The sequence below is a fragment of the Haloechinothrix alba genome, from assembly GCF_900188115.1.
Taxonomy (GTDB): domain Bacteria; phylum Actinomycetota; class Actinomycetes; order Mycobacteriales; family Pseudonocardiaceae; genus Haloechinothrix; species Haloechinothrix alba.
In genome coordinates, this window is the sequence record NZ_FZNW01000001.1 from 171,742 (window position 1) to 227,775 (window position 56,034).

Genomic DNA, 56,034 nt, shown 5'->3' on the forward strand with positions numbered 1-56,034 from the left:
GCTTCATGATCCAGGGCGGTGACCCCACCGGCACCGGTCGTGGCGGCCCCGGCTACAAGTTCGGCGACGAGTTCCACCCGGAGCTGCAGTTCAACCGTCCGTACCTGCTCGCCATGGCCAACGCCGGTCCGAACAGCAACGGCTCGCAGTTCTTCATCACGGTCGGCCCCGCGACGCACCTGAACTTCAAGCACTCCATCTTCGGCGAGGTCGCCGACGAGGAGTCGCGCCGGGTCGTCGACTCGATCGCCACCAGCCCCACCGGTCCCGCCGACCGGCCGCTGGAGGACATCGTGATCGAGCGGGTGTCGATCGAGCGCGAGTGAGCGCGAGGCCCGCGATGGCGACGAGGGTGGCTGCGTCGTGAGCGAACCCCCACAGCACTCCGATCAGGCGGACGCGCGCGCACCGCGAACGTGCTGGTGGCATCCGGACCGGCGGACCGGCTTGCGCTGCGCGCGGTGTGAGCGGCCCGCCTGCCCGGACTGCCTGCGCGAGGCCACGGTCGGCTACCAGTGCGTCGACTGCGTCGCCGCCGCGCGCAAGCAGCACCAGGCCCAGCGCGCGCGGTACCGCAAGTCCGGCTTCGGCTACCGCACCATCGCGGGCGCGCGCGTGCCGAGCCGGCCGCTGGTGACCTATACGCTGATCGCGCTCAACGTGGTCGTCTTCGTTATCACCGCAGCGCAGGCACAGGATGTGATGCGCAACTTCCAGTCCGAGGTGATGAACCTCGGCGTGCTGGTCCCGTTGGTCGCCGCCACGGGCGAGTGGTGGCGCGTGATCACGTCCGGGTTCCTGCACATCGGTCTGTTGCATCTCGCGGTGAACATGTTCGCCCTGTGGATACTGGGCAAGGAACTGGAGCGCGTGCTCGGCACCGCCCGATACCTCGTGCTGTACCTGCTGTCCCTGCTCGGGGGCAGCGTGGCGGTCTTCGCGTTCTCCAGCCCGAACACCCCCGTTGCCGGGGCGTCCGGGGCGGTGTACGGCGTCCTCGGCGGCATCCTCATCGCGGTGCTGCGGCTGCGGCTCAACCTCACGCCGATCATCGCCATCATCGTGCTCAACCTGGCGATCAGTATCGGCGTCAAGCAGATCTCGCTGTTCGGCCACCTCGGTGGGCTGGTGGTCGGCGTCCTGGTGTGCGCTGCGATGGTCTACGCCCCGTCCCGGCACCGTACCGGGTGGCAGGCAGGCGCGGTGGCGATCATCCTTGCCGCGCTCATCGGGGCATACGCGATCCGGTACGCGCAGCTGAGCGCGCTCGTCTGGTACTGATCGGCGGGGGCTTTGGCGTGCTGAATGACGCTTTCACTCCGTCTCGTGTACTGAAAGCGTCATTCAGCACGCCAAAGCCGTTCCAGGACGTCGTTCGGGTCGGCGCCCAGTTCCAGCTCGCCGAGGACCACGAACTCGGGTTCGGCACCCGGCTGCTCGTCCGCGATGTCGAGCTCGAGGGTGTCCACATTCCTTCCCAACCGGCGGGTAGTGACCACCCGGTACTGCACGCGGCGCCACGGAGCCTGTAGTCGGCCGCTGAGTGTGCGCACGGTGATACCGGAGGCATCGGTGGTCAGACGGGGGCGCACGAGCGCGCAGTGCACGGTGGTCGCGGCGAAGAACACCGTGACCACACCGAGTAGGAGGGCACCGGCGGGGTCCCCTGTCGTGCCGAACCAAGCCGCGCCGCCGGCGGCTGCCAGCGCTACTACGCCACACAGAGTAACGAGCCCGGGCTTGGGGCCCCAGTGGATCGGTAAGTTGTCCACACGATGAGGCGATTCGGCGGAGTTATCCACAGGATTATCCACACTGGGGAGGATTACATGGCTGTCATTCACGCCAGCGCATGGTCATCAGCAGCCCGGTGATCATCAGAGCGAAGCCGATGGCGAAGTTCCAGTTGCCGAGGTCGGCCATGAACGGGATCTCGGTACCGGCCAGGTAGTTCACGACCAACCAGATCAGTCCGAGCAGCATCAGCCCGAACATCACGGCCTTGTACACCGGATGGGTCGGTCCCTGCGCGTAAGCCGTGGCCGACGACCGCCGGTCGGCGGGAGGCGTGTACGCGGTCTTCTTGCGTACCTTGGACTTGGGCATAGCGCTCCTCGTGGTCCTGCTCGTTCACCGGTCGGGCCGCTCACCGCGCTCGGGTCACCGGTCGCTGCCGGTCACCCGGGTTCGCCGGTCGCCCACCACCCGTACTCGGTCGGCGCAGTCAGCTGTCTCGATCGTTCGCGGTTACCCGTGTACCCACCGTAGGAGGGCACATCTCCACGTTAACGCAATGGTGGATGCACAGGCAGTGGGGTGAGGGCGGCCAACTACTATGTACGCCCAGCAGGCGGCGGCTCCGCTCGGCGGCCGTTGCCTGTGGACGAATTCGCGGTGACAGGCGCGATGCCCAGGGTCACCGGGCCGCGGGTGAGAGGAGTCTGGCGTGTCCCAGCGCCCAGAACGGGGCAACGGCGTTCGGCGAACGGCCGGGCACCGCGCCGGGTACCTCGTGATCCGGACGGCAGGGGAGCTGCTGATCACCGCGGGTGTCGTGTTGCTGCTGTTCGTGTTCTACACGCTGTACGTCACCAACTGGACCTCGGCGCAGCTGCAACGCGAGTCCGAGGAGCGGCTCGAGCGGGCATGGGACGAGCAGGACGGGATGGATGCCCCGGCCGACGCGGGCACCGACAGCACCGATGCGGGCACCGACAGCGCGTTCGCGCGGATCCGGATCCCGGCGTTCGGTCCCGACTACCGGTACACGGTTCAGTCCGGTGTCGATGCGGATCATCTGGAGATCGGCCCCGGTCACTACCCGCAGAGCGCGATGCCCGGCGAGCCGGGCAACTTCGGGGTCGCGGGCCACCGGATCGGCCGAGGGGCGCCGTTCACCGATCTCGACGAGCTGGGCTCCTGCGATGCGCTGGTGGTGGAGACGGCCACGAACTTCTTCGTCTACCGCGTGCTGCCGTTCGACGAGGAGATCGACGGCTGGGAGGCGATCCGCCAGCGGCGGCCGGAATGCGCCAATGTGTCGACGCTGCGCGACACGGGGGACGGCCCTGGCGAGCCGTACGGGGACACGGTGGGTCGGCGCATCGTGACCCCGGACCGCTCCGATGCCGTGGCGCCCGTCCCCTACCGGGAGGTGGATGTGCTGCCCAGGCTGGAGCAGGCCGCGCTCATCACCCTGACCACGTGCCATCCCCAGTACTCCGACCGGGAGCGGCTCATCGTGCACGGCGTGTTGACCCAGCAGGTTCCGAAGAGTCAGGTGCAGGACGACTACGGGCAGTTGCTCGAACAGCTCGGGGAGGTGTGATGTACGCGTGGCTGTGGCGGCACCTGCCGGGTCCGCGTCCGGTGCGCGCGTTGATCGCCCTGGTACTGATCGTTGGCGTGATCGCGCTGTTGATGCTGGTGGTGTTTCCCTGGGCAGAGCCCCTGCTGCCGTTCAACAACGTCTCCGTGTGACGCATGCGCACGCCGCCGCGTCCCTGATCGGCGGCGTGCGCATGGCAGTGGCCGGCTGTGGCGTGCTGATCGTGGCTACCGATGCGGGCCGGGCGGATGGGCGGGCTGCCCGTCAAGCACGCTGAACGAGATCCCGGCATCCCGCAGGCGTGCGATGAGGGGCTCGGCCATGGCGGTGGCCGTGGTCACCTGGCCCGCCGTCTCCGGCAGGTCGTCGAAAGCCAGGCACAGTGCGGACTCCGCCAGCATCTTCGACGTCTCGCCGTAGCCCGGATCGCCCCCGGATACCTCCGTCACGACCTCCCGGTCGCCAGCGACGCCGTGGAATCGCACGGTGAACCAGCTCTGGGCGCGCTGGCGCTCGCTGGGCCCCTCGCCCGGCTTGCGCAACGCCGCGAGACGGGTGCGCACCGGTGGGATCTGGGCGAGCGCGGCCAGCGCGCCGACTCCCAGCACACCACCCACCGCGACCGGGAGCCGCTTGACGGCGGCGTAGTGGCTGTAGCGGAAGTCCGGTCCGTACCGTTCGACGGCCCGCGCCGAGCGCGCAACCACAAGCGGGTCGATGGTGGGCATGGGCAGTACCCAGGACCGGGCGATCCGGTGGTGGCGCGGCTTGCCGGGTACCGACCGGGCGACGCGGTCTCCGGGCCGGCCCTCCCGGTCACGGCGCTGGCGCGACACCGCGTTCATCTGCCTGGCACGGGACATGGCCTCCAGCGCCGAGGCGAACGTGCCGCCCGAGAAGTTCCCGCTGCCCCGGAGGAAGCCCTCCATCCGGATCGGCCGGTCGCCGGGCAGCTGGGACACCGTGTAATACGCGCCGAGGTCGTGCGGAACGGAGTCGAAACCGCAGGCGTGTACCAGGCGCGCGCCGGTGGACACGGCCTGGTCGTGGTACGCGAGGTACATCCGGTCGACGAACTCCGGCTCCCCGGTCAGATCGACGTAGTCGGTCCCCGTCTCGGCGCACGCGGCGACCAGTGGTTCGCCGTAGCGCAGGTACGGGCCGACCGTGGTGATGACGACCTCGGTGCTCCTGGCGAGCTCGCGCAACGAGTCCGGGTCGCCGATGTCGGCGTGAAGCAACGGAAGTCGCGCGCAGGACGGGTCGATCTCGGCCAGGCGTGCCCGCACGGCCTCCAGCTTGCCTCGGTCTCGCCCGGCCAGCGCCCACCGGCAGTCGGCGGGCGCGTTGGCGGCGAGGTACTCGGCTGTGAGCCCGCCGGTGAAGCCGGTGGCGCCGACGACGACGAGATCGTAGGTGCGGTCGTGGGCCATTCGGAACGCTCCTTCATTGATACGACGCACGAGCAGTACGCGCCAGCAGCGTACTCGCGGTTACGCTGGAGGTATGCGCGTGCTGGTGGTCGACAACTACGACAGTTTCGTCTATAACCTTGTCCAGTATCTTGCCCAACTCGGCGCCGACTGTGTCGTGCAGCGTAACGACGTGGTCGAGATGGACCACCTGGGCAGCTATGACGGGGTACTCGTGTCTCCCGGGCCGGGGACTCCCGAACGAGCGGGGCAGAGCATGGCCGTGGTTCGGGAGTGTGCCAGGCGCGAGATCCCCGTGCTCGGTGTCTGTCTCGGTCATCAGGCGATGGCCGCGGTGTGGGGCGCCACCGTGGACCGCGCGTCCGAGCTGCTGCACGGCAAGACGAGCGAGGTGCACCACGACGGTGTCGGCGTGCTTGCGGGCCTGCCGTCGCCGTTCACCGCGACCCGGTACCACTCGTTGACCGTGCTCGCCGACACCGTCCCCGAGGAGTTCGAGGTCACCGCACGGACCTCGTCGGGCATCGTGATGGGGGCCCGCCACAGGGAGCTGCCGCTGGAAGGTGTGCAGTTCCATCCGGAGTCGGTGCTGACCCAGTACGGGCACCGCATGCTGGCCAACTGGATGTCCGGCACCGGCCACCCGGTGGAGGCCTCGCTGGTGAACGGCCTGGAGGAGTCCACCCACGCCCTGCAGCGAGCCGCCGCAGTCTGAGCGCGGGTAGGAGCCCCACAGGTTGGAGCCCAATGTGACATCCGGCTCCATCTAGGGAACCAAGGTCACCTTGGGCTCCGTACCCGTCGGCAGGGACCGGCAGAGCGGCTACCAGTTCCTTCCGCCGTCCCTGCCGGGCGGGCTGTTGTTGCCGTCGCCGCCACCGAGACCGATGCCGTCGTCACCCCCGTCATCGCCCCCGCCGGGCTCGAACTGACCGATGACGAGGGTGACCGAGGTGGAGCGGGTCATGGTGTCCCCCGGGCTCGGTGAGCTCTCCAGCACCCTCTCGTCCTCCTCGGGGTTGTTCACGGACGTGGTCTCGACCGAGACGTCGCCGGTATGGCCCGCGTCCTCCAGCTCCGACCGGGCCTGGTCCTCGGTCATGTCGATGACGTCCGGCATCTCGATCTCCTCGTCGGCGCCCGTGGACACCTGCACGGTCACCTCGGAGCCCTCGACGGCCTCACCGTCCCGCGGGGACTGGCCGACCACGGTGCCCTCGGGTTCGCTCGAGTCGACGTCCTCGCGCACGACCTCGAACCCTGCGCCGTCCAGGCCGGCTCGCGCGATCTCGAAGGTCTCGCCGACGTAGTCGGTGACCTCGACCATCTCCGGTTCCTCGTACACCGTCAGCTTCACGACCTCGCCCTCCTCGGTGGACGAGCCCGCTTCGGGGGTGTGCTCGGCGACCTTCCCTGCGAGGTCGGGGTCGTTGTTCTCGACTTCTTCCTGGGTGGGATCCAGCAGGAGGTTGTGGTCCTCGATCGTCTCCTCGGCATCGGAGACGGACTGCTCCGTCAGATCGGGCATGTCGAACACCTCTGGCGGTGCCCCGACATGCACGATGATCTCGGTGGTGACCTCGTGGCTGGTGCCCTGCTCGGGGTCGGTACTGATCACCTTGCCGACGTCGTCGCTGCTACAGGGCGGATCCTCCCCGTACTCCTGCGGCCAGCACGGTACGGACTGGCGATCCAGGTTGTTGAAGCCCGCCTCTCGCAAGCTGCGTTCCGCGGAGCTGTACTCCTGGCCGACCACCATGGGGATATCGGCGGATCGCTCGCCGGAGTCGAACACGCCCATCAGCCACATGATGAACGCGATCGCGGCGACCGCCACCGCGGCGAGCACCATGAACATCCGGTTCCGCCGCTTGCGCCGATCCTCCTCGTCGTCCTCGAAGTCCTCGTCGAACTCGTCGGTGCCGGCGTCATCGCCGCCGGCGGCCATCACCTGCGTGCGGTCCTCGTCGGTCATGACCGCGGGAGCTGTGGGGCGCTCGTTGGCGAGCACGCGAACGAGATCGGCACGCATCTCGGAGGCCGACTGGTACCTGTTGGCCGGCCCCTTGGTGAGGGCCTTGAGGACCACGGCGTCCAGCGCGGGACTCACGTCGGGATTGATCGCGGACGGCGGTGTCGGGTCCTCCCTGACGTGCTGGTATGCCACCGAGACGGGGGAGTCCCCCGTAAAGGGAGGTTCCCCGGCGAGGAGTTCGTAGAGCACGCATCCGGCCGCGTAGACGTCGCTTCGGGCGTCGACGGACTCCCCGCGGGCCTGCTCGGGGGAGAGGTACTGGGCTGTGCCGATCACCGCTGCCGTCTGGGTCATGGCGGCCTGGCCGTCATGGATGGCCCTGGCGATGCCGAAGTCCATCACCTTGACGGCGCCGCTCGTGGTGATCATGACGTTGGCCGGTTTGACGTCGCGGTGCACGATGCCTGCACGGTGCGAGAAGTCGAGCGCGGCACAGACGTCCGCCATGACCTCCATGGCGCGTTCCTGCCGGAGCGGGCCCTCGGTCTTGACGATGTCGCGCAGCGTCCTGCCGTCGACGTACTCCATCACGATGTACGGCAGGGTTCCGGAGTCGCTGTCCGTCTCGCCGGTGTCGTAGACGGCGACGATCGCGGGATGGTTCAGGGCAGCAGCGTTCTGGGCCTCGCGCCGGAAGCGTTCCTGGAAGACGGGGTCACGGGCAAGGTCCGCGCGCAGGATCTTGACGGCGACCTCGCGGCCGAGTCGAACGTCGTGCCCGTGGTACACCTCGGACATGCCGCCGTAGCCGAGCGTGTCGCCGATCTGGTAACGGTCGGACAGCAGGTTGGCTGTGCTCATCTGGTAAGGCCCGTTCTCACTCTCGCAGCAAGGTCGTCATGCTCATCTACCTAACCCCATAGGGTTAACGTATGTCGACGGCATCGGGGTTCGCTCGTGACCCCGGCTGATTATGGGAGTACGCGGCGGTCCCGTCGCGCCAACTATCACTCGAATCACGTCCTCCGCTCGGTGCTCCGCTCTCCACGGGGGCGAGCCGCGTGCCTTGCTGATGCGACTCCGTGGTGCTCTCGGTGACTGTCGGTGGCCCGCTGTCGCCACGCAGTGCCAGTGGCACTATCACGGCCACAGCGATGAGCAGAACCGTGACGATGGCAACGATCACCCACGGCCACACACGCCCGCCCTCTCCGGTAGACGACGCGGCCCCGTGGGGCATGACGCTGCCCGACGGCGGTGTTCTCGCGTACTGGTCCGTGACCGGTACGCGTGCCGCCTGCTGGTACGGCACCGGCACCGGATGCAGTCCCGGCCGGGAACCCGGCGGAACGGTGGGTGAAGCGGCGGGGCGTGCGAGCCCGGACGGTAACGGCGGAGGCCCACCGGCCCGCACCGTCGCTACCGCGCCCGCGAACTCGCTGCCGTCGCGGTAACGCTGGGAGGGATCCTTCACCAGCGTCGACTCGATCAGCGCGCGCACAGTCGGGGGTACGTCCGGCGGTAGCGGCGGGGGTGTGTCGCGGATGTGCATCATCGCGACCGTGACCGCGTTCTCGGACAGGAACGGGCGGTATCCGGTCAGGCACTCGTACCCGCACACACCGAGCGAGTAGACATCGCTCGCGGGCTCGGCCTCGTGCCCGATGGCTTGTTCGGGAGCTATGTAGTGCGCGGTGCCCATGACCATGCCGTTCCGGGTGACCGGGGCGGCATCCGCGGCCTTGGCGACGCCGAAGTCGGTGATCTTGACCGTCTCGGTGCCGTCCGCGCCACGCATGACGAGTATGTTGCCTGGTTTGACGTCGCGATGCACCAGCCCGCGCGCGTGCGCCGCGTGTAGCGCACGACCGGCCTGCTCCAGGATCGGCAGCAGGCGGTCCGCCGGGATGCGGCCGTTCCTGGCGAGGATCCCGGCGAGAGGCTCACCGTCCACGTATTCCATCACCAGGTAGGCGATGCTGTCGTCGCCACCGTCCAGCGCGCTGGCCTCACCGTAGTCGTGCACTGCTGCGATACCCGCGTGATTCAGCGCGGCCGTGGTGCGCGCCTCGGTGCGGAACCGGTGCAGGAACTCGGCGTCCCCGGACAGTTCGGCCTTGAGGATCTTGACGGCGACGACCCGATCCAACCGGGTGTCGTTGGCCTGCCATACCTCGCCCATCCCGCCGACCGCTATCCGGCTCGTCAGCAGGTATCGCTCGGCGAGGAGCCGTCCGGACGTGATCATTCGGACTGCCCCCTGAGCGCGGAGTCGATCGTCATCCTGCCGATCTCGGCGGCTACCGAACCTCCCGTGGCTGCCAGTCCGCGGTCCCCACCACTCTCCACGAGCACGGCGACCGCGACCTCCGGGTCGTCGGCCGGCGCGAAAGCGGTGTACCAGGCGTGCGGCGGGGTGTTCTTCGGGTCCGCTCCGTGCTCGGCGGTCCCGGTCTTGGATGCGATCGTGAGGTCGTCGCGCTTGCCCCCGCCTGCCGTGTTCTCCTCGGACTCGATCATCATGTCGCGAAGGATCTCGGCATTCTCCTCGGACAACGCCGGTTCGCCGGTCAGCTCGTCGTCGCTGTAGTCCGAGATCGTCGACAGGTCGGGGGCCAGTAGCGACTTGACCAGTTGCGGGCGCATCGCGGTGCCGTCGTTGGCCACGGTCGCAGCGAGTTGCGCGACCTGCAACGGAGTCAGGCGCACGTCGCGCTGGCCGATCCCGCTCTGGTACAGCGAGGCCTCGTCCGAGAGCTGGCCGACGCTGGACATCGCCACGCGCATCGGAATGTCCAGGTCGGATTTCCCGATGCCGAAGTTCTCGGCGGTGCTGCGCAGCGTGCTCGCGCCGAGCTCGCCGGCGAGCTCGGCGAAGGCGGTGTTGCACGAGTACGCCAGTGCGTCCTCCAGGGTGGACCCCGGGCAGGTCTGGCCCCCGAAGTTCTGCAGCTGGGTCTGGGTGTTCGGCAAGGTGATACTGGACGCGCTCGTCACCTCGGTGTCAGGGGTCGCCCCGTCCTCCAGCGCCGCCGCGGTGGTGACGAGCTTGAACGTGGATCCGGGCGCGTAGGTTTCCCGGATCGCTCGGTTGCTCATCGGTTTGGAGGGATCCTCGGACATCGCGGTCCAGGCTTCCTCCTGCGCCTCGCCGTCATGAGTGGCCAGCGCGTTCGGGTCGTACGACGGGGTGGAGACCATGCCGAGGATCTCGCCGGTGTCCGGCTTGAGCGCTACCACGGCTCCGGTGAAGTCGCGGTCGGTCATGGTCTCGTAGGCGGTGCGCTGTACGTTCGGGTCGATGGTCACCTGGACGTGTCCGCCGCGCGGGTCCCTGCCGGTGATCATGTCGGAGAGCCTGCGCACGAACAGCCGCGCGTCGTTGCCGCTGAGGATGTCGTTGCGCGCGCGCTCGAGCCCGGCCGAGCCGTACCGCCACGAGTAGTATCCGGTCACCGGCGCGTACATGGGCCCTTCGGAGTAGCGGCGCAGGTACTGCAGGCGGCCCGAGGTCGGCTCGCCGTGCGCGAGGACCTGGCCGTCGAACTGGGAGACGATCTGGCCACGCTCGCGCGAGTACTCGTCCAGCAGGACTCGCTGGTTGCGCTGGTCGGCACGATACTCGTCGGCCTTGAACACCTGGATGTATGTGGCGTGTGCGAGTACGAGCACGATCATGGCGAGCATGGCGATGCCGACGCGACGCAGTGGTGTGTTCATGACGGCCGCTCCACAAGGACGGTCCCCGTGTCGGACAGCGGTGTCTTCTGCTGCTCGCCGCGCGGTCGCCCACCCTGTTGCGGCCTGCGAGCGGCATCGGATATCCGGAGCAGCAGCGCGACCAGGATGTAGTTGGCCAGCAGCGAGGAACCGCCGTAGGACAGGAACGGCGCGGTCATACCCGTCATCGGGATGAGGCTGGTGACTCCGCCGACGACGACGAATACCTGCATGGTGATGGCGAACGCGAGGCCCCCGCCGAGCAGTTTGCCGAAGGTGTCCCGCACGGCGAGCGCTCCCCGCATCCCGCGCATCGCCAGGATCAGGTACACCATGAGGACGCTGGCCAGCCCGATGAAGCCGATTTCCTCACCGATCGCCGCGGCGATGAAGTCGGTCTTCGACAGCGGCACCATCTCCGGCCTTCCCGCGCCGAGACCGGTGCCGGCCACGCCGCCGGTGCCGAGGCCGAACAGCGCCTGTGCGTTCTGGTACCCCCCGCCCGGTTCGTCGTAGGTGGCCAGCGGGTCCAGCCAGTTCCTCGTTCGCTGCTGCACGTGCGTGAACAGGTTGTAGGCGATGACACAGCCCGCAGCGAACGGCACCAGGCCGACGAAGATCCAGATCGCGCGCTCGGTGGCGACGTAGATCAGCATCAGCACCATGCCGAACAGCAGCAGCGCCTGACCCAGGTCTTTGAGCAGGACGAAGATCGCCAGCGCCGCACCCGTCGCCAGCACGATCGGACCGAGGTCGCGGGGCCGCGGCCACTCTATCCCGAGCACCCGCTTGCCCGCGGACATGAACAGGTCCCGTTTCGAGACCAGGAATGCCGCGAAGAAGATCAGCAGCAGGATCTTGGCGAACTCGCCGGGCTGGAGGCCGAGCGGGCCGATACGGACCCATACCTTCGCGCCGTTGACCTCCGAGACGGATGCCGGCAGCAGGCCGGGCAACGCGAGCGCGAAGAACCCGAGAAGGCCGCAGGTGTAGGCATAACGGGTGAGAGTGCGGTGGTCCTTGATGAGGACCAGTACGGCGAGGAAGAGCGCCAGCGCGATCACGGTCCACACCACCTGGCGTGGCGCGTCCGGAGTGAACGCGATGTCCTGCTGGGCTGCGCGCTCGGCGCTCGCCAGGTCGATGCGGTAGATCATCACCAGGCCGATGCCGTTGAGCAGAGCCACACACGGCAGGATCAGCGGGTCGGCGTACGGGGCGAAGTACCGGACAGCCACGTGTGCGACGGTGAACACACCGAGATAGGACAGGCCGTACCAGACGATGGACAGCGTGAGTTCCTGTCCCTGGTTGGCGTCCACGAGCATGAGGGCGAACGTGATGATCACCGTGGCGAAGGCCAGCATCAGCAGTTCGGTGCCGCGGCGGGTGGGGAGCTTGCGGGTCGGTCCGCTACCCGTGCCCGGAGAGGTGTCCACCGGTGAGGACATCAGCGATCGCCACCGCGAGCCTCGTCATGGGCGCAGCTGACCTCTCCGCGCGTGCTGGCATCGGGCGCGTCCTCCAGCAGGAACTCCGCGCGCAGGGTCGCGATGAAGTCGCGGGCGTCGGCCAGATCGTCCTGCTGCACACCCCGGCACACGTCGCCACGCGCACCGTACTGCAGGTCGGCGAGGAACAGCGGGTCACACAGCGCGTTGTTCGGGGCGCACGAGCCTTCCGACCGGGAGCTGAGCTCGAGCCCGAAGATGCTTCCCGTGACGCCCTGGTAGATCGTCACCTCGTTGTTGTCGTCCACCCCAACGTAGTACTGCTGCATCACGAAGTACCGGGTGGCCAGCGCGATCGCTGCCAGCAGCACGAGACCGAGCCCGAACAGGGCCGTGAACGTGATTCCCTTGCGCCACCTGCTCGTCCCTGTATCGGGCTCGTCCCCGCCGGACTCGGTGGCGTCGGGCGGCTCCCGTGACGGCGCGGGTGCCGTCAGAGCCTGCGCACGGGCGGCGGGTGAGTCACCCTGCGGCCCCGCATCACTGCCGTCCCCGGCGGCGCCGCCGACGATCGGGGCGTCGTCCCCGAAGTCGACGTCGACGACATCGGCGACGATGACAGTGATGTTGTCCGTACCACCCCCCTTCAGCGCGAGCTCGATCATGCGGTCCGCGCAGTCCTGCGGGTCGCCGATCGTGATCGCTTCGGTGAGTGTCTCGTGCGAGACCATCCCGGACAGCCCGTCCGAGCACAGCAGGTAACGGTCGCCTGCCCTGGCCTCCCGGACGGTGAGGTTGGGCTCAGCGTCCTGGCCGGTCAGTGCCTTGAGGAGCAGCGCGCGCTGCGGGTGGTTCTCGGCTTCCTCCTCGGTGATCCGGCCTTCGTCCTGCAGCTGCTGGACGAAGGTGTCGTCGTGCGTGATCTGCGAGAACTGACCGGAACGGTAGAGGTAGGCACGGGAGTCGCCGATGTGCACCAGTCCGAGCCTGCTCCCGGAGAACAGGATCGCGGTCAGGGTGGTGCCCATGCCCTCGAGCTCCGGGTCGCTCTCCACCAGCTCGGCGATGGCCCTGTTGCCGCTGAGCACGCTGTCACGGAGCTGGGTGAGCAGGTCGTCGCCCGGTTCGTCGTCGTCGAGCGGCGCGAGCGCGGCGATGACGACCTTGCTGGCGACCTCACCCGCGGCATGGCCACCCATGCCATCGGCGAGTGCGAGGAGGCGAGGCCCGGCGTAGACGGAGTCCTGGTTGTTCGAGCGAACCAGGCCGCGGTCACTGCGGGCGGCGTAGCGAAGCACAAGGGTCATGGGCGCAGCTCGATCACCGTCTTGCCGATCCGTATGGGGACACCGAGTGGCACTCGGAGGGGTGCTGTGACTTTAGCCCGATCCAAGTATGTTCCGTTCGTTGATCCCAGATCTTCGACATACCAGTCCGACCCTCGCATGGACAGGCGGGCATGTCGGGTGGAAGCGTAATCGTCGTCGAGCACGAGCGTGGAGTCGTCCGCCCTTCCGATCAGGATCGGCCGGTCGTCCAGCGCGATACGCGTCCCGGCCAGCGCCCCGTGCGTCACGATCAGTTGCCGCGGCTGCTTGCCGCCACCGCCTCCGCGGGACTTGGGCTGCTTCTTGTCGCGCTTCGACGGCGGGAGCTCGGTGCGTACGCCGGACGCCGCGTAGAGATCCGAACGCACGACCCGTAGAGCCGCTAGCACGAACAACCAGAGCAGGGCGAGGAACCCTGCTCTGGTGAGTTGAACCACTAGCTCCGGCACTGCCTACGCCCACTCCCGCTTCGTAGTGCCCATGGTTTGCGCTTGTTCCCCTGCGATTACCGGTACGGCTCTGTCGGTCGGTGCTAGCCCTGCGTGCGGAACGTGAGTGAGGAATGTCCCACCCTGATCACATCGCCGTCGGCCAGCTGCCAGGTCTGTACCGGGGTTCCGTTGACGGTTGTGCCGTTCGTCGAACCGATGTCGGCCAGTGTGGCGCTCTGTCCGTCCCACGTGATCTCCAGGTGCCTGCGGGACACACCCGTGTCGGGTAGCCGGAAGTCGGCGTCCTGCCCGCGACCGATGACGTTACCGCCCTGCTTGAGGGAGTAGTTGCGGTTGGATCCGTCGTCGAGCTGGAGCGAGGCGGACAGCTGCCGGGGTGCGCCCTGGCCTCCTGGAGGTGGGAAGCCGGGCTGGCCGTAACCGCCCATGCCGGGTGCGCCACCGGGTGCCCCGGGCGGAGGGCCGGCTGGACCGCCGTAGCCGGGGTCGTAGCCGGGTGCGCCGCCCGGTGGGCCGTAGCCGGGGTCGTAACCCGGTGCGCCGCCCGGTGGGCCGTAGCCGGGGTCGTAGCCGGGATCGTAGCCGGGTGCGCCGCCCGGTGGGCCGTAGCCGGGGTCGTAACCCGGTGCGCCGCCCGGTGGGCCGTAGCCGGGTGCGCCGCCCGGTGGGCCGTAGCCGGGGTCGTAACCCGGTGCGCCGCCCGGTGGGCCGTAGCCGGGTGCGCCGCCTGGTGCGCCGTAGCCGGGATCGTAGCCCGGTGGGCCGTAGCCGTACGGGTTCTGTTGACCGTACGGGTCGCCCTGGTCGTAGCCTGCCTGACCGTAGCCGGGATCGTAGCCTGCCTGACCGTAGCCGGGATCGTAGCCCGGCTGACCGTAGCCGGGGTCATAGCCGGGCTGGCCGTAGCCGTACGGGTTCTGTTGACCGTACGGGTCGCCCTGGTCGTAGTGGCCGTAGCCGGGTGGCTGACTCATTGCTCGGTCTCCTGCGTCACGGGGTGGTGTTTGTTGTCCTGCGCTTCCCACGCTGTGCACTGCGGCGTCTGGGTCGACAGTAGAGCGGACCCTGAACTGCCCAGTATGCAGCGCCTCAGTGCGCTCAAGCGAGACTACGACGTCACCATATGTGTCCCATCCATGTTCTGCGAGATGTTCAGCGACTGCGTTCGCCAGGATGCGGGTGATGCGGGACTTACCGTCCGCCATGTGGTCATAGTCCTTGTGCCCCAGCAGCACGACGTAGTGGTTGGGCGCGAGTAGCCGGCCACCGGCGAGTTCACGGAGGTTGTCCTCGCTTTCCCGTTCGAGTGCCTGCGCAACTTCCTGTGTGACGACCTTGCCGCCGAACATGCGTGCAAAGGCGTTGCCCACGATGCCCTCGAGGCGCCGATCAAAGCGCTGTACGCGGCCCACCGTTCTCGGCCTCCTTAGCACGACCTCTCACTGTTAGATCGTATCTGCGTGCGGTAGGGCCGGCACTGGCCCTGTCGAAACCCGCGTGCGGGGCCCTGCTAGAGTGGTCCCGCTTGCGATGCAGCACTCGGGCGAGTGGCGGAATGGCAGACGCGCACGGTTCAGGTCCGTGTGTCCGAAAGGACGTGAGGGTTCAACTCCCTCCTCGCCCACCCTTCCCGGTGACCTCTGGGGCCTCCCCTGGAGATGCCGCTGCGCGGAGGAGCCGAAGGTGACACTCGGCTCCTTCTACGGAACCGAGGTCACCTTCGGCTCTGTCCTTCATTCCCGTCCGGGCCTGGTCAGGCCGTGTTCCGCGGCACCGTCCCCGAGTACGGCGACGTCGGTGCGCTCCAGTGCCTCGTCGTGCCGCGGTGCGGGTTCCGCGGTGGTCAGGTCGACGAGCCGAATCGGCTCGTCGAGGTTGACCAGGGTAGGGATGTACTCGGCGGTCTCGGCTACCCATCCATCGTCAGTGTGGGTGAACTCGAAGCGCGCTGCGATGCCTTCCTCGGTCGTGCCGCGCGGCTCTGCGTGCCGCGCGACGTGGTTGCCGAGGCCGTAGGCCACCCACCGCTCGCCGACGCGGTCGATGGACTGCACCACATGCGCGTGGTGCCCAAGGATCAGGTCGACCGCGCCTGCCTCCAGCAGCCGCTCGGCGAGCTCGCGCTGGGCAGGGGACGGCTCGTGCTCGAACTCCCGGCCCCAGTGCAGGCTGGCGACGATGATCTCTGCGCCGTTCTCACGCGCCAGCGCGGCTTCCTCGACGATCGCCTCGTGGTCGAGCTCGTCCGCGAGCCATTCCTTGCCCTGCGGGAGCTGCAGGCCGTTGAACCCGAAGGTGTAAGACAGGTGCGCGACACCGACCCCGTCCACGTCGATCACGGTGGGGGAGGCGGCCTCCTGCTCGGTACGTGCCGAGCCGGCGTGTTCGATTCCCTGGTCGTCCAACGCGTCGAGCGTGCGCACGACGCCGTCCTCGCCCTGGTCCAGGGTGTGGTTGGAGGCTGTGGAACAGGCGTCGTAGCCGGTGGCGGCCAGCGCGTCGGCGATCTCCGGCGGGGCGTTGAAGCTCGGCCACCCGCTGAACGGGCCACCGTGCTCCGCCAGCGGTACCTCCAGGTGGCAGATCGCCAGATCGGCTTCCGAGACCAGCGGCTCCACACCGGCGAGCAAGGGACGGAAGTCGCGCTCGCCCCTTCCTGTGGTGCTGGCGTCCCGCGCGGCCTGCTCGGTCAGGTCCGGGTGCAGGAGTATGTCCCCGGTGCCGAGTACGGTGATCGAGTCGGGCCGGCCCGCGCGATCGTCCGGGGCCTGCTGGTCACCTGCCCGGTCCGGCTCCGCCGGTTCGGGCGCGGCGCCGCCCGGTGTCGTCGTGCACGCACCGAGCACCACGGCGCAGGACAGTGCGAGTGCTTGAGGAGCCGTACGCCGCATACCCGATCTCCTTGATTCCCCAGGTTGGTGGGAGCCGAACGTGACATTGGGCTCCGAAGAAGGAGCCCGCTGTCACCTTCGGCTCCCACCTACTGCCGAGTGGTGATGGCTTCGGACAGCGCGAGGATCCGCCTGGCGTTGTCCACGTGCAGGTTCTCGATCATGCGGCCGTCCACGGTCACGACCCCGCGCCCCTCCGCGCGGGCCTCCTCGAACGCGTCGATGATCTTGCGTGCCTGCGCCACCTCGTCCGCGGAAGGCGCGAACACCCGGTTGCACGGTTCGAGCTGGCCGGGATGGATCAGCGTCTTGCCGTCGAAGCCCATTTGCCGTCCCTGCAGGCACTCGGCCTCGAAGCCTTCCGCGTCGGAGACGTCGTTGTAGACGCCGTCCAGGATCGTCTTGCCCGTCGCGCGGGCGGCCAGCAGTGCCAGCGACAATCCCCCGAGCAGCGGAGTACGACCCGGTACGAACTCGGCGTGCAGTTCTTTGGCGAGATCGTTGGTACCCATGACGAGCACGTCGAGTCGCGCGCTCGCCGCGGCGATCTCCTCCGCGTGCAGCATCGCCACCGGTGTCTCGATCATCGCCCAGATCGTGGTGCGGTCCGGAGCGCCGGTGAACTCCAGCGCTCGCTCGATCGTGTGTACCTCGGCTGCGGAGTTCACCTTCGGGACGACGATGCCGTCCGGCCCGGCCTCGGCCGCCGCACGCAGGTCCGCCTCGTGCCACTCGGTGTCGAGCCCGTTCACCCGGATCGTCACCTCGCGGGAGCCGTACCCGCCGGAGGCGGCCGCCGAGCACACTCGCTCCCGGGCCTCCTCCTTGGAGTCCGGTGCCACGGCATCCTCGAGATCGAGGATCAGGGCGTCGGCGTCCAGCGTCTTGGCTTTCTCCAGCGCCCGCTCGTTGGCTCCGGGCATGTACAGCACGGAGCGGCGAGGCCGCAGGGTCTCGTCAGTCATCGGCCATCGCTTCCTTGGTCGCCTCGTCGTACGCCTGACCCAGCTCCGGGTCACGGGAGGCCAGCTGTTCGGCCAGCTCGGCGACCACCCGGCACTGCTTGACGGTCGCGTCGTCCTGCATCTTGCCGTCGATCATCACCGTTCCGGTGCCGTCACCCATCGCGGCGATCACCTTGCGCGCCCAAGCCACCTCGGAGGGCTCGGGGGAGAAGACCTTCTTGGCGATCGCGATCTGCTTGGGGTGCAGGCTCCACGCGCCCACACAGCCGAGCAGGTAGGCATTGCGGAACTGGTCCTCGCAGCCGACGACGTCGCGGATGTCTCCGAACGGTCCGTAGTACGGCAGGATCCCGTGCATGGCGCAGGCGTCGACCATCCGCGCGACCGTGTAGTGCCACAGATCCTGCTGGTAGGTCGTGCGTCCCTGGGTGACGTCCTCACCGGCCGGGTCGGTGCGCACGAGGTAGCCGGGATGCCCGCCACCGACGCGAGTGGTCTTCATCCTCCTGCTCGCGGCGAGGTCGGCCGGCCCGAGCGAGATACCCTGCATGCGGGGGCTCGCCGCAGCGATCTCCTCCACGTTGGCCACGCCGCTCGCCGTCTCCAGGATCGCGTGCACCAGCAGGGGGCTGCGCAGCCCGGCGCGGGCCTCCAGCTGGGCGAGCAGGCGATCGACGTAGTGAATGTCCTCGGCCCCCTCGACCTTCGGCACCATGATCACGTCGAGCTGCTCACCGACCTCGGTGACCAGCGTGATCAGGTCGTCCAGTACCCAGGGAGAGTCCAGGCTGTTCACCCGCGTCCACAGCTGCGTGTCCCCGAAGTCCGTCGACTTCGCGACCTCGACCAGCCCGTTGCGCGCCGCTTCCTTGTGGTCGGCGGGCACGGCATCCTCGAGGTTGCCGAGCAGCACGTCGACGTCGCGAGCCATATCGCCGGCCTTGGCGCGCATCTTCTCGTTGCTCGGGTCGAAGAAGTGAATCATCCGGGACGGGCGCAACGGGATCTCCCGGACGGGATCAGGAGCACCCAGGGCCAGGGGTGTGAAGAAGTCCTTCGGTGAGCGCATGGAACCTCCGTGTTGCGGCGCCAGGTGTGGTTACCGCTCACCCTAGATCCCGTCGGCGAGTTCATGCGGGGGTGTCGGCAGCGGTGTTCGTCACCTCCCAATCGTGACGCCAGGTCGTGGAGTGGGCCGTCTCCTCCCGCCACAGGGTCAGACAGATGTTGCTCTCCGTGGCGGTGGGGACGGAAATGCTCGCCGATCACCGGTATGTCGTCACCCGTCTGGTCGTACCGTCGGACTGAACTGGGTGTACCGCTCGTCGACCGGTCACCGACCGCTCACTGCCGTCGGTCGCATGTCGAGCGCGAGGAGCAGACGCAACCGATCACGCCCTGATAGCCAGTAGGGAGAAGCGCTCGCACGCCCAGTTGCACGGGCGGTGCGCGTGCGCCGAGCGGCAAGATACGAGGAGGCTGAACTTCGTGGCGGTGACACCTGGACACACAGGATCGACGTCGGTCACTGATGGTTCGCAGGGTGCGTGCCCGAACCGAGTCGTCCCGCCGGGTCCCCTCCCGGACGACACCCGGCTGGTGGCGCAGAAGGCCGCCGCCGAGCTCGGTTGGGGCGGCGAGGTTCTGCCGGAGATGCGCGTGCTCGGCAGGAAGGTGCACCTGGTGGCGCGGCTGCGCCCCGACGCGCATGCCGAGCGCATCGCGACCGGGTACGAGCCGGTGATCGACCGTACGACGGTTGCGACGTGGACCTGGCCGGAGATGGCAGACGTGGCACCCGCCCCGGCGGTGGAGATCAGCGGTGTGCTCACCGTGACCCGGCACTGGCGTACGGCGCTGGCTTGGGCCGTGCCGTTCGCGCGCTACTTCGACGCCGCGATGTTGCTGCCGGGCGAGGCTGCCCTCACCCACGACTACGTGACCAACTGCCTTCCCCGGGCGCGGGCCTACGGCCTGTCGATCCTCACCCTCGACGGCGAGGACGGGGTGAGCCGGGATCTCGCCGGTAGCGTGGACCGGGTCATGATGGGCGTCGACCCGATCTCCCGGTGGATCAACGAGCTCGCCTACGAGCAGGTCCTGGAGTCCGCGGACGTGCCTGCGGCAGCCGAGTGACGGCACGCCCGGGCAGCGCGCACGCGTGCTCATCTCGCTAGAGTGAGATCCATGCGTGTAGTGATCGCGGGCGGGCACGGCTTGATCGGTCTCCGCCTGGCACGGCTGCTGTGCGAGCGTGGCGACGAGGTCTGCGGCATCATCCGCAACCCGGCGCACCGGGATGACCTTTCCGCGGTCGGTGCATCCAGCGAGGTCTGCGACCTCGAGGGTGCAGGCGTCGACGAGGTATCCGCGATCCTGACCGGCGCCGACGCGGCGGTGTTCGCCGCGGGAGCGGGCCCGGGCAGCGGGGCGGCACGGAAGGAGACGGTCGACCGCGACGCGTCCGTCCTGCTCGCCGATGCCGCCGAGCGCGCGGGTGTGCGCAGGCTGGTGCAGATCAGCGCGATAGCGCTGGATCGCGCCGATGATCCCGCTGTCGGTGAGGTGTTCGCGGCGTACCTGCGCGCGAAGGCCGCGGCCGAACAGGACCTGCGTGCCCGCGACCTCGACTGGACCATCCTGCGCCCCGGTAGGCTCGGTGACGCGCAGGGCACCGGCCGCGTGTGGCTCGCCGAGCAGGTCGACCGCGGGGAGGTCTCCAGGGACGATGTGGCCGGCGTGCTGCGCGCGCTGCTGGACGCGCCGGAGACGGCCGGGATGACGCTGGAACTGGTCGCGGGCGAGACCCCGGTCGCGGAGGCAGTTCGCGCGGTGACGAGGAGCCGAAGGTGACAGCGGCTCCATAGACGGAGCCCGCTGTCACCTTCGGCTCCCGACCGGGCCGAGGACTCGGTCGGTGTAGGCGTTGCTGAACACGCCGTCCGGGTCGAGGTGCTGGCGCAGCTCGCGGAAGTCGTCGAAGCGCGGGTAACGCTCCCGCAGCGCATCGGCGTCCAGGGAATGCAGCTTGCCCCAGTGCGGCCTGCCGCCCGCAGCCGAGACGATCGCTTCGAATGCCGCGAAGTACTCCCGGTAGGGCATCCCTGCGTACTGGTGGACGGCGATGTAGGCGGAGTCACGCTGGTAGGCGGTGGACAGCCAGATGTCGTCGGCGGCGGCCACCCGGACCTCGACGGGGAAGGCGATCGGGTCGCGCAGCAGGGGCACCACGGCACGGAGCTCGGCGAGCACGTTACCGAGCGCGGCACGCGGGATCGCGTACTCGGACTCCACGAACGGTACCGAGCGCCTGCTGACGAACACGCGGTGCGACCGGTCGCTGTACCGGCGCTCGGACAGCATCCGGTCGGTGACCGCGCCGATCGGCCGCACCAGCGCGGGTACCGCCCGTCCGAGCCGGCACAGCGCGCCGAAGGCACGGTTCTCTACCAGCTCGTACTCCACGAACTCGCGTACCGGGCCGAGCGGGCGGGACCGCTGCGAGCCCGAGATCCGGTTGTTGCGCTTGACGACCGCGTTGCGTCCGTACGGGAACCAGTAGAACTCGAAGTGGTCGTTGCCGCTGATGTCCTCGTCGAGGCCGTCCAGCACGTCCTCGAGCGGCTCCGGGCGCTCGCTCGCTTCGAGGGTGAACGCCGGGACGCAGCGTAGCGTGACCGTGCTGATCACGCCGAGCGCGCCGAGCCCGACCCGTGCGGCCTGGAACAGGTCGGGGCGCTCGGCAGGCGAGCAGCCGACGACCGATCCGTCGGACAGCACCAGCTCGAGCGCGGCGACCTGGGTGGCCAGCCCGCCGAGTGATGCCCCCGTGCCGTGCGTACCCGTGGAGATGGCACCCGCGATGGTCTGGGCGTCGATGTCGCCAAGGTTGACCATGGCGAGCCCGAGGGCGTCCAGGATCGTGGTGAGCTCACGCAATGTCGTTCCTGCGCGCACGGTCACCAGCCCGGCATGCATGTCCACGTCGGTGACGCCGGTGTACGCGGTCAGGTCGATGGCGTGCTCGTCGGTGGCTGCGGCCGCGGTGAACGAGTGCCCGCTGCCCCAGGCACGGATGCGCTCACCACCCCTGGCGGCGTTCGTGACCGCGTCGGCTATCTCCTCGGTCGAGCGTGGCCGGTGCACCGCTCGGGGGTGCGCGTGTACCGTGCCTGCCCAGTTTCTCCACGTCACCTCGTGCACAGGGGTTTCCTACCTGATCGGGCGCTCGTTGACCAGCCGGTCATGGCGCGCTGTCGGGAACGAATATGTGAAAGATATTCGCATTAAGTCCGACAATATCGTACGGTACGGGATGTGAGCATGATGCGTGGAGACGGCGACCGCGGTGTGGCAGCGCGCAGACGGTACGAGGCGGCGACGTGCCATCTGGAGGCCCCGCTGGCGCTCGTGGACCGGGACGCCTTCGACGCCAACCTCGATGACCTGGGCGCCCGGGCCGCCGGGCTCCCGATCAGGGTGGCCAGCAAGTCCGTGCGTTGCCGGTACCTGCTCGAGCGCGCCCTCGCCGCGCCGCACACCGCGGGCGTGCTGTCCTACTCCCTCACCGAGGCACTGTGGTTGTACGGGAACGGGGTCAGTGACGACCTTCTCGTGGGCTACCCCACGGCGGATGCGCGGGCGCTGGACCGGTTCGCCGCCGATCCGGCCGCGCGGCCGCACGTCACGCTGATGATCGACGCACCGGCGCAGCTCGACCTCGTCGACGCGGCGATGCGCAGGATGGGGACGGCGGGCCAGGAGGTCCGGGTGTGCATCGAGCTCGACGTCTCGTGGCGCCCGTTGCCAGGGGTGCATATCGGCAGCCGTCGTTCCCCGGTGGTCACCCCGCGGCAGGCGGCGGAGCTGGCCGGGCTCGTCGCCGCGCGCCCGGGCTTTCGCCTGGTCGGGTTGATGGGCTACGAGGGGCAGATCGCCGGGGTCGGCGACGCGAGTGGTAACCCGCTGCGGGCGGGGGTTGTCCGGCGGATGCAGGAACGCTCCGCACGGGAGCTCGCTGCCCGCCGCGCGGCCGCGGTACGCGCGGTGCGCGAGGTGTGCCCGCTGGAGTTCGTCAACGGTGGCGGAACGGGCAGCTTCGAGACGACACGGGCCGATGAGTCGGTCACCGAGCTCGCCGCGGGATCGGGTCTGCTCGGTCCCGCACTGTTCGACGCGTACTCCCGGTTCCGCCCGCGCCCGGCCGCACTGTTCGCGTTGCCGGTGGTGCGTAAGCCCGCGAGGCGGGTCGCGACGCTGTTCTCCGGCGGCTATGTCGCCTCCGGCGAGGCCGGGCCGTCCCGGCTGCCGACACCGCACCTTCCTGCGGGCTTGCGGTTCCGTGGCGTCGAGGGGGCCGGGGAGGTGCAGACCCCGGTCACGGGACGTGCCGCCGGGCGGTTGGCCGTCGGCGACCGGGTGTGGCTTCGCCACGCCAAGGCCGGCGAGCTGGCCGAACGATTCAACGAGTACCACGTGCTGGCCGGCGACGATCCGGTGCGCACCGTGCCGACCTACCGCGGGGAGGGGATGAGCTTCGGCTGACCCCGCGCGAGGGCCAGCCGAAGGTCCCCCTCGGTACACATATCGCACCCGAGGCGCCCTTCGGCTCGTCCCTGACGGGCAGCTAGTAGTCCCGCCAGGACAACGGCGGTACCTCGGGTGCGACCTCGGCGATGCGGCGCGCGGTGTCGGTGGACAGCGCCTTACGGGCGGTGGCGATCCACTCGTCGACCTGGCTGACTCCGCTGTTGGCGTACTCCACGGCCTGCAGGAGCATCTCGAGCTTGTCCGCGTCACGCGCGCAGCGGGCTTCCGGCGTGCTCGCCGACTCGTACTCGTCGACCGCAGCCCGCACGGTGTTCGCCGCAGCGGCCGAGAGCGCCTTGGTCTGATCGTCGGTGATCCGGCGAGCGTCGGGTTTGGTCACGTAGGGCAGTGCGGCGCGCGGGAGGTCACCCGTGCGCGCCTCCTGGGTGTCGTGCCACAGCGCGAGGTAGGCAGCCCTGGCCGGATCGGCCCCTTCCTCGGCGGCGAGGAGCGCGGCGAGCTGGGAGGCACGCAGGCTGTGTTCGGCGACCGACTCCGGATCCCGCACCCCGGCGTGCCACCAACCGGCGCGGCTCATCCGCTTGAGTACGCCGAGCTCGTAGCCGAACGCGGCAAGGGCGGCATCGGAGTCGGCCATGTGGTTCTCCCCGGAGGTGGTTACTTCTCGCCGAAGCGGCTGGCCAGGTACTCCTTGATCATATGCTTGGTCTCGTCGACGATCTGCTGGTCACCTTCGGCGTTGCGACGAAAGGCGTACTTCAACAGTGTGTCACCCGCCTCCACGGCCACGCTGATCGGTAGCGTGACGCGTTCGGGTGGCAGGTCGAGCAGCTCATCGAGCAGCGCCACGATGGAGTCGGCGACGACGGCGTTGTTGTCCCGTTGCTCGTCGAGCAGGTGCACGTCCACGACATCGCCGAAATGCACCTGGGCGAAGCCCGGCACCTCCCGGTGCATGGCCACGTAGACGTCCAGCAGCGAGTCGACCACGTCCCACCAGTGCGTGTGGTCGACCGAGTTGAGACGTTCGCGCACGACCTCGAGGAACCGTTCGAAGTTGCGTTGGGTGAGTGCCTGGACGACCGCGCGCTTGTCGGGGAAGAACTGGTAGAGCGAGCCGACGGCCACGCCTGCCCGGCGCGCGATCATCGTTGTGGACAGCGTCTCGTAGCCGACCTCGTCGAGCAGCTCCGCGCAGGAATCCAGCATCAGCGTCACGCGCTTGGCGCTGCGCTGCTGGACGGGCTGCCTGCGAAACGGCGTGGGTTCAGGAGGCACCGGGGCGGACCGTCCGACGGGGGCCGATTGCACCTGAGACACGAACCACTCCTCGCTGGTACCCGATACAACACTTACTCGCGATCGAGTGTTTTATGTTACCCGGAAGTAAGCGTTACGCAAAGTCATACTTATATCGGACGTAAAGACCCGTGCCGTCCTGCTGGTGACGGCGCGGACTCGTGCCGAGGAGTGGAAGACCGCGGGCCGGTACCGGTCGGGGGAGGGGGTGCGCAGTACCGGCCCGCGGAGTTTGAGGGCCTTCGTCAGGCGGGGATCAGCGGCTAGTGCGCTCCCGCACCGGTCGTATGCGGGGCCGATGCATGGAGTGCGTGTCGACCCGTGCCACTCGCCGTTGCCGGCCTCCTACGGGTCTGTTCGGGGGCGAGCCCGCCGGCGACGAGGTGCTCGTGCGCGGCCTGCCAGACCGTGCACGGTGCCTTGCTGCGATGCCAGCGGGTGGAGCAGGTGGGGCAGTCTCCGCGCTCATCGGGTTCATGGGTGCGCAGGATGGACCGCCATCCCTCAGCCAGACGTGGAAGCTCGGATTGAGCCGCTGAGGCAAGTGAGGCGGTGTCCGCGCATTCGGCCAGCTCGGAGAGCATGTCCAGCCGCTCCCACACGGCTTCGCGGAGAATCTGCCCAAGGATCTGATCCACGGCGTACTCACCGGTACCTTTCTGCCAGCCGCGTCGCTTCACTGAGTGCCACCTGCAGTCGGCCGACCTGCTCCGCGGACATCCGTGCGGTTTCGCCCGGGGGGCAGGCCACGACGACTTCGCCCGCGTCGACGTAGACCGTGACGCAGCGGCCACGGTTGATCAGGTCACCACACTGCACGCGCCACACGGTGTGGTCGCCTTCGTTGCTGCGGAGCATCCCGTCGCCGTCATGGACCAGCCCGTCGGGTACGCCTGCCGGTGGGATGGTTCCGGTGGGCGCGGACCCGCCCTGGCCGCCGACGGGCCCGGCGTATCCGGTGGCGATCGAATCAATGAGCTCCATCGGCCAAACTCCGCCCTTCTTCGTCGAATGCTGGTGGTCTGCACCGCCGGTGCGGCGTGACCATTCGCTCCGCGACTGCACAGCTGTCCTGCGTGTGAAGTTGTCAAACTGCCCTTTCCCGTCCGCGGTCCGCCTGGTGGCCCGCCTGGTGGCTCCCGGCGACCCTGGTGCTGACGGAGGGCTACTTCCTACATTGATGGGTAACCGGCTTGATCGGGAGTGATGAGCGCCGACCGGCAGAAGTTCACCGGTAAGCGGTCGATTGAATTCGTTTCGACCGATCAGGCTCCACATTTGCCGCCTCGCGCGGTTCAATGGGGATGCTTACGCTGCAACACCGAAGCCCGATGGAGTAGTGAGGCCGCATATGGGCGACAGCGATACCGATCTGGGGCATCCCATCAAGGCTGAAGTCTGGGAGTCCGGCGAGATGCGTGACGCACTCGCGAACAGGGACGTCAGCGTGGTGTACCGGCTGCTCAGAAAGGAAGGCGTGTCCCAGCGTCAGATCGCGGCGCTGACCGGCCAGTCACAGTCCGAGGTCTCGGAGATCCTCAAGGGCAGGCACGTCATCGCCTATGACGTGCTCGCACGGATCGCGGACGGCCTCGGGGTTCCACGCGGGTACATGGGCCTCGCGTACGACGAGGCGACAGCAGTGAGTGTCGTCGGAGCGGGCGCCGAAAGCTCCGACGAGCAGCCCGAGGAGGACGAGTCGGTGAAACGACGCAGGTTCCTCGCGCACGCAGCGCAGGTCACCATGGGCGCCGCTGTGCTGGGAACGGAATCCGGGCCCGTTGCGGCGGCGAGCCCGGCCACGACACCCGCACCGGGCCGGATCGGCATGGCCGACGTGCGCCAGGTCGAGGCAGCCACACGGGCGTTGCGTGCGCTGGACTACCAGTACGGTGGCGGCTTCTGCCGGGATGCCGTTGTCGCGCAGCTGTCCTGGGGGCAGCAGCTCCTTACCGCGGGAGGCGCTGAAGGAGTGCGCTCCCGCTTGTTCGTCGCGCTCGCGGACCTGCACAGCGTCGCGGGGTGGACCTCGTTCGACACCGGGTTGGTCGACGTGGCGCGCGGGCACTTCTCCAGTGCCTTGGAACTGGCCAAGCAGGGCGGCAGCGACCCGCTCGTTGCCAACGTGCTGTACCGGATGGGCCGGGTGTACCTGCACCAGGAGTCGGCCAACGACGCGCTGAAGCTGTTCCAGCTCGGGCAGATCGCTGCGCAGGAGTCCGGTTCCGAGCTGGCCGTTGCTGTGCTGTGCGCGAACGAGGCGTGGGCCTACGCGCTGCTCGGCAATGCCGAGCAGGCGTCGAAGTTGCTGGGCAGGACGCGCGACGAGTTCGCCCGCGCGGACCTGGCCAGCGCCGAGTCCTGGGTGCAGTTCTTCAACGAGACCGACGTGCACGCGATGGTGGGGACGGTGCACACCGTGCTCGCGCAGACCGTGGACCGGTCCCACACCAAGTACGCGATCCCGGCGCTGAGCAGGGCGGTGGAGAACTACGGCGAGGACATGGCGCGGAGCAAGGTCTTCAACCTGAGCTCGCTGGCCACCAACCACCTGCTGGAGGGTGACATTGACCATGGCTCACGGGTGGGACGATCCGCGCTGGACGCTGCCGAGGGTCTGAAATCGAAGCGGGTGCGCGACCGGATGCAGCCGATGAAGAAGGAAGCCGAGCGCAGGGCGAACAACGTCGACGCTCGTGACCTTGTGGAGCGCATCAACGATTTCTACGCAGCCTAGCCCGAGCGGCGTGCGGCGAGCCCGCTTCACCAGGGAGAAGCTGGATGAAGCACTCGTGGCGGTGTGTGCACGGCTCGGCCTCGACCACCGGGGAGCCCGGCTGGTCCGGTTCACCAACAACGCGGTGTACGCGCTGGAAAGCGCACCCGCAGTGGTGCGCATCGTCGGGTCGCACGGGCTGCGCCATCGTGTGTACAAGGTGGTTGCCGTGGCGCGCCACCTTGCCGCGCACGGGGTCCCGGCGGTGCGCCTGTACCCGGGGTTCGAGCAGCCGATCGTCGTGGGGCAGTACCTCGCCACGGTGTGGCGCAAGGTCGAGCAGCCCGGGCGCCGGGCCACCGCGGGCGAGCTGGGGAAGCTGCTGAGAAGCATGCATTCGTTGCCCGTGCCGCCGCATGTCCCGCAATGGAACCCGCTCGACGACGTGCAGGCCAGGATCGCCGACGCGGAGGAGCTCGACGACGGCGATCGCCGGTTCCTTCAGGACCACTGTGCCTCGGTGCGTGACGCGCTGCGCCGGCTCGAGTTCCCGCTCGCGACAGCCCTCGTGCACGGGGACGCCCATGCAGGAAACGTACTCGTCGGACCGGACGGTCCCGTGCTGTGTGACTTCGACTCCGCCAGTGTCGGCCCGCCGGAATGGGACCTGGTTCCGCTTGCGGTCGGAGTGCGGCGCTTCGGCGACAGCATGGCGGACTACCGCGCGCTGGCCGACGCATTCGGGTTCGACGTCATGGCTTGGGAGGGGTTCGATGTGCTTCGCGCCGCGCGGGAGCTCAAGTTGACCACCAGCGTGCTGCCGATCCTACGGAGCAAGCCCGAGGTCCGTGCCGAGCTGCACAGGAGGTTGGCGGATCTGCGGGACGGGCGCCAGGGAACCCGGTGGGAGCGGTACCGCTGACCATGCCGGTCACAGACGGGTGACTGCCGTTCGGCGTCTTTCTGATTTGTTCCGTACGTCCCGATTTCGCGGTGCGATCGGTAGAACCGAAGTGTTCACTGACAGTGATGAGATCATGTCGCGAGCCCGCCGACAGCCGTCTCAGGATACCGCTGTCCGGCTGAGCACGACAGCGAAACCGAACGCCAGCCCCATCAGTGCCAGCTCCAGGCCCGCCCAGCTCGCGAACGCAGTCGGGACGTGTCGTGCGATGCGCGGGACGAGCCGGAAGCGCAGTCGGGCGCCGAGCAGTCCGATCGCGGCCAGGCACAGGACCTTGGCGATCACCAGCTGCCCGTAGCCGGTGCCGAGCGCGGCCGTGAGGCCGAGCGCGGGCTGTTGATCGAGCGCGGCGAACGCGCTCGCCAGCCCGGTCGCGGCGGTGAGCAGCAGGCAGATCGTCGCGAGCACGGAGAAACGCGGGACCGCGGTCGCGAGCAGCCTGCGGTTGCCTGCCAGCAGGAGCAGCGCGGCGAGGCCGCCTGCCCATGCGGAGGCGCCCAGTACGTGGAGCTCGACGGCCATCAGCAGGTACTCGTGCCGGTCCCAGGTCGACGCGTGCCCGGCGACGGGGAGGGGAAGCAGCGCGAACAGGGCCAACCCGGTTCGCGCCTCGGCGGGTACCTTCTCGCCGGCGCGTACGGCCACGGCTCCGAGCGCGACGTGCGCCAGGGCGAGCGCGGCCACGATCACCAGCGCGCGGCCCCCCGCGACCTGTGTCGCGTACTCCCGCAGGTCGCCGACACCGATGGCGGTGGTCGTGCCGTGCAGCTCGGCGACCTGGAGGACCAGCACGACCATCGCGCACGTCGCCCACAGCAATGCCGTAACCATCGCCGCCCGGCGTGCGACGGCGAGGACCGGTTCGGTCGCAGATACCCGCTCGTCGCGCACCAGGATGGGTAGCAGCGAGAGGCCGACCGTGGCCACAGCAGCCACGGCCAGCAGCGCGCGAGCCACCGGTACGCCGACCAGTACCGCTGCAGGCGGGTCGATGATGCCGTTCGTGGCGCCCGCGCCGGTGGCGGCGATACCGATCAGCGCTCCGGCCAATGTGGCAGCGGCCGCGTAGATCGGTATCGCCGCACGGATCCGGGGTGCGGTCCGTCTCGCGGGCACGTTCAGCCGGTTCCCCTGCCCAGTCGCAGGGCGAGGGCAATGCCGATCACCAGGAGACCGCCGGCACCCACGAGCCATACCCAGATGCCGACCCCGGAGTCGCCGTCCTCGGCTGCCCCTTCGGCGTCGTCCCCGGAGTCGTCACCCCGCTCGTCGCCTGCCGGGTCGCCTGCGTGCGGGGTGCCGGCTTCCTCGGCCGTCAGCGTGAACGGGATCTCGTCCCCGACAGGATGGCCGTCCGCGGACAGGACGTAGTACCCGATGACGTACTCGCCTGCCGGGCCGAGCTCGCCGAGCGGGACGCTCACCTCGTTGCCGTCCACATCCGGAGGCGCATCGACCCACTGCTCGCCGTCCGGCCCGGTCACCGCGATCTGGTTGACATCGCTGTCCTGGACGGCCTGGTCGAACGTCAGCGTGACCGTCTCAGGGCTGCTGTCCAGGCTGACCCCGTCCTCGGGCTCGGAGGAGACCAGCACGTTGTGCGCCGCGGCCGGGGTCGCCAGGCCGAGTACCGCGCACGCGGCGACCAGCGCGGCGAGCGTGCCCGTACGTACCGCGCTCATCGTGCTTCACCGCTGCCCTCGTTCGCTGCCCCGCCGGTGGAGGTGCCGCCTGCGCGGCGTGCGCGCACGGTCGCGCCGATGCCGACACCGAAGCCGAGCGCACCGAGTCCGAGCCCGGCACCGCCGAGCCAGCGGGCGGCGTTGTCGGTGGCCTGTTCGCCCGCGGCCTCGCCCGCACTGTCCGCACTGTCCGCGCTGTCGTTCTCCGTGCCCGGCTCGTTGTCGTGGCCGTGCCCCGATGCCCCCGGTTCGGCCAGCGGGACGACCGGTGCGGGGTGTGCGGGCTCGTCCGCACCCTCGGCGGGCGGAGGGGCATCCCACTCGACGACCTCGCCGCCCTCGTAGGTCTGCGCGGTTGGCAGGACGAGCTCGTCGACGTCCGAGGGCAGCGTTCCCACCGTGAACGCGAACTCCTGGTACTCGGTGGTGCCCGCGGCTATCTCGTTGCCGGGCTCGGCCTGCCAGACGATCCGGGTGACCACCTCGTCGACCTCGTTGCCGTGCGGGCCGTCGATCGGCTCGGCCAGCTCGTCCGTGCGTACCTCGGCGGACCAGCCGGGTACGGGTTTGGTGCGGGCGGAGGTGATCGAGTACTCCTCGGGGATGGTTATCGCCACCTCGGTCGTGCCGCGATCGGCCTCCTCGTTGGGCACCCGGAGCGTGATCGCTCCGTATCCCTCCTGCTCCGGCCGGTCGCCGTAGCTGTGTGCCGTGACATGTGCCGCGGCCGTGCCGGTCGCCAGCAAGCCGGTGATCGAGACGGTAGCGGTGAGCACGGCTGCGCGGAACGATGTGTGCTTTATCGACATAGTGATACTCCTGACTGGGTGAGTCGGGCTGCCCGGGCGACCGCTTCGGCGTTCCGGCGGTACATCCGGCCGGGACAGCGGGATGGTGTCGCGTGCGTCAGGAGCGCACTGGTGGGCCGCGCCTGGTGCACACCTTGCGGAAGTGCACCTCGACGATCGGACGTGGGCCGGCGGGGGTGACGACTGCCGGTCGTCCCCGCGCGGGAGGTAGTGGCGGGACCGGTGGGATCGCGACGGGCAGCAGCCCGCGCAGCCCGGACAGGGCAACGGCCAGCCCGTGCGCGGCCCCGGGAAGCAGCAGGGCGGTCAGGACCGTCGCCACGACGTGCGCGGCGAGCATGGCCCGTGGGTCGAAGCCGGTCACGTGGCCGGAATGGCCTGCGAGAAGCGTGAGCCCGACATGCATCGCCAGCTGCGCGGCGCCCAGGATCACGAGCGCGCCGGACACGCCGCGCACCCGGTCCGCGAGCGAGGCCGCCACCCAGGCGATGAGGCCGAGGAGCACGACGGTGATCGAGGCGTCCGGGAGTCCCCCACCCCCTGCCGCGTGGGCCGAGGCCGCGAGTGTCGCGGCACTCGCGGCGAGCAGCGGTCGCCGGATACCTCCCGACGTGTGCTCGGCCTGCCCTCGTCCCACGCGGCCAGCATATGCGTCCGGCCTCGGGCTGCGTGGCACGGGACGTCCCGTTGGCCGGTCAGGCCACGCCGAGACGGTGCAGCAGTTCGTTCTCCATGGCGTCGAGCTCGTGAGCCACCGCGGCGTGCGCAGCCTTCCGCCGGGCGGCAGGCATGCGTTCGGCCGCGCGTACGGCAGCGGTGAGCTGCCTCAGGGTCGCCTCGGACTGCTCGGCGAACGTGACACGGTCCGGGTCGCCTGCCGCGCTCTCCCGCAGCCCGGCGAGCTCCCTTGCGATGCCGCTGATGCGGGCGTGCAGGCGAGCGCCGCGCCCGGAGAACTCCCCGATCGAGTCGATGCTGACCCCGAGCCTGCGGGCGCGGAACCGGTCGTATGCCTCGCGCAGTGCGGACGCCGCGCGTACCGCCAGCGGGGCGAGGACCGGGATCACGACAGGTGCGATGACCTTGATCACACCGATGGCGTTGCGCGCCTTCGCCGGTGTGATGCGTGGTTCGGGTGCTTCGGGCTTGTTCTTGTGCCCCATCGACGTGCCACCTCGTGTGCGATACCTGTACGGCCCGGCTGACTTCCGCGTGACCCTCCGGGCAGGGCCCGGTGCCGTCCGCACCGGACGGCTGATCAAGCCTGCTGGAGTGCCCAACGTACTCGGTACCGGCGCGGCCGGCACGGGTGCGGTACTACCCGCGCGTGTCATTCACGTCGGCCCCGACGCCTAAGCTGGGCATATGTGTTCGGATAGTGCGCGAGGGGCGGCGGGGCGGGTGCCCGTGCTGCTCGATGCCGTCGCGGTGACGCGATGCCGCAGGCGGGTACACCTCGAACACGACCCGAACGTACCGAAGGACGAGCGCCTGCCGACGGACGCGGGCACCCGGCAGCGCATCGTCGACGCCGCCGAGCACAGGAGGGACGTCGCGGAGCGGCTGCGGGCGGTGCATCGCGGCGCGCACTGGGTGACCGTGCCGGAAGGCGTCCCCGCGGCCGAGCGCGTGGCGGCCACTGTGGCCGCGCTGGAGGCAGGTGCGGCGTACGTGTGCGGGGCCGTGCTGCCACCGGACACCGAAGGGGGGCGGCGAGGAGGCGCCGAGCTGCTGGTCCGTACGGGGGCGGGGTACGTACCGGTGATCGTGGTGCGGCACAAGATCAGCGATCCCGGTACGGCTTCGAACCCCGTGTACACCACGCCGTTCGGTGACCTCGACCCGGACAACGCCCGCCTCGACCCGGCACGCAAGCTGCGCTCACAGCCGCGTGACCAGCTGCGGTTGGCGCACCTGTGGGAGCTGCTGCGGGTGACGGGCCACGCCGAGCCGGACCGTTCACGTGGCGGGGTGATCGGGATGGAGACGGACGTCACGGTCTGGCACGACCTGGACGCCGCCACGTTCCCCGGTGGCCTCAGCGCGCGCGAGGAGTATGGCAGGCGCTTCGCCGACCGGTTCGCCGTGGCGAGTGCGGCCGCACACGAGGAGGAACCCCTCGCGCAGCCGTCGCGGATCCTGGAATGCCGTAGCTGCCCCTGGTGGTCGCTGTGCGAGCGGGAGCTACTCGCCGCGCGGGACGTGAGCCTCGTGGTGCGCGGGGACGACGCGGTCGAGCTGCGCAGGGCGGGGATCACGACGGTGGACGAGCTCGCTGCGCTCGACCCGAGCGGCGCGCAGCCTGCCCTGCTGAACGGTAACGACCCTGCGCACCTCATCGCGCTCGCACAGGCATGGCTGGGTGGCCACAGCGTGGTGCGCAAGGTGGATGCGCTGCGCGTCCAGCGTGCCGATGTCGAGGTCGACGTCGATATGGAGAGCTACTCCGACCGAGGTGCGTATCTGTGGGGCGCGCTGCTGGGTGGCGCGGACGTCGGTCTCCGTCACGGGTACCACGCCTTCTCCACATGGGACCCGCTCCCGACCGAGGACGAGGCCCGCTCGTTCGCCGAGTTCTGGGCGTGGTTCTCGGACGTGCGCGCCCGGGCTGCCCGGCAGGGGCTGAGCTTCAGGGCCTACTGCTACAACGCGCGCGCCGAGAACCGGTGGCTGCTGTCGTCGGCGGAGCGCTTCGCAGGCCTGCCGGGAGTGCCCGAGATCGCCGAGGTCAAGTCGTTCGTGGAGTCCGAGGAGTGGGTGGACCTGTTCCGCACGGTCTCGGACAGCTTCCTGTGCGTGCGCGGCAAGGGGCTGAAGGTGGTCGCCCCGCTCGCGGGCTTCTCGTGGCGCGATCCGGACGCCAGCGGTGAGGCGTCGATGCAGTGGTACCGGGAAGCGGTCGGGATGACGGGCGAGGCGCCGGACGTCGCGCAGCGCGACCGGTTGATGCGCTACAACGAGGACGACGTGCGCGCCACCGCCGCCCTGCGCGAGTGGATGTCCGGTTCCGCCATGACCGAGATCCCGCACATGCGCGACCTGTAGCCGGGTTACCGCCCCAGGCCTGCCGGCACCCTGTGCCGGGCACGCGGGAACCCCGTGTCGGGCCCGTCGGCAGGCCGTGTCGGGTGTGGGCAGGCCCGATCAGCGCGGTGCCATCCGCAGCGAGCCGTCCAGGCGGATCACTTCACCGTTGAGGTAGTCGTGGCCGACGAGGTCGAGGACCAGCTGGGCGTACTCGTCGGGACGGCCGAGACGCTTGGGGAACGGCACGCCGGCGGCGAGTCCGGCCCGGACGTCCTCGCCCACCGTGGCCAGCATCGGCGTGTCGATGATGCCGGGAGCGATGGTGAGCACCCTGATACCCGCCGAGGCCAGGTCCCGGGCTGCGGGAAGGTTCAACCCGACCACGCCGCCCTTGGAGGCTGCGTACGCGGCCTGGCCGATCTGGCCGTCATAGGCGGCGATGGAGGCGGTGTTGATCACGACGCCGCGCTGCTCGTCGGTCAGCGGCTCGGTCTTGCCGATGGCCTCGGCGGCGAGTGTGGTGACGTTGAAGGTGCCGATCAGGTTCACCTCGACGACCTTGCGGAAGAGGTCGAGGTCGTGGGTGCCCTTCTTGGAGAGAATGCGCGCCGACGGGCCGATGCCCGCGCAGTTGACCACGGTGCGCAGCGGCACGCCCGCGCCCGCTGCCGTGTCGACGGCGGCCTGCACCTGCTCCGGGTCGGTGACGTCGGTTTCCACGTAGGTGATGCCGTCGATCCGCTCGGCGGCGGCGATGGGTTCGGCGAGGTCGAGCGCGAACACGCGCGCTCCCTTGCCCGCGAGTGCCGTGGCCGTCGCACCACCGAGACCCGATGCGCCGCCGGTGACGATCGCCGCTGTCTGGCTGAGTTCCATGCTGCTGGCCTTCCCTTCGAATGACGTTCCTGCGTTGTCGACGCCCGACACGGCGAGCCGATGCTCGAGAGGTTAACGAACGCTTACCGTTCCCGCATCAGGTGGTGCTGTATGACGCTTTCCGTCCATTCAGCGGACGGAAAGCGTCATACAGCATTCCGCCGCGTCGGGAGGGTGCGTTAGGTTGCTAGCAGTATGCCAACAATCTGCGATCGAGGTGGCGATGTCCGTGCAGTCGCGGCAGGACGTTCACCGGCACACCTGCACGCTGTGTGAGGCGGGATGCGGGATCACCGTCGCGGTCGACCGCGACCGCGTCCTCGAGGTGCGCGGAGATCCGGACGATCCCGCCTCGCGCGGATACATCTGCCCCAAGGCCACCGCGCTCGCGGACCTGCATCACGACCCCGACCGGCTGCGTCAGCCGATGGTGCGCGACGGCGACCGGTGGACCGAGGTGAGCTGGGAGGAGGCCTTCGACCTGGTCGGTCGCAGGCTGCGGGAGATCCGGGAACGGCACGGCCGTGACTCCGTCGGCGTGTACCAGGGCAACCCCACCGCGCACAACCTCGGCCTGCTCACCTACGGGCAGGTACTCTTCCGCGGTCTCGGCACCCGCAACGTCTACTCGGCGACCTCGGTCGACCAGCTCCCGCACATGCTGGCCGCCTACCTGATGTTCGGGCACCAGTTGCTGATGCCGGTACCGGACATCGATCGGACCGACCTGTTCGTGTGCCTCGGCGGCAACCCGGTCGTGTCCAACGGCAGCATCATGACCGCACCCGACATGCGTACGCGGCTCAAGGCACTGGCCCGGCGCGGCGGAAGGGCGGTCGTGCTGGACCCGCGCCGCACGGAGACCGCCGAGCTCACCGGCGAGCACCACTTCATCCGGCCGGGCACCGACGCACTGCTGCTCATGTCTCTGGTGCACGTGCTGTTCACGGAACGGCTGGTGCGCACCGGGCATCTCGGGGAGTACCTGACCGGCCTGGACAGGCTGCGGGAGGCGGCAGTGGACTTCCCGCCGGAACGCACGAGCGAGGTGACCGGGGTCGACCCGGCAGTGGCGCGCCGGCTGGCGCGCGACCTCGCCGGGACCGAGCGCGCCGTCCTGTACGGCAGGGTGGGCACCTGCACCCAGGAGTTCGGCGGGCTCAACGGCTGGCTGCTCGTGGCAGTCAACGCGCTCGCAGGCAACCTCGACACCCCTGGTGGGGCGATGTTCACCACGCCCGCCGTCGACGCGGTACCTGCGGCGAGGTGGGCGGGCCACGCGGGCAGCTTCGCGCGGTACGGGAGCAGGGTCCGTGGGCTTCCCGAGTTCGGTGGTGAGCTGCCGGTGTCGGTGCTGGCCGAGGAGATCGAGACCCCGGGCGACGGCCGGATCCGGGCGCTGGTCACATCGGCGGGCAACCCCGTGCTGTCCACCCCGAACGGCGCGCGCCTCGAGCGCTCCCTCGAACGGCTCGACTTCATGGTCTCCGTCGACCCGTACCTCAACGAGACCACAAGGCATGCGGACGTGATCCTGCCGCCGACCAGCCAGCTGGAGCGCTCGCACTACCCGCTGGCGCTGGCCAACTACGCGGTTCGCAACACGGCCCGGTACTCGCAGGCCGTGTTCCGCCGTGCCGCGGACCAGCGGCACGACTGGGAGATCTGCATCGGGCTGGCCGCGCAGCTGTTCCGCCCCGCCAACGCGCTGCTGCGCCAGGCCGCCCGGCTCGGTTGGCGGGCACTGCGCGCGCTCGGTCCGGAGCCGATCGTCGCGCTCGGGCTGCGGCTCGGTCCACACGGCCTGCGCAGAGGGCGCCACGGCGTGTCCCTGCGCAAGCTGCGGGAGCGCCAGCAGGGCATCGACCTCGGGCCGCTGGAGTCCCGGCTACCGGACCGGTTGCCCGGCAGGTCGTCGACGATCGCGCTCGCACCCGCGGAGTACCTCGCCGATGTAGCCAGGCTGCGGGAGCGGCTGGCGAACGCGTCACCGGACGGGCTCGTTCTGATCGGCAGGCGCCAGCTGCGCAGCAACAACTCGTGGATGCACAACAGCCCGCGGCTGGTGAAGGGCAGACCGCGCTGCACCCTGCTGATGCATCCGGACGATGCCGCCGAACGGGGGCTGGCAGACGGCGAGCTCGCCACGCTGTCCTCCCGCGCCGGACGTATCGACGTCCCGGTGGAGGTCAGCGACGCGATGATGCCCGGTGTGGTGAGCCTTCCGCACGGCTGGGGCCACCATCGCCCCGGAGCCCGGCTGTCGGTGGCAGGTGCGCACCCCGGGGCGAGCATGAACGACGTCACCGACGAGTACCTCGTCGACGAGCTGACAGGGACGGGCGCGATCACGGGTGTTCCGGTCGCGGTACACGCGCGGGAGACGGTCGCCGGGTAGCGCTGCCTGCCGCCCCGCTACTCCGTAGCGAGGCGGCCCGCGGATGACGGGCTAGGCATCTGTCGGCATCGCATCGAGCTGCGACATGATCGCGTTCTCGAAGTCAGCCGTAGCCACCGTGGGCTCGCTGGTGTTGTGGATCTCGAGCCGCACGATCACGTCGTCGCTGCCGTAGTGCCCGCGGATCTGCTCGCGGCCGTTGTCGAGGAACTCCGTGACGTGCACACCCGGGGGTGCTTCCGGCGCCTCGGTGGCGTCGTTGCTGAGGTGAATGTTCCGTAGCTCCTCGGCGGCCGTGGCGGCGTCCGAAGGGCTGGATGCCGTGACGAGCAGCACGATCGCGCGGCTGCCGCTGGGGAGGCGTTGTACGAGGAAGTCCGCGTCGCCCTCGGCGTGTTCCCGGTAGACCTCGATCTCCTGGGAGATGAGGTAGTTGAGCTCGGGGAGGTCATCGACCGAGTCGATGCCGCTGTCCTTCTCCGCCGAACCCGGCAGGTCCGGCATGACGAGCTTGTTCTGCTCCTCCCGCGCTGCCCCGCCGGAAGACGGCATGGGCTCGTCACGGCGCGCGCCCGAGTCCCAGACGACGTACGCGCCCAGCGCGGCTCCTGCGAGGACTACGACGGCGAGCGCGCCGCCGAGGAACCGCCTGATGGACGACCCGCCACCGGTGCCGTCAGGGGCGACGTCGCCGGGTTCGGGGGCAGGCGGCGTGGCGTCCTCGCCAGCCGCGGGATCGTCGAGCTTGTTCTGCTCCTCCCGCCAGGTCACGCCTGGCACCCCCTTTCGGGATACGTCATCGGCCGCGCAGGTCCGCGTGGTATTGGCTTCCGCCGGCGCGACCGCGTTGTCGGCCGTGGGCTCGCGGGAGGTCGCTGGTAGTTCTTCTCCGCGCACAGCGCTATGGAAGCCCTCGACCATTGTGCAATGTGCGCGCAGGTGCGCCGCCGTGGCGTTACCGGCGGCCGACCGGGTGAAAATCGTTCACGTTGTCGCGAGAACATCCCGATTGAGCACTGACGATGCAATTGTCGGCTCGGCCACCGGCACGCCCTGGCCCGCCTTGTGCTATCGGGTCCCGACCTGCGATGAACGCGTAACGTAGGTATAACTATCCGGTGCCGCTCCGTAACACGCTCATGCAGCGAAACGCTCCGATGGGACGCCGACCGTTGTTCTGGCAGAGTGAACACATGGCGTTCTCCGGTGACAAGTCGCAGTTCGTGGATGGTTCGGAGGCATTGCCGGGACGCTCCGAGCCGATACAGGTCCGGCCCACCCACGCCGTGCACCCGGACGCGCGGATCGTGCCGCCGTTCCCGGAGGGTACGCGCCGGGCGGTGTTCGGGCTCGGTTGCTTCTGGGGCGCGGAGCGGGTGTTCTGGCAGCTGCCGGGCGTGTACTCGACCGCGGTGGGCTACGCGGGCGGGTACACCGTCAACCCGACCTACGAGCAGGTATGTACCGGCCTGACCGGGCACGCTGAGGTCGTGCTCGTGGTGTACGAGCCGGACCGTGTCGCGTACGGCGAGCTGCTGAAGGCATTCTGGGAGAACCACGACCCGACGCAGGGCATGCGCCAGGGCAACGACGTGGGTACGCAGTACCGCTCGGCGATCTACTGGACCGATGAGACGCAGCGGGCCGAGGCTGAGGCTTCCTACGAGCAGTACGCAGCCGCGTTGCGCGCGGCGGGCTACGGGGACATCACGACGGAGCCGGCCGCGCTCGACGCCTTCTACTATGCCGAGGACTACCACCAGCAGTACCTGCACAAGGTGCCGGGCGGCTATTGCGGCATCGCCGGTACCGGGGTGACCTGCCGCGTGCCGTGAGCGGTCCGGGGCGCGCGGCGCCCGGGCTCACTCGGCCCTGTCGGGCGCATCGGCCGACGGCGGACCGTCCGCGGTGCCGGTGCCGGTGCCGGGCTGTGAGGACAGGTCGGGCAGACCTGACGGGATGATGGTCCGTCCGGCGCCCCACAACGTGCTGTAGACGCTGTTGGCGACGGCGCCGTGCGCGTCGCGCAGCAGCCGGACGGTCCCTTTCGGCATGGGAGTGGCTTCCAGCAGGGCGAACGGAACGCCGGAGATGACGTCGTAGGAGCGCCTGACCACGTCGCTGTCCGCGCTTTCCGGCGAGCCGATCACCTCGTCGCGGGCATGCTGGACACGTTCGATCTCGGCGACGGCCGCGCGGGTGCGCCGCAGCGTCCGCTGCGCGGCGACGGCCTGCCTGCGCAACCGCAGCGACTCACGGAGCAGCAGCAGCGATGCGAGAAGCAGGACGAGACCACCGAGCAGTGCGGTGCCGCTCGCGAGCTCACCGGCCACGGTGCACCCGCACGTCCGCTTCGATGTTCGACTGCGCGAGCTGCTTGTGCACTTGGGTGACGGCTTGTTTGTAGACCAGCTCACGCAACAGGTTCGGGGTTATCGCCGACATGGGCTTGGCGACCCATGTCTTCTCGGCGGCCAGTTCCACCGGGTTGAGCAGCTCGGCTGTGAGTACGAGCCGATCACCCTCCCCCAGGTAGTCCACAAGGTCCGGGGGCAGCGCGTGCACGCGGCCGGCCACCTCGTCGGTATCGGCGGCCACCTCGGACAGCCGTGCGCGGAGCGAGCGAAGGGTGAGCGTGGCGAGTACGACGGCCACGAGCCCCGCGAGGAGTACGCAGTACCCGATGATCTCCATATGACACCCCGCCTTCCATGGAAGGCCATCCACCACCCGCAGGGTGGGTCGCGCCGGACGGCGCTGACAGGAACGCCCCCGCGCGGCCGGATCAGGCCCGCGAGGGCGGTGACGGAGCGGACGACGGGATTCGAACCCGCGACCCTCACCTTGGCAAGGTGATGCGCTACCAGCTGCGCTACGTCCGCCTGTGCGGCACTCACGGTGCGTCCCGCACCGCGTGCGGTTACCAGTCTATACGGCACGCTCAGTGATCAGTAACCCACCCTGATGGGGTTAGCGACAACGAGTTGAGCGACAGCCTGGTGACGTAACCATGATCACTCCGTATTGTGTTCGCGCGGCCCACTCATTCGGGAGTGTAAGCCACCGGTACTGCGGGGAGGTGCTCGACGGGATGCCATCCACGTCCTCGGCTTCTCGGTCCGACGATGCGGTCCTGCTGCGCAGGCTGCGGCGGGACGATGACGCCGCGTTCTCCGAGCTGTTCGAGCTGCACGCCGCTGCCGTGCGGCGGCTGGCGCGCGGGCTGACCAGGCATGCCAGCGAGGCCGAGGACATCACGTCGGAGACGTTCTTCCGCGTCCTGCAGGCTGTCCGGCGGGGCGCCGGACCGACGGACTCGGTGCGCGGGTATCTCCTCACCGTGGCGCGGCGGGTGGCGATGGAGCACCAGGCGGCGTCGCGCGACGTGCCGGTCTCCGACGAGGAGCTCAGCAGCCGCGCGGGGAGCTACGAGCACGGCATCGCTCGGTCCGCCGAACGCTCGTTGATCACCCGCGCCTTCTCGAGCCTGCCCGCGCGCTGGCGCGCGGTGCTGTGGCAGACCGAGGTCGAGGGTGAGCAGCCCGCGGTGATCGCGCCGAACTTCGGGCTGAATGCCAACGCGACAGCCGCCCTGGCGCGGCGGGCACGCCAGGGCTTACGGGCCGCGTACCTCCAGGCGCATCTGAGTGAGAACGAGCGGGGCCGGCTGTCCGCGGGCTGCGCGGATGTGCTCGACAAGCTCGGCGCGTACACGGCGGGCAGCGTGACCGGCGCGGAAGCTCGCCGGGTGCGGCGGCACCTTGCCGAGTGTGCGTTCTGCGCCACCCGACACGACGAGCTGCGCGACGTATCCTTCTCGCTGCGCGAGCACGCCGTCGCGCTTGCCGCCGTGACGACGGCGTCCAGTGCCCCGGTGGCGGCTGCCGCAGGCGATGCCGCAGCGTCAACTGCCGGCTCCTGGGTCGGGCGGCAGGTGGTGCGGGCGTGCGCCGCTGTGCAGAACGCCGTGGGTGGGGTGCCCGTCAAAGTGGCGATCGCGGTGAGCTCGACAGCAGCCGCCGGGGTGTTCGGCTTCACCGCAGCCGCGCAGCTGTCCAGTGCCCCGCCGGAGATCATCGGATTGCCTGGCCAGCAAGGAGTTCCCGAGCTGACCGCCGAGAGAACGAGCGAGCGGGACGGCTCGCACGCCGTCGTCCCCCCGAGTCCGGAGGAGCTCAACGAGCCGGACGGTTCATGGGGAGCCGACGCCCGGGAAGGCACCGAGGGGGACACGCACCGAGGAGGGCAGCGCGAGGCGGGCGAGCCCGGCGAGCCGGGCGGGGACGGAGCGGCCGGTGACGCTCCGGGCGTGAGCGAGGAGACCCGCGAGGCCGGCGACACGGTCGGGGAGCTCGCCGGGCGCGGCGGCGGGGTCGATCCGGCCGGCAGCGGCACGCGTTCAGATGACGTGTCACGGCCGAGCGTGCCCGAGGAAGCCCGTAGCGCTACGCGCGATGGGCAGGGCGCTACGGCGAACGCCGAGGGTGCAGCCGGCGGCGAGCAGGGCGCTACCGCGAGCGCGGACGGTACCGCGGGCAGCGTGCGCGTGGTGGAGGACGCCGACGGCTCGGTGGCCGATGAACAGACCGGGGGAGAGGATCCGGCCGCCGGAGCGGACGCAGCCCCCCAGGAAGGCACCGAGGTGCGTCCCGAAGGCGAGCAGGACCCTGGGTCCGCCGGCTCCGCCGCCGATGACCCCACGTCGCCGGAGTGTTCGTGCGAGGAGCCGGGCTCCTACGAGGTCTATTACTACGAGGAGGAGTACTACTATGTCGAGTACGGGTCCGGTTACTACTATTTCGGCTACTGAACGTGATCACACGAGTGGAGTATTCCGACTGCTTGCCTGGTCACGATGCGGATCGGGCCTCGCCACGATGTATCGCGGCGCGGTACTTTGCGTGAGGTGCTGACAACCGAGTGCGAACGGAGCTGGATACGCGATGGACCGGGTGGTTACGGGCGCCGACGGCCGCGAGTGGTCGGTACGCTGCCAGATGGAGTGGCGTCCTCCGGTCACGGCCGAGGACTTCGAGCACGACGTCTCCGGTGGGGCGCGGCCCGGGTACGTGATGCTGGGGATTCTCGCGGTGCTGATCGCCGCGCTGGTGATCTGGATGCCGGAGGGTGTGTACGTACCGGGCTGGTTCCTGCTGGCGCTCGCCCTTGTGATGCTGTTCTTCCCGCTGCGTTGGGCCCTGCGGCGCCCGTGGACCGTGGTCGCCGAGACCGATGGCCTCGAGCCCGAACCCGTCCCACACGGCAGGCGCGATGCGCGGGAGGGCGACGGCGAGCAAGACGGTGACACCGACCAGGCCGAGGCGGTCGCCGAGGACGCCGAGCCGGAGTACGACCCGTATCCTGCCGAACGCTGGGTGGGTACGGTACGCGGCATGTTCGCCGTCCGGGCGCACATGTCGCGCGCGGCCAAGGACATCGCACGCGGGTCGGCTCCCGACCCGACCGGCCCGCTGCGGCCTGTGGACTGACCCCGTGGGGAAACCCGTTCCGGGCTGGGCGGAGCCACGGACAGGGAGCGAACTGGCACGCAAAGTGAGCCAAGCTCTTGTCATCTGTGCCGAATCCGCCCAGCATTGACGTCGTGACCAGCGTACCGGCCTCGCTCGTGCTCCCGTGGAGCGTCGCCACGCTCGCTGTCGTTGTGCTGCTCTGGGTACTGATACGTTCCCGGCGTCCGGGCAAGGCGACCGAGGACGCCGTGCTCGACGCGGTGCACCGGCTCTCCCTCGCGGCTCCCGGCCTGCGGGAAGGGCTGGACCAGTCGGCGGCGGACCGGATCACCATGCACCTGCTGCTGTTACTGAAGTGCGTGGCCGTGGGGATCACCGACCGGCACGGCATCCTGCAGAGCTGGGACGGCGAGGCCAACGACCACTACGTCGATCTCGAGCCTGCCATCACCGCAGCACGTGTGCGGCATCGCAGGGAGATCGTCGCGCACGAGAACCTGTTCTGCTCGGCACGGGGCGAGTGCCGGATGCGCACGGCGGTGGTCATCCCCCTGATCGTGGAGGGAAGCACGCAGGCGGTGCTGATCGTCGTGGGGCGCAGCAGGGGGCAGCGGCTGATGCAGATGGCCGACGCCGTCGCGCAGTTCGTCCGCACGCAGTTCGAGCTGGCCAGCCTGGAGGAGTCCAAACGCGCGCTGAACGAGGCCGAGATCAAGGCGCTGCGCGCGCAGATCTCGCCGCACTTCATCTACAACGCGCTGAACACGATCTCGTCGATGATCGAGAAGGATCCGGAGCAGGCCAACGACCTGCTCCACGAGTTCGCGGACTTCACGAGGTACTCGTTCCGGCAGTCGAGCATGTTCACCACGCTCGCCGAGGAGCTGCGCAACATCGAGCGGTACCTCGCCATCGAGTCGGCGCGGTTCGACGACCGGCTGGACGTGCGCATCAAGATCGCCCGCGAGGTGCTCACCGTCGTCGTGCCGTTCCTGCTCATCCAGCCGCTCGTGGAGAACGCCGTCAAGCACGGGCTCGCCCAGAAACCGAGTGGCGGCACCGTCAGTGTGGTCGCCGAGGACGCCGGTAACGAGGCCGTGATCAGCGTCGAGGACGACGGCGTCGGGATGGACCCGGCCAAGTTGACCGAGCTGCAGAACGCGCACGCCCGCTCGAGCGGTCATCACGTTGGCCTCGGCAGCCTCAACAAGCGGATGCGGCAGCTGTTCGGCGACGAGTACGCGCTGGTGGTCGAGACGGCGGTGAACGCCGGCATGAAGGTCACCCTGCGGGTGCCGAAGTTCACGCCAGGGGTGCGTCCCGACCTGCCGGACTACGGGGTCGGCAAGGACGGTGAACCGGAAGGGACCCCGGAGCTGCCCGGCCAGCGTGACGGCTCGGCGGGCGGCCGGGGGAGCACCAAGCCGTCGATGTCGCCCGTGGACGGTGTGTGAGCGGTGGCACCGCCTGCGCGGGGCGAGTGCGGTCGCGCCGGTGAACAGGCTCAACGGCGGGGCGGTGCGGCGGTCCTGACGGGCGGGATTCCCTCCGCTACGGTGGCCGGTATGAGCGTGGCGGAGATGGTGACGTCGAGGATTCCCGGGATCGGTGACCGCGGTGACCGTACCGATGTCGTTTCGGTGCTGAAGCTGAACGGGGTGATCACGCCGACGCCGAGCCCGCTGTCCAGGGGAGTTCTCAACATCAACTCTCTCGAGTCCGCGATCGTGCGGGCGTTCGCCCCCGACCGGCTCCGCGCGGTGGCATTAGTGATCAATTCGCCGGGAGGGGCCCCCACCCAGTCCGGGCTCATCGCCGAACGGATCCGGCAGCTGGCCGACGAGAAGAACGTGCCCGTGCTGGCGTTCGCCGAGGATGTCGCCGCGTCCGGCGGGTACTGGCTGGCCTGCGCTGCCGACGAGATCTTCGCGCACCGCACCTCGCTCGTGGGGTCGATCGGTGTGGTGTCCGGGGGCTTCGGGTTTCCCGAGCTGCTCTCCCGGTTCGGCGTGGAACGCAGGCTCTACACGGCGGGTGAGAACAAGCGCAGGCTGGACCCGTTCAGCCCGGAGCGGTCCGAGGACGTGGAGTGGCTGAACCAGCTCATCGTGCAGCTGCACGACGAGTTCGCCGACTGGGTGCGGAGGCGGCGAGGCTCCCGGATCGCCGAGCACGGCGACCTGTTCAACGGCGACCTGTTCAACGGCGACGTGTGGCTGGGGACGAGGGCGGCGGAGCTCGGCCTTGTCGACGGGCTCGGCACGATGCGCGAGATCGTGTCCCAGCGCTATCCCGAAGCCGAGGTCACCGTCGCCGAGCCGAAGAAGCCACTGCTGGCCCGGCTCGGGTTGGGCGCCCCTGTCGGGACCGGCATGACGGCGTTGCTCGACGTGCTCGAGCGGCGGGCGCACTGGTCGCGGTTCGGGTTGTGACCCCTCGACGGCCTGGACATCGCGGAGGTGACGAGGCAAGATGCAGATCACTGTGAGTGCTCGAGAGGACACGGGGAAGCTCGCTGCTCTCGTCGCGGCCGCTTCGGATGCACCGTGTGTACTCACCGCGCTCGAGCTGTACGACCGGGCTCGGCCGGACCGGTCGAACCCGGCACGGCCGGCGGGTGCCGCGTCGCCGGAGGCGCGCGGGGGCCGGGGTGGCAGCCAGGTCGTCATCTGGGACCGCGAGCGGGTCCTGCCGGCGCGTCGAAGGCACATGCCGGGGCTGGTGCGTCGTTCGACGGCCGGCGCCCGGCACAACCGGGTACCGTACGTCGGCAAGTAGGACACGTCGTGAACCAGCACCGGTCGAACCAGCCGCGACGGGGAGGGCAGCACCGCCAGCCGCGGCACGGCTCCTCCGAGGCGGGGACGCGTATGTGGCGGGCGAAGCCCGCCTCGCTCACCGACGGCGCCCAGTCCGGGAAGCTCCCTTCCGCCGAGCAGATCGACTCGCCGACGAAACCGAAACGGCAGCGCGTGGTGCTCGCCGACAGCAGGCAGCAGAAGACCGGTATCCGGCCTCGGGTGGAGCTGGCCCAGCAGACCAGCTGGGGTGAAATGCTGATCAAGGACCTGATCGGCGCGCAGCTCAAGCTGGGACTGGCGATCGGGCTCGTGGTGCTGGTGCTGCTCGGCTCGCTGCCGGTGGCGTTCGTTGTCGCGCCTGGCTTCGCCGAGGTGACCGTGGCCGGGATTCCGCTGGCCTGGCTGCTGCTCGGCGTCGTGCCGTTCCCGCTGCTGTTCGGGGCGGGCCTGCTCTACAACCGCATTGCCGAGCGCCACGAGCGCGCCTTCGTCGACATGATCGAGAACTAGTGGATGGCCGCGCGGGGCAGGTGAGGTACTGGTGGAGCTGAATGCCTGGGCACTCGTGGCTGTCGGGCTCGTCGGTGCCGCGACGTTCTACCTCGGGCAGCACTCCTCGCGAATGGCGAACTCGACGCACGACTTCTTGCTGGCCAGGCGCGCGGTGCGCTCGCAGCGTAATGCCGCGGCGATCTCCGGCGAGTACCTGTCCGCGGCGTCCTTCCTGGGCATCGCCGGTGTGGTTCTCAAGGACGGCGCGGACGCGTTGTGGTACCCGATCGGGTTCGCCGCGGGGTTCCTTGCGCTCATGCTTTTCGTCGCCGCCCCGCTGCGCCGCTCGGGTGCCTACACGCTGCCCGACTTCATGGAGGGCAGGCTGGCCGCATCCCGGCCGATCCGTGGGTTCGCGAGTTTCGTGGTCGTGCTCATCGGCGTTCTGTACCTGGTCCCGCAGCTCCAGGGCGCGGGGTTGGCGTTCGCGACCGTGCTGCCCGCACCGGTGTGGGTCGGCGCCACGGTCGTCGCGCTCGTGGTGATGGTCAATGTCGTCGCGGGCGGGATGCGGTCGATCACGGTGGTGCAGGCATTCCAGTACTGGCTGAAGCTGTTCGCGATCAGCCTGCCCGCCTTCGTGCTCGGCGCGGTGTTCGTCGGCGGCGCGGCCGGGCCCCACTCCGGTGGGCTCGATGCTCAGGCTCCGCCGGTGTTTCCCGAGCGGACCACGGTGGAGATCGAGACACCGGTGGTGTTGCAGGTCGACGAAGCGACCTTGCTGCACGCCGACGGTGTGGTGAACGGGGCGCCCGCCGAGGGTGAGGTGTTCTGGTCGGCCGAGGTCTCCCACGAGGTCGATGCCGGAACCACGCTGCGTTTCGATGCCGGTGCGCCGGTGCCTTCCGTGGAGGGCTCCGTGCCGGACAACGCGAGCTGGCTGGTGCCGGGTAGCGACGGTGCGGGCGGCCTGGTCGGGACGTACTCCCTGATGCTCGCGCTGTTCCTCGGCACCATGGGCCTGCCGCACATCCTGGTGCGCTTCTACACCAACCCGGACGGCAAGGCGGCTCGCCGCACCACGGTGCACGTGCTGCTGTTGCTCGGGCTGTTCTACCTGTTCCCCACCATGCTGGGCGCGCTGTCCCGGATGTACGTCCCGGAGTTGCTGGTCACCGGCGAGACCGATGCCGCGGTGCTGCTGCTGCCCTCGGCGATGCTGCCCGGGGTGGCCGGCCAGGTGCTCGCCGCCGTGATTTTCGCGGGCGCGTTCGCGGCGTTCCTCGCGGCGTGCTCGGGTCTGGTGTTCAGCGTGGCGGGAGTCGTCGCTACCGACCTGCTACCCGGCAGAGTCCGGGACTTCCGGGTGGCTTCCGTGCTCACAGCGGTCATCCCGCTGGCGCTGGCTGTCGCCCTGCGGCCGACCGACCTGACGTTGAGCATCGGGATGGCGTTCGCGCTCGCCGCGTCGACGTTCTGCCCGCTCCTCGTGCTCGGCATCTGGTGGCGTGGCCTCACGGCGCGGGGTGCACTGCTTGGCATGCTCGCAGGCGGGGGGCTTGTGCTTGCCGCGTTCGGGCTGACACTGGCTGCCGGGTATACCGGCGGGTCGGTTCCGGTGCTGGTCCAGCAGCCGGCCCTGGTCTCGGTGCCGGTCGCGTTCCTGGTGATGATCATCGCGAGCAAGGCGACCCAGCGCGCGGTTCCGCCCGGCGTCGGGGCGCTCATGCTGGGCATGCACGCCCCTGACCCGCTCGGCTTCGTACAGGACAGGGAGATCCCCAGGTTCGGTCGCGCCGAGGAGCGCCTGCGCTTCAGCAAGCGCCGCCACGACGAACGCTGAATGACGCTTTCAGTCCACCTGACGGACTGAAAGCGTCATTCAGCACACCCTTACGTGAGTCAAACGTGTGTACTGGCACCATCGACACCGTGGTGTTCCCGGAAGATGTCCCCACGGCTTCGGTGTCGGACCTGCCTTCGGACGGCTATCTCCTGCTCGACGTGCGGGAGAGCGACGAGTGGCAGGCCGGGCACGCACCCGAGGCCGTCCACATCCCGCTGCGCGACGTGCCGGTGCGGATGGACGAGCTCGCCGACCAGGTCGACGAGCGCCCCGTGTACGTGGTGTGCCGGACCGGCGGGCGGTCCGCGCAGGCGACGGCCTACCTCAACGCGCACGGCTACGAGGCCGTCAACATCGCAGGCGGCATGAAGTCCTGGCACACCGAGGGCAGGCCGATGGTCGCGGACGAGCCGGGTGCCGACCCCGAGGTGCTCTAGCCGGATGCCCGACACGCGGCGGCAGCCGGAGGCGACGGTGCGCAGGTGGGTCGCCGTCCCACCGGTATCGCCGCGTCGCGGCAGGCCCGAGCCGCCCGAGAGGCCCTACACCGGACCCCCGAGCTATCCTGCTCCGCCGCGCTGGGGCTTCCCGAGCGTGACGTGGCGATGGCCGACCAGCGTGCCCGGCACGGTGACCGAGCACGCCGATCCGGTGCGGCGGCAGTGGGTGCTCGGTGGCCGGGTGCTCGTCCTGCTGATCATCACGGCCACACTGGCTGCTCTCGCGACGGGAGCGGAGGTATGGCGTTACGTCCTGCTGGTGCGCAGCCGGGACAGCGCGCTCAACTCGTCCATGGTGCTGTCCTCGGATGCGCTCGTGGTCTCGGCCTCGGTATTGCTGTTCATCGTCGCGGTGGTCACGATCGCTGCCACCTACCTCTGGATCCTGCGCGTACGGGCGGCGATAGCCGAGCAGCGGGGCGTGGACCCGCCCCGTTCCGCGTGGCGGATCGCCGCGGGGCTGTTCGTGCCCGGTGTGAACTGGGTACTCGCCGGGCCGATCGCCGCGGAGCTGGAGCATCTCGCCAGCGGGTACTCCGCCACCGCCCGGCCGCGACCGTCGTGGCTGGTGCTCGCCTGGTGGGCCGCGTGGGCGGCGAACGGAGTGCTGGTGACCGTGACGCTGCTGTGGCGTACGCGCGACGGAATACAGGTGCAGGCGGACAGCGTGCTACTCACCGCGATAACCGACCTCGCCGCGTTGCTGCTGGCCGCGCTGACCGTGCTGCTGGTACGCCGTGTGATGAGCCTGCTCGCACCGATGGCCGCGGCGCGGCTGCGCGGCAGCTGGGTGGCAGCTGTGCGGGACGCCCCGCCGCCCGAGCTACGCCCGCGGCGGACCCCGTGGGCGCGCAGGTGACCGAGGGCGTACGGAACCGCGGCCGGCGGGTAGCGTCGCGTCCCGCCAGGGCACCGATACATAAACGGAGGTACGTCGACGTGGGCAAAGGGGCGCGCAAGGCGCGTGAAGCGCGGGACGGTAAGCGTCGCAGGAGCGGTGCGGCGTTCGTCGCCCGGTCCTTCGACGGGCTGGCCGCGGAACCGGAGTTGATCGCGCTGCGCGAGTTCGTGCCGTCGGCCACGGCACGGTTGCCGGTGGCCGGTGCGGAGCGCGAGATCCATGTGGCGAGCGTGCTGCCCGGTGCGGCCGCTGCGATGGTCCGCTCGGACGGCGTGCCGTTCCTCGGCCTGCAGGTGCAGGCCAAGTCGTCCGATGTGAGCAGGGACCTGGGGCGCGCCCTGCGGTGGCTGCGCGACGCCGACACCGGAGACACGCTGGCGGTTCCGGACACCACGAGCGAGCCCGTCGAGGGCGAGCGCCTCCAGGACCTGCTGGAGGCGGACGTCGCACTGGAACCCGAGTTGCATCCCGACTTCTCCTGGTGGCTGCCACCCGCCGAGCGGGACTCGGCAGGCACGGATCCGGCGGTCCAACGCGCGAACGAGGCGATCATGCCCACCGAGCGGTTGTTGAGCGCGCCTGCGGACACCGGCGAGGCAACCGTGGCGTACTGGGTGGATGCCGGCGAGAAGGCTCATCTGCGGTGGGTACGCCCGGAGCCGGAGGGCGAGTTGCTCGCCGCGCTCGCGCGGCTGTCCGCGCGCGGTGAGCTCGGGCTCGGCGACGGGTCCCGCTATGCGGGTTCGTTCCGCGCGCACGGCCTGCTCGTCCCGGTGTGGGATCTCGATCGCGAGGCGCATCCGCGGGAGTGGGTCGGGCCGGCCGGTGAGCTCGGTGACCGGCTCTCGGCGACGCTGGCGGGACTCGCCGACCAGCCGCTGGATGCCGCGGAGCGGCGCGCGCGGGACGGTTTGCTCGGGCGGCAGATCACCATTCGGTGAGGGTGACCGGGGCATGACCGGTTACGGTTTGGCGAGGGGTTGACACCCGCGCCCAGCCAGCATGGTCGAGTACCGCACACAGGGGGCTTCACGTGGTGAGCGAGCGCACGGACTTCGCGGAGTTCGTGGAAGCCGCCTTGCCCGGCCTCCTGCGGTACGGCCATGCCCTGACCGGCAACCCGCACGACGCCGCCGACCTCGTGCAGACCGTGCTGGAGAAGGTGGGCTCGCGCTGGTCGGACCTGCAGCGCAGGACCCAGGATCCGACCGCCTACATCCGCCGGTCCATGGCGAACGCGCATATCAGCAAGTGGCGCCGCACGCGCAAAGAGAACCTGGTCGCGGAGCTGCCCGAGCGGAAGGGCAACCCGCAGGCGGACCCGTTCGAGCACGAACCACTGTGGCAGGCGCTACGGGAACTGCCTCCCAGGCAACGTGCGGTCATCGTGTTGCGTTATTACGAGGGACTCTCCGAACAGGAGATCGCCGAGTCGCTCGGCGTGAGCCAGGGCACGGTGAAGAGCCAGGCGAGCAAGGCGATCACGTCGCTGCGGACGAAGCTGACCGCGGTGACCGAGGAGTGGTGAACACGGACCGGCAGGTGGGAAAGGAGGTGCACCCGTCGTGAGCAACCCGCACGAGCCCGATGAGCTCGGCGAGGACCTGCGCAGGCTGTTCGCGGACGACCGGCTCGCCGTGCCGCACGCGTCGGGTGCGCGCGACGCGATCGTGGCCGGTGCGCAGCGCAGGCGTCGCCGCAGGCGCGCGGCGTCGAGCTCGGCGGCGATGGCGGGTGTGCTGATGCTCGCCGGTGGCGTGTTCGCGATCCCTGCGCCGTCCGACGCGCCTCCACCGGTCGCCTCGTCGGACGGGACCGAGCGGCCTCCTTTGACGCAGCGCCCTGGTGCGACGCCCGACCGGGGCAGTGCGGATGCGACCGATCGTCGCCTGCCCGAACCGCAGACGTTCGCGGATCCGGGGCCGGGAGCCGAGAACGCCGAACCTGCCCCGCAGACCGCGCCCGAGACGTTGGCCGAACGTCGCGAGGACGGCATGACGCTCGACGCGGACTCGGTCCTCGGGCCGGACGGGTACGGCCGGGTGCGGCTGGGGATGACCTTCGAGGAGGCGCGGGACGGGGAGCTGCTCGCCGACCCGGACGCCGAGCCCCCGGAGGGCTGCGAACCGTATGCGCTCGCCGAAGGCACCGAGTCCGTCTGGCACGTGCGGATCTCCGAGGACCTCGGGGTGGCCGTGATCAGCGCTTCCGGGGCACACACCCCGGAAGGCATCACGACGGGTTCCTCGCGTGAGGACGTCGAGTCGGCGTACCCGCGGCTGCGAGCCGAGTCGGGTGGGTACCACGCCATCGCGGGTGAGGACGCGCACTACCGCTTCGTCTTCGACAACCACAACGACGTCCAGCAGCTGTTCCTGCGCGGCGACCGTCTCGGGCAGTGCGCCTGGGACTGACGGGACGGAACGCCCTGTGCCGGGCGGCTCCGGCCGGAGCCGCCCGGCACAGGGCGCATCCGGATCGCGGTCGGGACGAGCCGGTGCGCTCAGGGGACGGTCACAGCGCGCCGCCCGCTACCGGGGGCATCGTCGGGTCCGGCCCCTGGGTACCGGCCTCGCGTTCCAGGAAGCGCTCGATCTCGAAGACGTTGCCCCCTGCGCGCTTGGCGACGTTGAGCAGCGTGGACATCGTCGAGATCTCCTCGACCTGCTCCTTGAGGAACCACTGCACGAACTGCTCACCGGTGTAGTCGTCCTCGGCGCGCGCCGTCTTGGCCAGCGACTCGATGTCCGCGGCGACCTGCTTCTCCTGTCGGAGTGCCAGCTCGATCAGCTCGACGGGGTCGCTGAAGTCGTTCCGTACGGCATCGGTACCCCCGATACCCACCGGGTGATCGGTGTCGAGCAGGTACTGCACGATCGCCATCGCGTGGTTGCGCTCCTCGACGGCCTGCCGGTAAAAGTGCCTGGCGAGCAGGGGCAGGTCTTCCGCGTCGAACCATACGGCGAGCGCGATGTACTGGCGCTCGGCGTTGAACTCGTTGTGCACTTGCTCCTGTAGGAGCTCGTAGAACTTGGATCGCGGTTCACTGTCAGTGGTGTTCATACTTGCAATTCTACTTGCGAGCGGCACCGATTTACCACGGAATTGCGCGACAAGTGATACGGTTCAATTCTGGTTAGGATAGCCCAATCAAAATGTGGTTAGGTTTCCTTCAATGTCCCGGCAGCCGTGCTCCTTGTCGAGCCGGACACGATGTGGCGCCCGCGAGATGCGCGGTCCGGGTGCCGGCCTCCGGGGAGAGCCGCGCCGGGCAGTGCCCGTCGGTGCGGGGTCACGGTAGCCACGAGACGTGGTCGCGCAGCATCGCGTAGCCGACGAATGCGATGACATCGAGCAACGTGTGCGCGATGACGAGGGGCGAGAGCCGGTTGGTCCGTTGCCAGATCCGCCCGAAAATCAGCCCCATGACCAGGTTTCCCACGAAACCGCCGATTCCCTGATACAGGTGGTATACCCCGCGCAGTACCGCCGATACGAGTAACGCGGAGTTCTCGCCGGAACCGAGTTGCCTGAGCCAGGTCAGCAGGTAGCCGACGACGAGGATCTCCTCTGCGGCGGCGTTACCGAACGCGGACAGTGTCAACGTGATCGGGCGCCACCACGTCTCGTCCAGTGCCGACGGTACGACGGCCACGTTGAGTCCCAGTGACCACGCGCCGAGATACAGCGCCAGCCCCGGGATGCCGATCAGTGCGGTCAGGCCGAGGCCGAGCAGCAGGTCTCTGCCACGCCTGCGCAGGTCGATGCCCACTGCCGATGCCGTGAAGCCCGCACGCCACAGCAGGTAGAGCCCCAGGCCGGCCCAGCCGAGCAGCTGCACCGCGCCGAGCAGCTGCTGCAGCATGTCCACAAGCGCGATGCTCGCTTGTGGCGAGTGAAGCGCGACTTCCTGCTCGGCGAGTGGTTCGGGACGCAGCAGGGAGTCGAGGAAGGAGAGCAGGCTGCGCGCGGCGGACAGTCCCAGGGTGATCGTGAACACGATGACGAGCTCGATGACGATCGCCCGGCGTTCGCGGTGGTCGGCGACTACCGGCGGCGACTGGGGGCGTGGTGACATGCACCAGCGACGAAGTGTCCGCAGCACGTACTCACGTTAACCTGGTCAATCATGAGTGGCTGGTGTGGCAGGCGCGACGCCTGTGGAGTACTTGAACCGGACTGGGGGTAACGCGCATACTCGATCAACTCCACTACCCGTGGTAGGGCTGTGCACAGGAAGTTTGTGAGCTGAACAACGACTCGTGCCCCCGGGGTCGCCTACCCGGCGTGCGTCGATATCCGGAGCAGTCGTTAGCGGATGGCGCTGCTGCGCTCAATCGGACTGTTATCCGGCTCGTATAGCGTGCCAGCGGACGCATTGCGGGCTACCCGCTGTCACAAGGTTTCAGGGGGCACTCGTACGCGAACACGACGTTCGTACTTTCGCGAAGAAGGGAACCGTAAGGTGGCGACAACGTCAGATACATCGCCGGATCCTGCGCACAGCAGCGGTCCGGCCAATCAGGGTGCTTGGTATCAGTCCGTCAAACCAGGCGTGTTCTGGCCGTCGGTGATCATCATCGTCGTCTTCGCGCTCTGGGCGGTCTTTGCGCCGGATACCGCCAACGAGTGGCTGGGTGAGGTCAGCGGCGGAATCACCCAGTACTTCAGCTGGTACTACAACTTCCTCGTCACCGCCTTCGTGGTCTTCGCCATCTGGGTCGGTGTCGGGCATTTCGGCGATATCAAGCTGTCCCCGCAGGACGAGGAACCCGAGTTCAGCGTCGGGTCCTGGCTGGCGATGCTGTTCGCGGCAGGCATGGGGATCGGCCTGGTTTTCTTCGGCGTCGCCGAGCCCCTCATGCATTTCGACAGCCCGAAGCCCGGGGTCGAAGGCTCGCCAACCGAGCTGGCCGAGTTCTCGATGATCCAGACCTTCCTGCACTGGGGTCTGCATCCCTGGGCGATCTACGTGGTCGTCGGCCTGGCGATCGCGTACATGGTGCACCGCAAGGGCAAGCCGATCTCGATCCGGTGGGTGCTGCAGCCGCTGCTCGGCAACCGGGTCAAGGGCGTGCTCGGCGACGTCATCGACATCGCGGCCGTGATCGGCACGGTGTTCGGTGTGGCCACCTCCCTCGGTCTCGGCGTCCTGCAGATCGCGGCGGGGCTGGAATGGATCAACATCATCCAGGACCCGGGTGACCTAGTCTACGCGGTACTGATCGGGCTCATCACGGCGGTCGCCATCGTCTCGGTGGTCACCGGGGTGAAGCGGGGCATCAAGTGGCTGTCGAACTTCAACATCAGCCTGGCCGCGCTGATCATGTTGTTCGTGCTCGTCGCGGGGCCGACGATGTTCGTGCTGCGCGAGTTCGTCCAGTCCATCGGTCTGTACCTGCAGAACCTGCTGCAGATGAGCTTCGACACCACCGCCATGCAGGGCAGTGCCGGTATCGAGTGGCAGGGCTTCTGGCAGGCCTTCTACTGGGGCTGGTGGATCTCCTGGGCACCCTTCGTCGGTGTGTTCATCGCGCGCATCTCCAGGGGCCGTACGGTCCGCGAGTTCGTCGGTGGCGTGCTGCTGGTGCCCACGATCGTGACGTTCTTCTGGTTCAGCGTCCTCGGTGGCTCCGGCCTCTACCGGGAGATCTTCGGTGACGGCGGCATCATCGACGCGGAAGAAGGCGTGACACAGGAAGGTGCGCTGTTCGGTCTGCTGGAGACCCTTCCTGCCGGGACGATCCTGGTCGGGCTCGCGGTGCTGTTGATCGCGACGTTCTTCATCACCTCCTCCGACTCCGGGTCGCTCGTGGTGGACATGCTCTCCTCGGGCGGGCACACCGAACCCCCGAAGTGGAGCCGCATCTTCTGGGCTACTGCCGAGGGGATCGTGGCGATCGCGCTGCTGCTTGCCGGAGGTCAGGCAGGTCTCGAAGGCTTGAGGTCCGCCGCGATCATCATCGCGTTGCCGTTCAGTGTGGTGATGATCCTGATGTGTATCTCCACGTGGCGGGCGTTCACGCTGGAGCGGCGGGCGTTCCTGCGTGTGCAGCGACGGCAGCAACGTGAGGAGCTCACCGAGCAGGTCTCGCAGAGCCTCATCGACGAGGGTCTTGTCGAGCCCAACGACGCGAGCGGTAGTACTCCGGGTTCGGGATCCGGATCGGGTTCCGGTACCGGACGGACATAGTCCCGGCCGAGCGGCCGGGAAGCGAGAAGGGGCTGTGTGCGACGTTCGCACACAGCCCCTTCGTCGTGCGGACCCTCGTGGTGCGGACCCTGGCGGGCTCCGCCGGGTCCGGCTCGGGACATCGTGGCCCGGTCCCGGTCACTGTGGGCGCCGGTACCAGGTCCTGTCGGGATAGGGCAGGAGTATGCGGGCGATGATCGTGGTGACCAGCCAGCCGATGACGAGCCACAGGATGGCTGCGATCCCCTGGTTCAGGGCGATCTGCGCCTTCTCGTTGGTGGGCAGGAACAGGTTGCCCAGCCCGAGGGAGACCATCCGTGCCCAGTCGGACACGAACGCGGCGAACGGGTTGCCGAAGTTGGCCTCGAAGACGAACAGGAAGATGTGCACAGCGAGTACGGCAGCGAACAGTCCACAGACGAGAGTGATGATCCCGTTGATGCGCCGTATTACGGTGAATCGGCTGGTCGACGGCTCGTCACGCTCCTCGTACGCCTCGCGGCTTCGTGAGTGTTCGTATCCCTCACGACCTCGCGAGTAGTCATATCCTTCGCGGCCCTGTGTGTTGTCGTATCCTTCACGACCCCATTGGCCTTCGTTCTCGTTGCGAGCCATTGCCGTAGTGTGCCATGCCACATGTCGGAATGGCGTGCTTCGTCCCTCACAAGGGTGTACTCCTGCCCGACCAGGTCCAGGCGTAACCGGGGTCCTCGCAGGCATCCGCGGCCTCGCCGAGGTCGAGAGGGGCGAAGGTGTCGATCATGACGGCTGTCTCGTCGAAGTACTCCGTGCCGATGGAGGCCTCCGCGGCGCCCGGCTGGGGACCGTGCGTGAACCCGGAAGGGTGTAGCGACATCGACCCGATCCCGATGCCGGATCCGGCGCGCGCCTCGTAGTTTCCGCGCACGTAGAACATCAGCTCGTCGGAATCCACATTGGCGTGATTGTACGGTACCGGAATCGCGT

The 56,034-nt window shown here is 69.2% G+C and carries 57 protein-coding genes and 2 tRNA genes (2 of these 59 cut by a window edge); 27 read left to right on the top strand and 32 right to left on the bottom strand.

Annotated features, from left to right (window positions below; genetic code table 11):
• Positions 1 to 326 carry the 3' portion of a peptidylprolyl isomerase gene (locus CHB84_RS00785; RefSeq protein ID WP_089299502.1) on the top strand. Its footprint begins 223 nt before the window's first position, so 326 of the gene's 549 nt are visible here — the last part of the coding sequence; its start codon lies beyond the left edge, outside the window; it ends in the stop codon at positions 324 to 326.
• 37 nt (positions 327 to 363) lie between these two features.
• Positions 364 to 1,281: a rhomboid family intramembrane serine protease gene (locus tag CHB84_RS00790; RefSeq protein WP_089299503.1), complete on the top strand. Its 918-nt coding sequence runs from the start codon at positions 364 to 366 to the stop codon at positions 1,279 to 1,281.
• Positions 1,282 to 1,340: 59 nt separating this feature from the next.
• On the opposite strand, the gene CHB84_RS00795 is transcribed toward CHB84_RS00790, so the two are convergent.
• Together CHB84_RS00795 and crgA are read right to left on the bottom strand one after the other, a co-directional pair.
• The gene (locus CHB84_RS00795; RefSeq protein WP_245818472.1) at positions 1,341 to 1,772 is read right to left on the bottom strand and encodes a PH domain-containing protein; all 432 of its coding nucleotides are present in this window, start codon (positions 1,770 to 1,772) and stop codon (positions 1,341 to 1,343) included.
• Between the two features lie 64 nt (positions 1,773 to 1,836).
• On the bottom strand, positions 1,837 to 2,106 hold the full coding sequence (crgA, locus tag CHB84_RS00800; protein ID WP_089299504.1) for a cell division protein CrgA: 270 nt from the start codon (positions 2,104 to 2,106) through the stop codon (positions 1,837 to 1,839).
• 340 nt (positions 2,107 to 2,446) lie between these two features.
• Between crgA and CHB84_RS00805 the strand changes: the two genes are divergently transcribed.
• Positions 2,447 to 3,328: a class E sortase gene (locus CHB84_RS00805; protein WP_089299505.1), complete on the top strand. Its 882-nt coding sequence runs from the start codon at positions 2,447 to 2,449 to the stop codon at positions 3,326 to 3,328.
• Entirely contained in the window at positions 3,328 to 3,480 is a 153-nt protein-coding gene (locus CHB84_RS22655; protein ID WP_089299506.1) for a hypothetical protein, read from the top strand. Before CHB84_RS00805 ends, CHB84_RS22655 begins: the two co-directional genes overlap by 1 nt.
• A 75-nt stretch (positions 3,481 to 3,555) precedes the next feature.
• Here the strand turns inward: CHB84_RS22655 and CHB84_RS00815 are convergent, their stop codons facing one another.
• Positions 3,556 to 4,761 carry a saccharopine dehydrogenase family protein gene (locus CHB84_RS00815; protein WP_089299507.1) on the bottom strand — a complete coding sequence of 402 codons (1,206 nt, stop codon included), beginning with the start codon at positions 4,759 to 4,761 and terminating at the stop codon, positions 3,556 to 3,558.
• A 73-nt stretch (positions 4,762 to 4,834) separates the two neighbouring features.
• Between CHB84_RS00815 and CHB84_RS00820 the strand changes: the two genes are divergently transcribed.
• Complete coding sequence (locus tag CHB84_RS00820) at positions 4,835 to 5,476, top strand: aminodeoxychorismate/anthranilate synthase component II (RefSeq protein ID WP_089299508.1); 642 nt, start codon at positions 4,835 to 4,837, stop codon at positions 5,474 to 5,476.
• 108 nt (positions 5,477 to 5,584) lie between these two features.
• Here the strand turns inward: CHB84_RS00820 and pknB are convergent, their stop codons facing one another.
• From pknB to CHB84_RS00855, 7 genes are all read right to left on the bottom strand, one after another.
• Positions 5,585 to 7,597: a Stk1 family PASTA domain-containing Ser/Thr kinase gene (gene pknB, locus CHB84_RS00825; RefSeq protein ID WP_089299509.1), complete on the bottom strand. Its 2,013-nt coding sequence runs from the start codon at positions 7,595 to 7,597 to the stop codon at positions 5,585 to 5,587.
• 64 nt (positions 7,598 to 7,661) lie between these two features.
• The gene (locus CHB84_RS00830; protein ID WP_089299510.1) at positions 7,662 to 8,984 is read right to left on the bottom strand and encodes a protein kinase domain-containing protein; all 1,323 of its coding nucleotides are present in this window, start codon (positions 8,982 to 8,984) and stop codon (positions 7,662 to 7,664) included.
• Positions 8,981 to 10,456, bottom strand: coding sequence for a peptidoglycan D,D-transpeptidase FtsI family protein (locus CHB84_RS00835; RefSeq protein WP_089299511.1), 1,476 nt, complete (start codon positions 10,454 to 10,456; stop codon positions 8,981 to 8,983). The genes CHB84_RS00830 and CHB84_RS00835 overlap by 4 nt, the downstream gene beginning before the upstream one ends.
• Positions 10,453 to 11,907: an FtsW/RodA/SpoVE family cell cycle protein gene (locus CHB84_RS00840; RefSeq protein WP_089299512.1), complete on the bottom strand. Its 1,455-nt coding sequence runs from the start codon at positions 11,905 to 11,907 to the stop codon at positions 10,453 to 10,455. The genes CHB84_RS00835 and CHB84_RS00840 overlap by 4 nt, the downstream gene beginning before the upstream one ends.
• Complete coding sequence (locus tag CHB84_RS00845) at positions 11,907 to 13,214, bottom strand: PP2C family protein-serine/threonine phosphatase (RefSeq protein WP_089299513.1); 1,308 nt, start codon at positions 13,212 to 13,214, stop codon at positions 11,907 to 11,909. Before CHB84_RS00845 ends, CHB84_RS00840 begins: the two co-directional genes overlap by 1 nt.
• The gene (locus tag CHB84_RS00850; RefSeq protein WP_089299514.1) at positions 13,211 to 13,684 is read right to left on the bottom strand and encodes an FHA domain-containing protein FhaB/FipA; all 474 of its coding nucleotides are present in this window, start codon (positions 13,682 to 13,684) and stop codon (positions 13,211 to 13,213) included. The genes CHB84_RS00845 and CHB84_RS00850 overlap by 4 nt, the downstream gene beginning before the upstream one ends.
• Positions 13,685 to 13,767: 83 nt before the next feature.
• Positions 13,768 to 15,099 (bottom strand): FHA domain-containing protein, encoded by a 1,332-nt coding sequence (locus CHB84_RS00855; protein WP_089299515.1) that lies wholly within the window; start codon positions 15,097 to 15,099, stop codon positions 13,768 to 13,770.
• Between the two features lie 129 nt (positions 15,100 to 15,228).
• Between CHB84_RS00855 and CHB84_RS00860 the strand changes: the two genes are divergently transcribed.
• A tRNA-Leu gene (locus CHB84_RS00860) sits at positions 15,229 to 15,311 on the top strand.
• Positions 15,312 to 15,420: 109 nt separating this feature from the next.
• Here the strand turns inward: CHB84_RS00860 and CHB84_RS00865 are convergent.
• From CHB84_RS00865 to CHB84_RS00875, 3 genes are all read right to left on the bottom strand, one after another.
• Positions 15,421 to 16,578, bottom strand: coding sequence for a CapA family protein (locus tag CHB84_RS00865; protein ID WP_089299516.1), 1,158 nt, complete (start codon positions 16,576 to 16,578; stop codon positions 15,421 to 15,423).
• Positions 16,579 to 16,667: 89 nt separating this feature from the next.
• Positions 16,668 to 17,528 (bottom strand): HpcH/HpaI aldolase/citrate lyase family protein, encoded by an 861-nt coding sequence (locus tag CHB84_RS00870; protein ID WP_425432259.1) that lies wholly within the window; start codon positions 17,526 to 17,528, stop codon positions 16,668 to 16,670.
• Positions 17,529 to 17,535: 7 nt separating this feature from the next.
• On the bottom strand, positions 17,536 to 18,612 hold the full coding sequence (locus CHB84_RS00875) for an HpcH/HpaI aldolase/citrate lyase family protein (protein ID WP_089299518.1): 1,077 nt from the start codon (positions 18,610 to 18,612) through the stop codon (positions 17,536 to 17,538).
• A 419-nt stretch (positions 18,613 to 19,031) separates the two neighbouring features.
• Here CHB84_RS00875 and CHB84_RS00880 point away from each other — a divergent pair, with 419 nt between their 5' ends.
• Together CHB84_RS00880 and CHB84_RS00885 are read left to right on the top strand one after the other, a co-directional pair.
• The gene (locus tag CHB84_RS00880; RefSeq protein ID WP_089299519.1) at positions 19,032 to 19,679 is read left to right on the top strand and encodes a hypothetical protein; all 648 of its coding nucleotides are present in this window, start codon (positions 19,032 to 19,034) and stop codon (positions 19,677 to 19,679) included.
• Between the two features lie 51 nt (positions 19,680 to 19,730).
• Positions 19,731 to 20,396 carry an NAD(P)H-binding protein gene (locus tag CHB84_RS00885; protein WP_089299520.1) on the top strand — a complete coding sequence of 222 codons (666 nt, stop codon included), beginning with the start codon at positions 19,731 to 19,733 and terminating at the stop codon, positions 20,394 to 20,396.
• A gap of 27 nt (positions 20,397 to 20,423) precedes the next feature.
• Here CHB84_RS00885 and CHB84_RS00890 read toward each other — a convergent pair whose 3' ends face one another.
• Positions 20,424 to 21,737, bottom strand: coding sequence for a D-arabinono-1,4-lactone oxidase (locus tag CHB84_RS00890; RefSeq protein WP_089299653.1), 1,314 nt, complete (start codon positions 21,735 to 21,737; stop codon positions 20,424 to 20,426).
• Between the two features lie 129 nt (positions 21,738 to 21,866).
• Here CHB84_RS00890 and CHB84_RS00895 point away from each other — a divergent pair, with 129 nt between their 5' ends.
• Complete coding sequence (locus CHB84_RS00895; RefSeq protein ID WP_245818488.1) at positions 21,867 to 23,087, top strand: alanine racemase; 1,221 nt, start codon at positions 21,867 to 21,869, stop codon at positions 23,085 to 23,087.
• Between the two features lie 82 nt (positions 23,088 to 23,169).
• On the opposite strand, the gene CHB84_RS00900 is transcribed toward CHB84_RS00895, so the two are convergent.
• From CHB84_RS00900 to CHB84_RS23355, 4 genes are all read right to left on the bottom strand, one after another.
• Complete coding sequence (locus CHB84_RS00900) at positions 23,170 to 23,730, bottom strand: HD domain-containing protein (RefSeq protein ID WP_089299521.1); 561 nt, start codon at positions 23,728 to 23,730, stop codon at positions 23,170 to 23,172.
• Positions 23,731 to 23,750: 20 nt separating this feature from the next.
• Positions 23,751 to 24,371, bottom strand: a complete 621-nt coding sequence (locus CHB84_RS00905) for a TetR/AcrR family transcriptional regulator (protein WP_245818473.1) — start codon at positions 24,369 to 24,371, stop codon at positions 23,751 to 23,753.
• 284 nt (positions 24,372 to 24,655) lie between these two features.
• Positions 24,656 to 25,030 (bottom strand): hypothetical protein, encoded by a 375-nt coding sequence (locus CHB84_RS23350; protein ID WP_425432253.1) that lies wholly within the window; start codon positions 25,028 to 25,030, stop codon positions 24,656 to 24,658.
• A 7-nt stretch (positions 25,031 to 25,037) separates the two neighbouring features.
• Positions 25,038 to 25,376, bottom strand: a complete 339-nt coding sequence (locus tag CHB84_RS23355; protein WP_245818474.1) for a hypothetical protein — start codon at positions 25,374 to 25,376, stop codon at positions 25,038 to 25,040.
• Between the two features lie 367 nt (positions 25,377 to 25,743).
• Between CHB84_RS23355 and CHB84_RS00920 the strand changes: the two genes are divergently transcribed.
• Positions 25,744 to 27,129, top strand: a complete 1,386-nt coding sequence (locus tag CHB84_RS00920) for a helix-turn-helix domain-containing protein (RefSeq protein WP_089299522.1) — start codon at positions 25,744 to 25,746, stop codon at positions 27,127 to 27,129.
• A gap of 10 nt (positions 27,130 to 27,139) precedes the next feature.
• Complete coding sequence (locus CHB84_RS00925; protein WP_245818475.1) at positions 27,140 to 28,030, top strand: phosphotransferase family protein; 891 nt, start codon at positions 27,140 to 27,142, stop codon at positions 28,028 to 28,030.
• A gap of 141 nt (positions 28,031 to 28,171) precedes the next feature.
• Here the strand turns inward: CHB84_RS00925 and CHB84_RS00930 are convergent, their stop codons facing one another.
• The 5 genes from CHB84_RS00930 to CHB84_RS00950 form a co-directional block, all read right to left on the bottom strand.
• Entirely contained in the window at positions 28,172 to 29,188 is a 1,017-nt protein-coding gene (locus CHB84_RS00930) for a CopD family protein (protein WP_245818476.1), read from the bottom strand.
• A 2-nt stretch (positions 29,189 to 29,190) separates the two neighbouring features.
• Complete coding sequence (locus CHB84_RS00935; RefSeq protein WP_089299525.1) at positions 29,191 to 29,754, bottom strand: copper resistance CopC family protein; 564 nt, start codon at positions 29,752 to 29,754, stop codon at positions 29,191 to 29,193.
• On the bottom strand, positions 29,751 to 30,563 hold the full coding sequence (locus tag CHB84_RS00940; RefSeq protein WP_089299526.1) for a YcnI family copper-binding membrane protein: 813 nt from the start codon (positions 30,561 to 30,563) through the stop codon (positions 29,751 to 29,753). Before CHB84_RS00940 ends, CHB84_RS00935 begins: the two co-directional genes overlap by 4 nt.
• A 97-nt stretch (positions 30,564 to 30,660) precedes the next feature.
• Positions 30,661 to 31,200 carry a hypothetical protein gene (locus CHB84_RS00945; protein WP_089299527.1) on the bottom strand — a complete coding sequence of 180 codons (540 nt, stop codon included), beginning with the start codon at positions 31,198 to 31,200 and terminating at the stop codon, positions 30,661 to 30,663.
• Between the two features lie 58 nt (positions 31,201 to 31,258).
• Positions 31,259 to 31,726 carry a DUF6474 family protein gene (locus CHB84_RS00950; protein WP_089299528.1) on the bottom strand — a complete coding sequence of 156 codons (468 nt, stop codon included), beginning with the start codon at positions 31,724 to 31,726 and terminating at the stop codon, positions 31,259 to 31,261.
• Between the two features lie 202 nt (positions 31,727 to 31,928).
• On the opposite strand from CHB84_RS00950, the gene CHB84_RS00955 reads away from it, so the two are divergent.
• Positions 31,929 to 33,608, top strand: coding sequence for a TM0106 family RecB-like putative nuclease (locus tag CHB84_RS00955; RefSeq protein ID WP_089299529.1), 1,680 nt, complete (start codon positions 31,929 to 31,931; stop codon positions 33,606 to 33,608).
• A gap of 99 nt (positions 33,609 to 33,707) precedes the next feature.
• Here CHB84_RS00955 and CHB84_RS00960 read toward each other — a convergent pair whose 3' ends face one another.
• Entirely contained in the window at positions 33,708 to 34,466 is a 759-nt protein-coding gene (locus CHB84_RS00960; RefSeq protein WP_089299656.1) for an SDR family NAD(P)-dependent oxidoreductase, read from the bottom strand.
• Positions 34,467 to 34,689: 223 nt separating this feature from the next.
• Between CHB84_RS00960 and CHB84_RS00965 the strand changes: the two genes are divergently transcribed.
• Complete coding sequence (locus CHB84_RS00965) at positions 34,690 to 36,864, top strand: molybdopterin oxidoreductase family protein (protein WP_089299530.1); 2,175 nt, start codon at positions 34,690 to 34,692, stop codon at positions 36,862 to 36,864.
• A gap of 51 nt (positions 36,865 to 36,915) precedes the next feature.
• On the opposite strand, the gene CHB84_RS00970 is transcribed toward CHB84_RS00965, so the two are convergent.
• Positions 36,916 to 37,635, bottom strand: a complete 720-nt coding sequence (locus CHB84_RS00970; protein ID WP_089299531.1) for a hypothetical protein — start codon at positions 37,633 to 37,635, stop codon at positions 36,916 to 36,918.
• Between the two features lie 422 nt (positions 37,636 to 38,057).
• Here CHB84_RS00970 and msrA point away from each other — a divergent pair, with 422 nt between their 5' ends.
• On the top strand, positions 38,058 to 38,699 hold the full coding sequence (msrA, locus tag CHB84_RS00975) for a peptide-methionine (S)-S-oxide reductase MsrA (RefSeq protein ID WP_089299657.1): 642 nt from the start codon (positions 38,058 to 38,060) through the stop codon (positions 38,697 to 38,699).
• Positions 38,700 to 38,726: 27 nt separating this feature from the next.
• Here msrA and CHB84_RS00980 read toward each other — a convergent pair whose 3' ends face one another.
• From CHB84_RS00980 to CHB84_RS00990, 3 genes are all read right to left on the bottom strand, one after another.
• A complete protein-coding gene (locus tag CHB84_RS00980) occupies positions 38,727 to 39,197 on the bottom strand; it encodes a hypothetical protein (protein ID WP_089299532.1) in 471 nt (156 codons plus the stop codon).
• Positions 39,187 to 39,591 (bottom strand): hypothetical protein, encoded by a 405-nt coding sequence (locus CHB84_RS00985; protein WP_141134539.1) that lies wholly within the window; start codon positions 39,589 to 39,591, stop codon positions 39,187 to 39,189. Before CHB84_RS00985 ends, CHB84_RS00980 begins: the two co-directional genes overlap by 11 nt.
• Before the next feature lie 82 nt (positions 39,592 to 39,673).
• A tRNA-Gly gene (locus CHB84_RS00990) sits at positions 39,674 to 39,746 on the bottom strand.
• Between the two features lie 209 nt (positions 39,747 to 39,955).
• On the opposite strand from CHB84_RS00990, the gene CHB84_RS00995 reads away from it, so the two are divergent.
• The 12 genes from CHB84_RS00995 to CHB84_RS01050 all read left to right on the top strand — a co-directional run bounded on the left by CHB84_RS00995 (position 39,956) and on the right by CHB84_RS01050 (position 51,289).
• Positions 39,956 to 41,674, top strand: coding sequence for a sigma-70 family RNA polymerase sigma factor (locus tag CHB84_RS00995; RefSeq protein ID WP_089299534.1), 1,719 nt, complete (start codon positions 39,956 to 39,958; stop codon positions 41,672 to 41,674).
• A 133-nt stretch (positions 41,675 to 41,807) separates the two neighbouring features.
• Positions 41,808 to 42,353 (top strand): DUF1656 domain-containing protein, encoded by a 546-nt coding sequence (locus tag CHB84_RS23950; RefSeq protein WP_089299535.1) that lies wholly within the window; start codon positions 41,808 to 41,810, stop codon positions 42,351 to 42,353.
• Positions 42,354 to 42,457: 104 nt separating this feature from the next.
• Positions 42,458 to 43,789, top strand: coding sequence for a sensor histidine kinase (locus CHB84_RS01005; RefSeq protein ID WP_089299658.1), 1,332 nt, complete (start codon positions 42,458 to 42,460; stop codon positions 43,787 to 43,789).
• Positions 43,790 to 43,900: 111 nt separating this feature from the next.
• Positions 43,901 to 44,767, top strand: coding sequence for a S49 family peptidase (locus CHB84_RS01010; protein ID WP_089299536.1), 867 nt, complete (start codon positions 43,901 to 43,903; stop codon positions 44,765 to 44,767).
• Positions 44,768 to 44,819: 52 nt separating this feature from the next.
• Positions 44,820 to 45,113, top strand: a complete 294-nt coding sequence (locus tag CHB84_RS01015; RefSeq protein ID WP_141134540.1) for a hypothetical protein — start codon at positions 44,820 to 44,822, stop codon at positions 45,111 to 45,113.
• An 8-nt stretch (positions 45,114 to 45,121) separates the two neighbouring features.
• Positions 45,122 to 45,646, top strand: coding sequence for a hypothetical protein (locus CHB84_RS01020; RefSeq protein ID WP_089299538.1), 525 nt, complete (start codon positions 45,122 to 45,124; stop codon positions 45,644 to 45,646).
• Positions 45,647 to 45,677: 31 nt separating this feature from the next.
• Positions 45,678 to 47,471 (top strand): sodium/solute symporter, encoded by a 1,794-nt coding sequence (locus CHB84_RS01025; protein ID WP_089299539.1) that lies wholly within the window; start codon positions 45,678 to 45,680, stop codon positions 47,469 to 47,471.
• Positions 47,472 to 47,536: 65 nt separating this feature from the next.
• A complete protein-coding gene (locus tag CHB84_RS01030; protein ID WP_245818477.1) occupies positions 47,537 to 47,911 on the top strand; it encodes a rhodanese-like domain-containing protein in 375 nt (124 codons plus the stop codon).
• Between the two features lie 4 nt (positions 47,912 to 47,915).
• On the top strand, positions 47,916 to 48,833 hold the full coding sequence (locus tag CHB84_RS01035; protein ID WP_089299540.1) for a DUF4328 domain-containing protein: 918 nt from the start codon (positions 47,916 to 47,918) through the stop codon (positions 48,831 to 48,833).
• Positions 48,834 to 48,913: 80 nt separating this feature from the next.
• Positions 48,914 to 49,816, top strand: a complete 903-nt coding sequence (locus CHB84_RS01040) for a DUF5926 family protein (protein ID WP_089299541.1) — start codon at positions 48,914 to 48,916, stop codon at positions 49,814 to 49,816.
• Positions 49,817 to 49,908: 92 nt separating this feature from the next.
• Complete coding sequence (locus tag CHB84_RS01045) at positions 49,909 to 50,403, top strand: SigE family RNA polymerase sigma factor (protein WP_089299542.1); 495 nt, start codon at positions 49,909 to 49,911, stop codon at positions 50,401 to 50,403.
• Positions 50,404 to 50,440: 37 nt separating this feature from the next.
• Positions 50,441 to 51,289, top strand: a complete 849-nt coding sequence (locus CHB84_RS01050) for a hypothetical protein (RefSeq protein ID WP_089299543.1) — start codon at positions 50,441 to 50,443, stop codon at positions 51,287 to 51,289.
• 100 nt (positions 51,290 to 51,389) lie between these two features.
• On the opposite strand, the gene CHB84_RS01055 is transcribed toward CHB84_RS01050, so the two are convergent.
• Complete coding sequence (locus CHB84_RS01055; protein WP_089299544.1) at positions 51,390 to 51,938, bottom strand: ferritin; 549 nt, start codon at positions 51,936 to 51,938, stop codon at positions 51,390 to 51,392.
• Positions 51,939 to 52,167: 229 nt separating this feature from the next.
• Positions 52,168 to 52,953, bottom strand: a complete 786-nt coding sequence (locus CHB84_RS01060; protein WP_089299545.1) for a CPBP family intramembrane glutamic endopeptidase — start codon at positions 52,951 to 52,953, stop codon at positions 52,168 to 52,170.
• A gap of 387 nt (positions 52,954 to 53,340) precedes the next feature.
• Here CHB84_RS01060 and CHB84_RS01065 point away from each other — a divergent pair, with 387 nt between their 5' ends.
• On the top strand, positions 53,341 to 55,068 hold the full coding sequence (locus CHB84_RS01065) for a BCCT family transporter (protein ID WP_425432255.1): 1,728 nt from the start codon (positions 53,341 to 53,343) through the stop codon (positions 55,066 to 55,068).
• A gap of 138 nt (positions 55,069 to 55,206) precedes the next feature.
• Here CHB84_RS01065 and CHB84_RS01070 read toward each other — a convergent pair whose 3' ends face one another.
• Both CHB84_RS01070 and CHB84_RS01075 read right to left on the bottom strand, forming a co-directional pair.
• On the bottom strand, positions 55,207 to 55,683 hold the full coding sequence (locus tag CHB84_RS01070; RefSeq protein WP_176439727.1) for a hypothetical protein: 477 nt from the start codon (positions 55,681 to 55,683) through the stop codon (positions 55,207 to 55,209).
• Between the two features lie 46 nt (positions 55,684 to 55,729).
• Positions 55,730 to 56,034 carry the 3' end of a homogentisate 1,2-dioxygenase gene (locus CHB84_RS01075; protein WP_089299547.1) on the bottom strand. It continues 880 nt past the right edge of the window, so 305 of the gene's 1,185 nt are visible here — the last part of the coding sequence; its start codon lies beyond the right edge, outside the window; its stop codon occupies positions 55,730 to 55,732.

Excerpts from the sequence above, each read along its gene's own strand:
- crgA (WP_089299504.1), bottom strand. The coding sequence starts at position 2,106 with ATGCCCAAGTCCAAGGTACGCAAGAAGACCGCGTACACGCCTCCCGCC.
- CHB84_RS22655 (WP_089299506.1), top strand. The coding sequence starts at position 3,328 with ATGTACGCGTGGCTGTGGCGGCACCTGCCGGGTCCGCGTCCGGTGCGC.
- CHB84_RS00815 (WP_089299507.1), bottom strand. The coding sequence starts at position 4,761 with ATGGCCCACGACCGCACCTACGATCTCGTCGTCGTCGGCGCCACCGGC.
- CHB84_RS00820 (WP_089299508.1), top strand. The coding sequence starts at position 4,835 with ATGCGCGTGCTGGTGGTCGACAACTACGACAGTTTCGTCTATAACCTT.
- pknB (WP_089299509.1), bottom strand. The coding sequence starts at position 7,597 with ATGAGCACAGCCAACCTGCTGTCCGACCGTTACCAGATCGGCGACACG.
- CHB84_RS00830 (WP_089299510.1), bottom strand. The coding sequence starts at position 8,984 with ATGATCACGTCCGGACGGCTCCTCGCCGAGCGATACCTGCTGACGAGC.
- CHB84_RS00835 (WP_089299511.1), bottom strand. The coding sequence starts at position 10,456 with ATGAACACACCACTGCGTCGCGTCGGCATCGCCATGCTCGCCATGATC.
- CHB84_RS00840 (WP_089299512.1), bottom strand. The coding sequence starts at position 11,907 with ATGTCCTCACCGGTGGACACCTCTCCGGGCACGGGTAGCGGACCGACC.
- CHB84_RS00845 (WP_089299513.1), bottom strand. The coding sequence starts at position 13,214 with ATGACCCTTGTGCTTCGCTACGCCGCCCGCAGTGACCGCGGCCTGGTT.
- CHB84_RS00865 (WP_089299516.1), bottom strand. The coding sequence starts at position 16,578 with ATGCGGCGTACGGCTCCTCAAGCACTCGCACTGTCCTGCGCCGTGGTG.
- CHB84_RS00875 (WP_089299518.1), bottom strand. The coding sequence starts at position 18,612 with ATGCGCTCACCGAAGGACTTCTTCACACCCCTGGCCCTGGGTGCTCCT.
- CHB84_RS00885 (WP_089299520.1), top strand. The coding sequence starts at position 19,731 with ATGCGTGTAGTGATCGCGGGCGGGCACGGCTTGATCGGTCTCCGCCTG.
- CHB84_RS00895 (WP_245818488.1), top strand. The coding sequence starts at position 21,867 with ATGATGCGTGGAGACGGCGACCGCGGTGTGGCAGCGCGCAGACGGTAC.
- CHB84_RS00900 (WP_089299521.1), bottom strand. The coding sequence starts at position 23,730 with ATGGCCGACTCCGATGCCGCCCTTGCCGCGTTCGGCTACGAGCTCGGC.
- CHB84_RS23355 (WP_245818474.1), bottom strand. The coding sequence starts at position 25,376 with ATGGAGCTCATTGATTCGATCGCCACCGGATACGCCGGGCCCGTCGGC.
- CHB84_RS00920 (WP_089299522.1), top strand. The coding sequence starts at position 25,744 with ATGGGCGACAGCGATACCGATCTGGGGCATCCCATCAAGGCTGAAGTC.
- CHB84_RS00935 (WP_089299525.1), bottom strand. The coding sequence starts at position 29,754 with ATGAGCGCGGTACGTACGGGCACGCTCGCCGCGCTGGTCGCCGCGTGC.
- CHB84_RS00940 (WP_089299526.1), bottom strand. The coding sequence starts at position 30,563 with ATGTCGATAAAGCACACATCGTTCCGCGCAGCCGTGCTCACCGCTACC.
- CHB84_RS00950 (WP_089299528.1), bottom strand. The coding sequence starts at position 31,726 with ATGGGGCACAAGAACAAGCCCGAAGCACCCGAACCACGCATCACACCG.
- CHB84_RS00955 (WP_089299529.1), top strand. The coding sequence starts at position 31,929 with ATGTGTTCGGATAGTGCGCGAGGGGCGGCGGGGCGGGTGCCCGTGCTG.
- CHB84_RS00960 (WP_089299656.1), bottom strand. The coding sequence starts at position 34,466 with ATGGAACTCAGCCAGACAGCGGCGATCGTCACCGGCGGCGCATCGGGT.
- CHB84_RS00965 (WP_089299530.1), top strand. The coding sequence starts at position 34,690 with ATGTCCGTGCAGTCGCGGCAGGACGTTCACCGGCACACCTGCACGCTG.
- msrA (WP_089299657.1), top strand. The coding sequence starts at position 38,058 with ATGGCGTTCTCCGGTGACAAGTCGCAGTTCGTGGATGGTTCGGAGGCA.
- CHB84_RS00995 (WP_089299534.1), top strand. The coding sequence starts at position 39,956 with ATGCCATCCACGTCCTCGGCTTCTCGGTCCGACGATGCGGTCCTGCTG.
- CHB84_RS23950 (WP_089299535.1), top strand. The coding sequence starts at position 41,808 with ATGGACCGGGTGGTTACGGGCGCCGACGGCCGCGAGTGGTCGGTACGC.
- CHB84_RS01010 (WP_089299536.1), top strand. The coding sequence starts at position 43,901 with ATGAGCGTGGCGGAGATGGTGACGTCGAGGATTCCCGGGATCGGTGAC.
- CHB84_RS01035 (WP_089299540.1), top strand. The coding sequence starts at position 47,916 with ATGCCCGACACGCGGCGGCAGCCGGAGGCGACGGTGCGCAGGTGGGTC.
- CHB84_RS01055 (WP_089299544.1), bottom strand. The coding sequence starts at position 51,938 with ATGAACACCACTGACAGTGAACCGCGATCCAAGTTCTACGAGCTCCTA.
- CHB84_RS01060 (WP_089299545.1), bottom strand. The coding sequence starts at position 52,953 with ATGTCACCACGCCCCCAGTCGCCGCCGGTAGTCGCCGACCACCGCGAA.
- CHB84_RS01070 (WP_176439727.1), bottom strand. The coding sequence starts at position 55,683 with ATGGCTCGCAACGAGAACGAAGGCCAATGGGGTCGTGAAGGATACGAC.